The organism is Frigidibacter sp. (genome assembly GCF_030695035.1).
Classification (GTDB): domain Bacteria; phylum Pseudomonadota; class Alphaproteobacteria; order Rhodobacterales; family Rhodobacteraceae; genus Frigidibacter.
In genome coordinates this window covers 942669-999618 of the sequence record NZ_JAUYTT010000008.1, presented here as the reverse complement: position 1 = coordinate 999618, position 56950 = coordinate 942669, and the positions used below count along the sequence as shown (strand labels likewise).

Genomic DNA, 56950 nt, shown 5'->3' with positions numbered 1-56950 from the left:
CGCGATCCCAGCCGATGCGTTTGTCGTTGGCCACGTCGGGCGGCTGGCGCAGGAAAAGAACCTCGGCTACCTGACAGATGCTCTGATCCGGTTTCTCCATGCCGCGCCCGACGCGCATGCGCTCATCACCGGCCATGGCGAGATGAGTGCGCCGATGGCCGCTGACTTTGCCGAGGCGGGCGTGGCGCGCCGGGTTCACATGACCGGGGTCCTCACCGGGGTCGACCTGTCCCGGGCTTACGCGAGCATGGACGTGTTCGCGTTCTCGTCGGTCTCGGAGACACAAGGGCTGGTGCTGATCGAGGCAATGGCCACCGGCGCGCCGGTGCTGGCGCTCGATGCGCCCGGCGCGCGCGACGTGGTCTTAGACCGCGAAAACGGCCGACTGCTGGCGGGCGATGCCTCGACCGAGACCTTCGCCGAAACACTGGGCTGGTTCGCCGACCGCTCGCCGGACGAGGTTGGCGACATGCGGGTCCGGGCGAAAAGGACTGCGGCTGAATTCTCGCAGGAGGCCACGATCCAGAAAACCCTCGATCTCTACGCGGCACTGATCGAACGTCAGCCGATCCGCCCGTCGATCGAAGACAGCGCCTGGAACGCCGCCAAGCGCCGGCTTGCGGAACAATGGCGCACCGTCGGGCACATGGCATATGCGCTCACCGACGCGGTTCTGATGCCGGAGCGGCCAACCGATGAATAGGTGCCCCCCCGACTGCCGAAATCCTGCCGAAATCGCCGGGTCACGAAACCGGGTTCCGGGGCCGTCATGCCCTTGATCGCAAGTATCAACGCAATCCTGGCGCGTTTCTCGGGCAATGCCATTGCTTTTGTCTATCATCGCTGGAGCGCCTCGTGGTCGGTGGACAAGGCCGAAATCTCCCGACTGGAAGAGTTGTCGTCTGCGGGCGAAGGCGTGATCCTGGTGTTCTGGCACGGCAAATTCCTGCCGCTGTTCGCGTTGCTCGAAGGCCAGCACGCGGTTGTCTTCACCAGCGACGGGTTTCGCGGTGCTGTCATCGCCCAGATCTGCCAGAGGTTCGGGCATGTGCCCTCGATCCTCCCGCCGGGCGGGCAGGGTGCCGCCTACCGGCACATGATCCGGGAAACGCGGCACGGCAAGACTATCGCCTTTGCCACAGACGGACCGCTCGGACCGCATCGCCAGGCCAAGCCCGGCGCGGTTCGGATGGCGTCGCAACTTGGGTTCCTGATCTTGCCGGTTTCGGCCGAGAGCCAGCCCGCGCGCGTGATGGAAAAGCGCTGGGACAAGCGCGTATGGCCGCATTGGGGCGCTACCGTCACGCTTCGGACTGGAGACCCCATTCGCATACCCGCCGGTCTGAAAGGGGACGCGGTTCGCAAGTGGACGGCAATCGTGACACAAGCCATTGACGCAAACGAGCACCGCAAGTGATTGCCCGTGTTCAGAGGAAACGGCCGCTCCTGGAAGTTGCGCCCAGAGTATCCGTGTTGATCAAGCGGTGTTTTGGTGTCCATTTTCGATCTGCTTTGACCAGTGCATTTGCGGTTTCGATGAGTTTTCTCATGACGGCGACTATTGCAGATATCTACACCGCCGTCAGCACAGCGACAATAAATCGAGGTGCGCTTGCATTTGTCTGTTTCCTTTGAGAACGAAAGAGCCGACGGATTGATTTATCCGTCAGCTCACCACCTTGTTTTCCATCCAGACTGACTATCGAACTTCATCAGGAAGGGCCGAATTCGGTCTTTGCTTTTTCCCAAGCCTCGGTGAATGCAGAAAACGAGTTGGAAAAACCCGTTTTCACATCATCCCGCCCCAGTCGTTGCGAATTCTGACTTCAAGCTGACCAATGTCCGTGTCGATTTTTTCAAGAGATGCCTTGGAATATGCAACGAGTTCATCGCGTTTGTCGAAAGCATAGTCCTTGGTGACCTGAACCAGCGCTTTCGCTTCTGCCTTGACGGCTTCAAAACTGGTTTCGGCAAAAGCCGGAGCTGTGAATATTGCGACGGCGAGACTTGCAAGCAGCAGTGCACTTTTTGGATTGAACTTGATGGTCATTTTGTGTGCCTTTTTATTGGCCGAAGCGTGAATCAGCAGACGTCAAAGCCTGCCGATTTCATTCGTGCCTAAGCTTCTCACACGGCTCTGAAAGCTTTCTGCATTTCATCGATCGCCTTATCGTAAGCCTTGCGGGATTGTGAAAGCGCTTCCCGCATTGCGGACCAGGAAGTATGGCTGGCCACTTTGACGTTGCGAAGTTTTTGCTCTGCTTCGTGGAGATCGCGCTCAAGCTTCGCAGCAGCGGCTTCGACGTCTTTCGTCCGCTCGCCTAGAAACTCTTTTGCGGCTGCATTGTTCTTCTGAATCGTTTCGTCCCAGGCCTTGCGCTGCGCATCAATCCGGGCGCTAAACGCGGACTGGTATTCACCCACTCGTTCGGAAACCGTGTCAAAATAGTCATCGACACCAATTTCGAATTTGTTCCATTCACTTTCCATCTCCGCCTTGGCCGCAGACCATTCCTGTTCTGTCATCGCCAGGGCTCCCTCGGCCCGTGCCTGAAATGCATCACGCCGCTTTTTCATGTCTGCGATGATGTCCATGGCCTTCCGGCTTGCTGCATCTTTTTGGTGTTCGATTTTGGACTCGAACAGCGCAAGCGACGCATCCATTTCATTAAGGTGGCTTTTGGCCCACTCCACATAGGGGTGAATATGGCTCTGGTTTGTCATCGCAATCTCCTTTGATGAGCGTGTTTAAACCGACATTTCCCAAGTGGCCTGCCGTTTGACAGCAAGATCGCCAGAGTCTGCCCGCTGGACAAGCGCTTTTCGCGCCCGAGCGGCGTCGGCGGTCGCGCAGACGGCTGGAACTGGGTGGATCGGCCCGCGAATCCGCCGAATCCTTGCCTGGCGTCGGCGTCTTTTCGCGCAGCGGACAGACCTGCCCTGCCGCTTTCGTACAGTTTGGGCCTGGATTGCGGCAAGGAAGGCCTTCGGCGAGCGCATCGTCGCAAGAGATCCCGACCGCCAGACCGCCGAAATCCAGATCCGCATCGCCCTCAGGAACCGCTTCTCAGTCCTCGGCACCGCCGAGATCGTCCGCGTGGCATGAGGCCATCGGGGAAAGGGGGAAGTCACACCTCAGGCGTGAGTTGCGCAACAACGCCAATCAGAAGTCAAACGATTTGGGAATCCCGAACGTCAACAGCCCCTGGGCGCTTCACGACCAGATCAAAAATCATTCGGCGGGCCGTAACGCGCGATACCGGAGTGCGCAACGCCGCGCGGCGCAGCAATGGCTTGCACCGGTTCAGCGCAGAAAGGTGCGGAACCGGTGCAAGGCGAAGGCGAACATCGCTGATCCGATCAGGGTTAGTGCCAGGAGTTGTGGCCAGACCACCGAAAGCCCGGCGCCACGGAACAACACCCCCTGTGCGAGCGCGATGAAATGCGTGTTGGGCGCCGCCAGCATGACGTATTGCACGGCTTCGGGCATCGACTCGCGCGGGGTGACACCGCCCGACAGGATCTCAAGCGGCAACAGCACCAGCAAAAGCAGCATGGCAAACTTCGGCATCGAGCCTGCGATGGTGGCCAGCAGGATCCCCATCGAAGTCGTGGCGAAAAGGTGCAAGGCCGCGCCCACGAGGAACAGCGCGACCGATCCCTCGACCGGTATGCCCATCACCCCCTGAACCATGAAGGCAAGCGAGAGCGCCGCCGCCGCCAGCACCACACCTCCCATGCTGAGGACCTTGCTTGTCATGATCTCGGCGGCGGTCACGGGCATGACCAACAGATGCTCCAATGTGCCGTGGTCGCGCTCGCGGATCAAGGCAGCCCCTGAAAGGATGATCGAAAGCATGGTCACGGCACTGATGAGCGCGACCATCGCCCCGAACCACGCTGGATCAAGTGCAGGGTTGAAACGGGCGCGCAGGGCAAGGTCAACAGGCATTGCAGGCTGGGCCGCGTCGCGCGCCAGCCATCCCGTTACCTCCTGGTTGATCATGGCCTCGATGTGGCCTGCACCGATGAAGGCCTGAGTGATGCGTGTGGCGTCGACATTGAGCTGCATCTCGGGTCGGTTCCCGGCCAGCAGGCCGCGCTGGAAATTGGGCGGGATCACGAGGGAGAACGTGTCGAAGCCGGCATCCATCCGGGCATCCATTTCTGCGATGTCGATTTGCGCGGGAGGCACGAAATACGGCGACAGGAACGCGCCGGCCATGCGGCGTGAAAGCGGCGACGCGTCCTCGTCCACGATGCCGATCGTGGCGCGGTTCAGCCCCCCGGGGATGGCCGTCGCGCTGACATAGATGTCGAGCGTGAAGGCATAGGCAACCAGCACCATCAGAAGCGGATCGCGCAACAGCCCGCGAAGCTCCTTCAATGACAGGTGGAGAACATGCCTCAGGCGCATCGGCTATTTCTCCTGTTTGCGCACGAATATGGCACCCAGCACCACCAGAACGGGCACAAGCGCCAGCATCGGCAGGAAAGACCCGCTCAGATCGCCAAAACCCAGCGCCTTGGCAAAGGTGCCGCGGGAGATCGTGACGAAATGGCTGGTGGGATAGACCCCGCCGATCACCCGGCCCATGCCGTCCAGTGAAGATACCGGATCAATGATGCCGCCATACTGTATGGCCGGAATGATCGTCACCAGTGCGGTGAAGAACAAGGCGGCGACCTGACTTTTGGTGAAAGCGGAAATCAGCAGGCCCAGCCCGGTGGCCAGCACGACATAGACAAGCGCCCCCACCGAAAGTGCCAGCAGGCTGCCCTTGACCGGGACCCCGAATACCACCACCGCCAGGGCCAGCAACAGAAGGAAGTTCAGAAAACCCAGCACGACATAAGGCATCTGTTTGCCCAGCAGGAATTCCAGCCGCCGTGCCGGGGTGACATAGAGGTTCACGATGGAGCCTGTCTCCTTCTCGCGCGCGACGGACAGGACGGCCAGCGTGGCCGGGATCAGCATCAGCAACAGCGGGATCATCGCCGGCACGATGGCGGCCAGACTTTGGACATCGGGGTTGTAGCGGTAGCGCACCTCAAGCGTGAAGTTTCCTGCCACCGCGTCATCGCCAAACGCCTGCCGCACCTGTTCGGTCAGCCAGTGAAGGTGCATGCCCTGGACATATCCGCGCACCGTATCGGCGCGCATCGGCATGGCACCGTCAAACCATGCGCCAATGGCGACGGAGCGGCCGCGTTCGAGATCGGTGGCAAACCCCGGGGGAATTTCCAGCGCCAGGCTGATCTCATCCGCCCGCATCCGTTGATCCAGATCAGCATGGTCGATCAGCGGCGTCAGCTCCTCGAAATAGCGCGACCCGGCCAGTTCGTTGACATAGGCTTGGCTGGCAACCGTCTGGTCAAAATCAAGCACAGCGAATTTGATATTGTTGACATCAAGCGAAATGCCATAGCCGAGCACGATCATCAGGATCACGCTGCCTAGGCTTGCGAGCATCAGGCGGATCGGATCGCGGCGCAACTCCAGCGCCTCGCGCCACGAAAAGCTCAGCAGCCGCGCAAGGCTGAACCCGGCGCGCCGCCGCCCTGCTGCCGTGGCCTGGTCGGCGGCGAGGCCCTTGCGGGTCACAGGCGCTGTGTTCGCGCCTTGCGCGCGTTTCAGGTGATGGACAAAGGCATCGTCCAGTGTCTCTGCGGCGGTCTCCTCGCGGATTGCTTCGGGCGTGTCGCTGACAAGCACACGGCCTTCGTGCATCAGCGAAATCCTGTCGCAGCGCGTGGCCTCGGACATGTAGTGGGTGGAGATGAAGATCGTCACGCCGTCTATTCGGGACAAATCGATCAGTGATTGCCAGAAGATATCGCGCGCCACCGGGTCCACCCCCGAGGTTGGCTCGTCCAGGATCAGGATTTCGGGGCGGTGGATCAGTGCAACGGCCAGCGACAGGCGCTGACGAATTCCAAGTGGCAGGCGCAGGGGCAGGCTGTCGAGCACCTCTTCAAGATCAAACCGACGCGCAAGTTCCGCGATCCGCGGGCTGATCTCGGCGGGCGTCATGTCGAAAAGCCGCGCGTGCAGATCAAGGTTCTGCCGCACCGTCAGCTCGGAATAGAGCGAGAAGGACTGCGTCATGTAGCCGATGCGCTTGCGGGTGGCCATGTCACGGGCGTCAACCTTGTGGCCATAGATCCGCGTGGTGCCTGAACTCGGGGCCAGAAGCCCGGTCAGCGCCTTCATGGTGGTGGTCTTGCCGCAGCCGTTGGAGCCCAGAAAGCCGAAGATCTCGCCGCGCTTGATGCGAAAGCTCACCTCCCTGACAGCGGTGAAATCGTCAAACCGCACCGTGAGGTTTTCGGCCTCGATGACGTTTTCGGCGTCGAACGCAGTGTCGCGCGGCGGCACGTTCAGGGCATGGTGCCGGCGGCGTTTCTCCTCGGGCAGAAGTGCGATGAAGGCCGCGTCGAGATCCGCAGCGCCGCTGCGTTCCAGAATCTCGGCGAGGCTGCCGGTTGCCAGCACCTTGCCAGCGTCCATCGCCACCAGATGATCGAAACGCGCAGCCTCTTCCATATAGGCGCTCGACACAAGCAGACTCATGCCCGGACGATCAGAGCGGATGCGCTCGATCAAGGTCCAGAATTCCCGCCGCGACAGCGGATCGACACCCGTGGTCGGCTCATCGAGAACCAGAAGGTCGGGATCATGGATCAGCGCGCAGCAAAGGCCCAGTTTCTGCTTCATCCCGCCCGAGAGCTTGCCCGCCGCGCGGTCGGCAAAGGGGGCGAGATCGGTCGCCAGGAGCAAGTCGGCGATACGATGCGCGCGCTCCTGCTGGCGCTCGCCAAAGAGGCGTCCGAAAAAATCGACATTCTCCCGCACCGAAAGCGTTGGGTAAAGGTTTCGCCCCAGCCCCTGTGGCATATAGGCGATGCGCGGGGCAATCCGCGCGCGATGCCCGGCACGGGCCATGTCGCCCCCCAGCACCTCGAGCCGCCCCTCCTGCATCTGCCGCGCCCCGACGATGAGCGCCAGAAGGCTCGACTTGCCAACGCCGTCTGGCCCTATGATGCCAACGGAACAGCCTGTAGGCAGATCGATCGAAACCTCGTCCAAAGCCCGGATCGTCCCATAGCGGAGCGACAGCCCGTCTGCGCGCACCACGAGCCCGGCATCGGTCATTCCAGCACCTGACCCTGAGCCGCAGCCGGCCAGGGCGAGGCAGGATCCAGCCGCACCCAGGCGACGCCGGGCAATCCGGTCTTGATCTGTTCGAGATACCTGCCCAACAAGTCCGGCGCGATCGTGGCACGGACCCTGAACATCAGTTTCTCGCGCTCGATTTCTGTCTCGACAGTTCTGGGGGTGAACTGGGCCACACTCGATACGAAAGAAACATGGGCAGGGATGACGATACCGGGTGCTGCATCAAGAAGAAGGCGAACCTCGGTTCCCAGCCCGATTTGCCCCGCCGCGGCGGTCGGAAGGAAAAACGTCATGTAAACGTCGTTGAGGTCAACCATGTTGACGACGCGCCCGCCGGCACCCACGACCTCGCCCTCCCGAGCGATGATATACTGAATCCGACCCGCCCGGGGCGCGTTCAATGTGCTGTCCTCGATCTGCACGTCGATCACCTCGATCGCCGCCGTTGCCGCCGCCACCGCCGCCTCGGCCCCGATCACCGCCGCTTCGGCTGCGGACACACCGATCCGCGCCGCCGCAAGCATCGCCTCGGCCGAAGCGACCGCAGCCTCGGCGCCAAGCGCGTTCGACCGGTCGATATCAAGCTGCCGTTCGGAGGCAACACTGCTTCCCGCCAGCGCCTCGGACCGCGCAAACTGGCGCTGCGCGGCATCCAGGGCCGATTGCCGCTGCGCCAGACCCGCCTCGGCCGCGCGCACTTCGGCCTGACGCTGCCGGATCATCAGGCGGGCGTTTTTGACCGCGATCTCGGTACGGCGCAGTTCCGCCTCTGCCTGGTGCCGGTTGGCTTTCAACTGACGTGTGTCAAGCGTGACCAGCGGCTGACCCGCCTCGACCAGCCCGCCCTCTCGCACCAGGATCGCTTCAATCCGTCCGGGAAGCTTCGAGGCCACATCAATTTCGACCGCTTCGATCCGCCCGTTGCCGCGCGCGAAACCTTCCGCAACCACATCCGCACGGTTGCTCTGCCAGAAGAAGTAGCCGAACACGGCACCAGCGATAACAATCGCGGCCATGAGAATGGGTCTGGTGTTCGTCATGTTGTGCTCGATTACTGTTTGGGGCCGGATTCCGTGAAGTCATCGACAGATGACCTCACCAATAAACTCTCTGCTAGCGATCTTGCAAACGCGCCAATCGGCTCCGCTTGAGTGGTCGGACTCGCCTTGCCCCTCGGTTTCGTCATTTGAACGGCTCCTGCTCGCATCGCGGGTGCTGCCTGGTGCGCTGACGACCGGCAGGTCGCCACCGGAGCATGCTGGTCAGCACTCTAACTTTTCTTGCCGGGTGGAGCAATCAACCAACGCCGAAGGCATTGTCTTCAAAGACCCCTCAACCTTCCATCGTTCCGCGATACTTCCCAGCGCCTCCAGAACGCTGTGCAGGTCGTTGCCGCGCGGCGTCAGGCCATAGGTCGCCGCAGGCGGAATAGTCTCCGCCTGTTCCCGCCAGATCACCCCGGCCGCCTGCAACATTCGCAACCGTTCCGTCAGCATGCGGGTCGATATCCCCGGCACGGCACGTTTCAGTGCCCCGAACCTTTGCGGACCCTGATCGCACAGCACCCAGATGATATAACTCGTCCACGGACCCGTCAGCAGGCGCAGAATGGCTGGCGGGATGTCCTTGATCCCGTCATGGCCCGGTATGCTGGCCGCGACCTTGGGGGCCGGTTCTTCCGGGCCGATGCCGCCGATGCGATCCCCGCGATCTATGAGCGGCTGGAGGAGGCGGGTTGCATCGCCGAGAAGGAAGATCGGAGCCCGCGTCGTGCGTCACGCCCGCGCCATCACTTTCCAGCTGGCCGAGGTGGCCGTCACCGGCGCGATGGTGCGCGCCATCCTCGCTGCCATCCGCCGATTGCGAGCGCCACCGTCATGCGCATGACCGCGATCCGGACCCAAACCGAACGAAAACGGCAGGACAGGTCTGTCCGCCATGCTGAAAAACGGCGCCGCCGGGCCAGGATTCTGCGGGTTCGCGGCGTGATCCGCCCAGCTCCAGGCGTTTGCGCGACCGCAGACGCCGCTCGGCGCGAAAAACGTTTGTCCGGCGGGCAAAATCAGGCGACCTTGATGTCAGACGGCAGGCCACTTGGGGAATGTCGGATGAAAAGAGCATGATGGCGACGCCGCGAGACAAGGGCAATTTTCGCGGCTTGCCGCGAAGTATCTGGGCGCTCGGCTTTGTCAGCATGCTGATGGATATCTCGTCCGAGATGATCCACGGGCTGTTGCCGGTGTTTCTGGTCACTGTGATGGGGGCCAGCACCGTGACCGTGGGCCTGATCGAGGGTATCGGCGAAGCAACGGCGAACATCACCAAGCTGGCCTCGGGCCTGATCAGCGACCGCTGGGGCAGGCGCAAACCGCTGGCGGCTCTGGGCTATGGGCTGTCCACCCTCTCTAAACCGCTGTTCGCGCTGGCGCCCTCGGCGGGGATCGTCCTGGGCGCGCGGTTTGCCGACCGGGTGGGCAAGGGCATTCGCGGTGCGCCGCGCGATGCGCTGGTGGGGGAACTGGCACCGCCCGGTAAACGGGGCGCGGCCTTTGGCCTGCGACAATCGCTGGACAGCGTCGGGGCCTTTGTCGGCCCGCTGCTGGCAATCGCGCTGATGGCGGTATTCTCGGACCAGTTCCGCACTGTGTTCTGGCTGGCGGCGATCCCGGGTGTGCTGGCGGTTCTGCTTCTGGTTCTGGTGGTGCGCGAACCCGCGCGCGCGCCGGTCGCCACGCCACGGCCCACACCGATCAGCCTGCGCAATCCGGGCGCCCTGGGACGGCATTTCTGGGGTGTGGTGGCGCTTGGCGGAGTGATGACATTGGCGCGGTTCACCGAGGCCTTCGTGATTCTGCGCGCCGAAAACCTGGGTCTGGCGCTGGCATTGGCGCCGCTGATCCTGGTGGTCGTGAGCCTGGTCTACGCGGCGTCGGCCTATCCGGTCGGCATCCTGTCGGACCGGATCGGGCGCACCGGGCTGTTGGCGTCGGGGTTCTTGGTGCTGATCGCCGCCGACGCGGTCCTGGCGCTCGCCGGGTCTTTGTCGGCGGTCTTTGCGGGCGCGGCGCTCTGGGGGCTGCATCTGGGGCTGACGCAGGGGCTGTTGTCGGCGCTGGTGGCCGAGCACGCGCCGGTGGACCTGAAGGCCACCGCCTTTGGCGTGTTCAACCTGGTGACGGGCATCGCCCTGTTGCTAGCCAGCCTTCTGGCGGGCGCGCTTTGGCAACTGTTCGGACCGGCGGCCACCTTCTGGACCAGCGGCGCACTGGCAATGGCGGGGCTGGCGGGGTTCCTGATCGTGTCCCGCAAGCGGCCCGCCGCGCCAACACCAGACCCCTAGACGGACAGGGATCGCAGACCGAGAGCCGCCGGTCTTGCCCGCAGCACCGCCAGACGGTCACGGACCTCCGCACGCACCACGCCCGCGCGCGGGACATCGCGCCTAAGGGCGTCCGCTTTTTGGAAGTTGCCTATTTTGGTTCGCGGGTGCGGCGAATGTCCGGTTGAATCCTTTCCGCTGTTTGGTCATGCGTTGGATGATTACGACGGTCTTTTTGCTGAAAAACTTCAGCTCTTGATGGCGGTGAACGATGCTGAACACATAAGCTGGCCCCGCACGAAACATTTGCCTGCGGTCGATCATCAGGGCGTCTATCCGCGTCCCTATCAGGACAAGCTGCCGATCTGGCTGGGCGTGGGAGGCACCCCGCAATCTGCGGTGCGGGCCGGAAAACTTGGCCTGCCCCTTGCGCTTGGCATAATAGGTGGCGAACCAGTACGGTTTGCGCCTTTGTTCGATCTTTACCGTGCTGCCGCCAGCAAGGCGGGGCACGACCCGGCCAGCCTTGAAACCTCACTGAATGTGCATGGGTTTGTGGCCGAAACCAGTCAAGCCGCCCGCGATATTTACAGTGGCCCGCATAACGAGGTCATGACCCGACTTGGCGCAGAACGTGGATGGACCCCGGCAACCCGTGAACAGTTTGATACCATGAGCGGCCCCAGCGGCGCGTTGTTCGTGGGCGGACCCGCAGAGCTGACCGACAAGATCCTCGCCCATCATGAAATTTTCGGCTTTACCCGGATTACCATTCAGATGGCGATCGGGCGGCTCGATCACAAATCCTTGATGAACGCGATCGAGATTCTGGGAACTCGCGTCGCTCCGGATGTCCGCAAGGCGCTGGGGGGCACTGTCAGAGCAAAACTCTTGCGTGGGTCTGGACGGCGGCCTAGCCTGAACGGATGACAAAACTTTCCCCGTTTCGGTACTTCAAGACGTCGCCCGAAATCATCCGCCTGGCTGTGATGATGTATGTACGGTTCCCCCTTTCACTGCGCAACGTCGAAGATCTTCTGCACGAGCGCGGCATCGACATATGCCGCGAGACGGTACGGTTCTGGTGGAACCGGTTCGGCCTGATGTTTGCTGAAGAGACACGACGAAAGCGCGTCCCAAATGCGTGAGTCGTTTAAGATCAATGCTTTACGGCCCAGAGAAGGTTCGACCGCAGTCGCGTTCCCTCCGCCACTTGCCCCCACGTCGCGCCCCGCCATGCACGATGCCGCCCCTTAGCCGGGGGTCGCGGCAGAGCCGGCGAGCAGGCCGCCGTCGATGGTGATCTCTGTGCCTGTCACATAGCTCGCCTCGTCCGAGGCGAGCATGAGCGCGATAGCGGCGACCTCTTGGGGCGTTCCGAACCGCTGCAGCGGCGTGTCGGCGACCAAGGCCTGCATCTTCGCCGCGCGGTCCGGGCCGGTACCCAGCATCGGCTCCCAGATCGGGGTCAGGATGGCGGCGGGGTGGATCGAGTTGCAGCGGATCTTCCAGCCCTGCTGCGCGCAATAGAGCGCGACGGTCTTGGAGTGATTGCGGATCGCCGCCTTGGACGAGGCATAGGCCGCGGCCATCGGAATGCCGACCAGTCCCGAGCGCGACGAGATGTTGATGATCGAGCCGGTGCCGCGCTGCTTCATCGCGCCGATGGCATAGCGGCAGCCAAGGAAGGTTCCGTCGAGGTTCACGCGGTGGACCGCGCGCCAATCCTCAAGGCTGGCATGTTCGGGATCGTGGGGCACCATCCCCTGCTCGAACCCGGTGACGCCGGCATTGTTGACAACCACGTCCGCGGTCGGCACGAGGCGGGCCAGCCGTTGCCAGTCTGCCTCCTCGCGCACATCGAGCCGTTCGAAGCGGCAGCCGATGGCGGCGGCAGCGGCGGCCCCGGTGGTGTCGTCAATGTCAGTGAGGATGACGGCGGCGCCTTCGGCATGGAAGCAGGCGGCGATGGCCTGGCCGATGCCGCGCGCCGCGCCAGTGATGACGCAGGTCTTGGAAGTCAGTCGGTGCATGAGAGCCTCGAAACAGGGTGCAGTCAGCGGATCACTCCGCGGGGTGGCCGTGCTTAGCGGTGGTGCTGGATCATGTCGAACTCCTCCGGGGCTGCGGCCTGGTTACCCCGGCTGCCCGGGTTTCGCAACGCCGGGGGCCTTTCCCGCATCCGCCCCCGGCAGCGTTACCGAGGCCTCGAAGCCCGAGGGCGCCCCCGGTCTCGGGGAGCGCAGGACCAGCGGGCTGTCGATGCGGTCTGCGATGGCGGCGACGATGGCAAGGCCGAGGCCGCTGCCATCGGTGCTGGCATCGGCGCGCTCGAAGCGGGCGGTCAGGCGGGTGAGGGTCTCGGGGGGCAGGACGGGCCCGTCATTGGCGACGATCAGCTGCCCGCCGGGCGTCAGCGTCACTTCGACCGGGGCGGTCTTGGCGCCGTGCCGGACGGCGTTGTCCACGAGGTTGCGGCAGAGGATGCCGAAGGCGTCGGGGTCGAGGTCCGACATCACCGGCGCCGGTGGCAGCGTCAGCACAATGCGGCCAGGCGCACAGGTGCGGGCGATATCCTCGACCACGATGCGCGCGATGGGGCGCAGATCGGCGCTGTGGTTCAGCCGGAGCTGGCCGCCCTCGGCCCGGGCCAGCTGCATCAGGCGCTCGGAAAGCCGGGTGAGCCGTTTGAGCGTGGCCTCGATCTCACCCGCACGGGCGGCGGCGGCGGGATCGCGGGTTTCGGTCTGCAGGCGCTGCGCCTGCGCGATGGCGCCGGCGAGTGGGGTGCGCAGCTCATGCGCAGCATTGGCGGCGAAGCTGCGTTCCGCCTCGAAGGTGGCCTTCAGCCGGGCGAGCAACCCGTTGAGGGTCACGGCAACCGGGGCAATCTCGGACGGAATGCCCTCGCCGGGGACGGGCGAGAGGTCGCGGGCCGTGCGCGCCTCCAGCTGGCCGCGAAAGCGCCGCAGCGGGGCGAGGCTTGCGCGGACGGCCAGCACGATGCACAGGAGCGCCAGCGGCACCACCACCAGCAGCGGCAGGCCGAGGCCCATCTGGATCTCACGCGCGACATCGGCGCGGTGGTCCAGCGGCTCTGCGACGGTGATCCGGACCGTTCCCTGCACGGCCTCATCGCTGAACAGCCGGTGGGTTGCGGTCCGCCGAAAGCCGGGGCCGTCATAGGCCGGGAAGACCGCCGGGTCGGCGGCATGGGATTGCAGCAAGATCCGCCCCTCGGCATCGCGCACGATATAGGTGAAGAACTCGTCATGCGAGCGGATCGCGCCAAGGTGCTGTGTCACGCCATCCTCGTCGCGCCCGACGATATCCACCACCGCCAGCGGTAACAGGCGCTGCGCGGTTTCCTGCAGGGCGGAGTCGAAGACCTCGTCCATCTCATGGCGCAAGATCAGCGCCGTGACAGAGGCGGCGGCGATCCACAGCACCGTCAGCAGCGCCCCCAGCGACAGCGCCAGCCGCGCCTGCAGGCTGCGCGGCAGCGTCATGGTTTGCCCAGCCGGTAGCCCATGCCGCGTTCCGTCTCGATCACCGCGCTGCCCAGCTTCTTGCGCAGGCGGCTGACATGCACCTCGATGGTGTTGCTCTCCACCTCGGCATCGAAGGCGTAGAGCTTTTCCTCGAGCTGCGCCTTGGACAGAAGCTGGCCGGGGCGCGACAGGAAGGCCTCGAACAGCGCCCATTCGCGGGCGGTCAGCTGCACCGGCTTGCCCTCGCGGCGGATGCTGCGGGCGGCAAGGTCGATGTCCAGCGGGCCGTGGCTGATGATCGGGTTGGGATTGCCGGAGTAGCGCCGGGCGACCGATCCGATGCGGGCCGACAGCTCCGACAGGTCGAACGGCTTCACAAGGTAGTCGTCGGCGCCCGCGTTCAGCCCCTCGATCCGGTCCGACACCTGATCGAGCGCGGTGAGGATGATGACCGGCGTCACGTCGCCGCGCGCGCGCAGGGCCTTGAGGAAGCCGATGCCGCGGCCATCGGGCAGCATCAGGTCCAGCAGCAGCAGGTCATAGGTGGCGCCCGCCATCGCATCGCCCGCCGCATCCAGCCGCGTGACCCAGTCCACCGACTGCCCGTCGCCCGCGATCTGGTCGCGCACGGCGGCGCCCAGAACCGTGTCGTCCTCGATCAGCAGGATGCGCATGTCTGTTTCCTTTTCGCTGACCTTTCCTGACTGGCCCGGCTGACGCAAGGCTGACGGCGCCGTGGTCCTTGCTTCAGGCTGCCGTCAGCTTCGCCGCGCATAGGGAGTGGCAACGGGCCCGCATCGTGGAGTTTGGCTGATGAAGAAGACATTGACAATTCTCGGCTTTCTCGCGGTCTTTCCGGCCGGGGTCGCGTTGGCGGATGACGATTGCTTCGTGCCGATGGCCGACTGGCAGCCGCGGGATGCCGTGGCGCGGCTGGCCGAGGAGAACGGCTGGTCGGTGCGGCGGATCAAGATCGACGATGGCTGCTATGAGATTGACGGCACCGATGCGACCGGGCGCCGGATCGAGGTGACGGTCGATCCTGCGACGCTGGAGGTGATCGAGTTCGAATATGAGGACGAGGATGACGATCACCGCCGCCGGGATCGGAGCACGCCGAGCCATGACTGAGCGTGCAACCCTTGCGCCGGGCCGTCTGTCCATCCCCCGCGTCCCGGCCCTTGGCAGCCCGCTGATCTGGGCCGGCCCCGCTCTGGTCGCACTCATCTGCTGTGGGGCGGCGGTGCTCGGCTACATCACCTATGCGCCCTACGGATCCGAGGCCGCCTTCGGCATCGCCGTCGGGGCAGGGGCTGTTGTTGCCATGGCCCAGACCCTGATCCTTGCCTCGCGCCCTCGGCTGCTGGAGCCGCTGTTCGGCGGGCTCGACCGCATGTACCGGGCGCATAAATGGCTGGGGATCTCGGCCCTGGTGCTGATGATCCTGCACAGCCAGATCGAGCCAGACTTCGAGCGGGTGGTGCGTGAGACCGATCTGGGTGAACTGGCGAGCGAGGTTGGCGAGCTCGCGTTCAACGCGCTGCTGGCGCTGATCGCGGTCAGCTGGTTCCGGCGCTTGCCCTTCGTGGGGCTGGAGATCCCCTATCAGATCTGGCGGTTCAGCCATCAGTTCATGGGCCTGCTGTTCGCCGTCATCGTGTTCCATCAGTTCTTCGTCGATCTGCCCACCGGCGTCGATCCGTCGCTCTCGCTGCTGCTGAATGGCTTCGGCCTCGCTGGTGTGGTGGCCTGGCTTCATACCGAGTTCCTGGCCCCAAGCCTGCGGCGACGGGAGTTTACCGTCAGCGCGGTCACTCCGCACGGCGACACCACCCTGGTGACATTGGCGCCCAAAGGCCGCGCGATGCGCTGGCGGCCGGGACAGTTCGCCTTTGTCCGCGCGTCCGAGGCGGGACTGTCCGAGCCGCATCCCTTCACCATCGCCAGCGCCCCGCGCGCGGACGGCTCGCTGAGCCTGTGGGTCCGGGCGCGGGGCGACTGGACGCGGCGCCTGCCGGGCGCGCTGCGCGCGGGCATGGGGGTGCAGGTCGAGGGGCCCTATGGCCGCTTCAACTTTCGCAAGGGCGGCGCGCGGCAGGTCTGGCTGGCGGGCGGCGTCGGCATCACCCCCTTCGTGGCCTGGGCCGAGAGCCTGACTGCGGCAGACCGGCAGGGCATCCACCTTGTCTATGCCGTCCGCACGCCGGAGGAGGCCGTCGGGGTCGAAACGCTGGCCGCCGCGGCGGCGCGCAACCCGCGCTTCAGCTATCAGGTGGTGGCCTCGGCGCGCGACGGCCGGCTGACGGCCGAGGGGCTGACCCAGTCCGCGCCCTTCCCGCTGCGCGAGGCCGATCTGTGGTTCTGCGGCCCTGCGGGCCTGAAGGACGGCATCCTTGCGGGGTTAAAGGCACAAGGCCAGTCGCCGCGGCGGGTGCGGTTCGAACATTTCGAGTTTGCCTGAGGGCCTCGCCACCCAAACGCCCCGCCGTTCCGGCGGGGCGTTTTCATCCTGACAGCAAGCTGAAGCGGGAATCACCGCGCTGTCAGGAAGCTCTCAGGTCGGGTCTGCACATTGGACCCAGCAACCGAACAGGAGACACTGCCATGAGAAAGACACTTGCCCTGCTTGTCGCCTCCACCGCGCTGACGGCCACCCTTGGCTTTGCGGCTTGGAGCATGACGCGCGGCCCCGCAGACGCCGGATCGCGGCCCGTTGCCGCGCTGTCCGAGGATGGGACACCGGCGCTGCCGCTGATCCTGATCAGCGATGATGACGATGACGACGACGATGATAACCGCAAAGGGTTTTGGCGGGGGCATGACGATGATGATGACGATGACTGCGACGATGACGATGATGACGATGAGGGCGGCTGCCGGGGCGGCGCCCGCAATCCCGCGCCCGCCGGCAGCAAGCTGCCTCCGCAGAACGGCCTCTTCGGAACCGGCGCCCCGCCGCAGGTTCAGGTGAACTGAGCGCCGCTGCGGCGCGGCGGAAGCTGCTGCGCCGCACGTTCCATCTGCATCCCCCTCTGACCCCGGAGATCCCCGATGAAATCCCTTCTCGCAGCCCTTGCGCTGACCACGGCGCTGACCCTTCCCGGCCTCGCCGCGGCGCGCCCGGTCACGCTGACCACCACGCTGAGCAGCTATGGCGGCGATGGCGCCTATCTCGCGCTCTATGTCACCGATCCGTCCGGCGCCTATGCGGGCAGCCTGTGGATGGCGGGCCACAAGTCGAAATATTACGAGCACCTGAACGACTGGTATCGCGCCACCGGCGGCGACACCGCGCAGGTCGATGGCATCACCGGTGCCAGTGTCGGCGCGGGCCGGACGCTGGAGATCACGCTCGACCTCGCCGATGCGCTGTTCGATGCGGGCTACACCCTGCATATCGACGCCGCGGTCGAGGATATGCGCGACAGCCCGAACGAGGTGGCCGTGCCGCTGACGACGGCGGGCGCGGGCACGCCCGTGCAGGGCCGCCGCTACGTCGCCAGTTTCGCGTACGACATGTAAGGGCATAGGGCCATGATCCGCGCACTCCATCGCTGGCCGGGTCTCCTGGCGCTGGCGCTTGTCACGCTGCTGGCGCTCAGCGGCGCGGCGCTGTCGGTGTTTCCGGCCGCCGAGCGGCTGGCCGCGCCCCAGGCCGAGGCGGGGCTGACCGTCGCCACGCTGGCGGAGCGTATCTTGGCGGTCTATCCGGGGGTGGAGCAGATCCGCCGTGCGCCCTCGGGCCAGATCACCGCCTATTGGTTCGATCAGGGCGCGCCCGGTGCGGCCGTGATCGACCCGGCCACCGGGGCAGGCGTGGGCTCTGCCGACCCCAACCAGACCGAGCGCTGGCTGACGAGCCTGCACCGCTCGCTGTTCCTCGACGACACCGGCCGCCTGGTGATGGCGGCGGGCGCGGCGGCGATGCTGGTGCTGGCGCTGTCGGGCACGGCGCTGGTGCTGCGGCGCATGGGCGGTTGGCGGCGCTGGTTCGCGCCATTGCGCGGGCCGCTGGCCGGGCAGCTGCATGTAAAGATCGCGCGGGTTGCGGTGCTGGGGCTGCTGCTGTCCTCGGCCACCGCGCTGTGGATGACCGCCTCGACCTTCGGGCTGCTGCCGGATGGTGCCGCCGCGCTGGCCATGCCAGAAGTCAGCGGCCAGACGGGCGCGGAGATCGCCCGGATGCCAGCACTGGAGGCGACGCCGGTGGCAGAGCTGCGGGCGCTGAACTTCCCCTATCCCGGCGACGCGACGGATGTCTTCACGCTGAAGACAGATCAGGGCACCGGCTATCTGGATCAGGGCACTGGCGCGCTGGTTGGCTGGGCCGATCTGAGCGGCTGGGAGCGCGTTTCGGAAACCATCTACATGCTGCACACAGGTCAGGGCGCTGCCGCGCTTGGACTGCTGCTGGGGCTGATGGCGCTTGGCGTGCCGATGATGGGCGCGACGGGCATGCTGATCTGGCTGGCCGGGCGCCGCGGGCGGCCGCGCATCCGCGGCAACCAGCCTGCGGGAAGGGCCGAGACCATCCTGCTGGTCGGCAGTGAGGGCGGCAGCACTTGGGGCTTTGCCGCGACGCTGCATGCCGCCCTCACCGCGGCCGGGCACAGCGTCCACGTTGCGCCGATGTCCGCTTTCGCGCCGGGCAGCTATGCGCGGGCCAAGCGCGTCATCGTGCTGGCCGCGACCTATGGGAACGGCGATGCCCCGGCTTCGGCCAAGGGGTTCCTGGACCGGCTGGCGGCGCTGGACTCCGCGCCCGGGATGCCGCTGGCGGTGCTGGGGTTCGGCGACCGCAGCTTTGCCGACTATTGCGCCTTTGCGCAGGCGGTGGTGATGGCGGCACGGGCCAAGGGTTGGGCCGAGCTGCTGCCCTTCGAAACGGTTGACCGCCAGTCGCCGCAGGATTTCGCCCGCTGGGGCCGCGCACTTGGGGAGGTGCTAGGGGCACCGCTGGAACTGGCGCACCAGCCGGTCCTGCCTGCGACACAGATCCTCACCCTGATCTCGCGCCGCGACTATGGCGTCGAGGTGCAGGCCCCGACCGCGATCCTGCGCTTTGCGCTGCCGAAAGCGACACTCTGGCAGCGGCTGACCGGGGCGGGCTTCGCGCGCTTCCATGCGGGCGACCTGATCGGCATCCTGCCCGAAGGCTCCCCCGTGCCGCGCCTTTACTCGCTGGCCTCGGCCCGCCGCGACGGATTTGTCGAGATCGTGGTGAAACGGCAGCCGGGGGGCCTGTGCTCCGGCCAACTCACTGCGCTGGAGCCGGGAGACACCATCACCGCCTTCCTGCGCCCCAATCCGGGGTTCCAGCCGGGCAAGGGCCGGGCGCCGCTGATCCTGATCGGCGCGGGCACCGGCATCGGCCCCTTGGCGGGCTTCGTGCGCGGCAATGCGCGGCACCGGCCGATCCATCTGGTCTTCGGGATGCGGCACCCGGACAGCGATTTCCTTTATGGCGAGGAGATCGCGGGCTGGCAGCGCGAAGGCCTGCTGACCCGGCTGGTCACCGCCGTCTCTCGCGGCAAGCGCCCGCTCTATGTGCAGGATGCGCTGCGCGGCGAAGCCGCCGAGGTGGCGCGGCTGATCGGGGACGGCGCGCGCGTCATGGTCTGCGGCGGGCGGGGGATGGCGGCGGGGGTGGCGGAGGCGTTGGCCGAGATTCTGGCGCCCCTCGGGCTGACGCCCGCGGCGTTGAAGGCAGAGGGGCGCTATGTCGAAGATGTTTACTGACCTGCGGCGCCATGCCCTAAACGGCCCGACGATGGGCACCTGCTGGTCGGCGCTGGTCTTCGCGCCTGCCGGGTGCGATCCGGAGCCGGTCCGCTTGGCCCTGCAGGCGGCGGTCGATGAGGTGGACACCCAGATGTCCAGCTGGAAGCCCGGCAGCGACGTGACGCGCCTGAACGTGGCGCCGGTGGGGGAATGGGTCGCGGTGCCGGACCGGCTGCGGCAGGTTCTGGCCATGGGGCTGCAGATCGGCCGCGCCTCGGGCGGGGCGTTCGATATCAGCATGGGTGATGCGGTCCGGGCCTGGGGATTTGGGCCGGAGGCTGCCGCGCCAGAGCGGATCCGGGAGGCGATGCGCGCGGGCCGGATGCTGGCGCATGAGGTGCTGGAGATGGACGCGGGCCTTGTGCGGAAACGGGCCCCCCTGACGCTCGACCTCAACGGCATCGCCAAGGGCTACGGCGTGGACCGGTTGGCCGAAACGCTGGTGCAGCATGGCCTTCCCGCTGGCCTCGTCGGCATCGACGGTGAGATGCGGGCGCTTGGCTCGCGACCGGGCGGCGAGCCCTGGACCGTCGCCGTCGAGGCGCCAGACCCGGAACGCCGCGCGCCCCATTCCATCCTTGCGCTGCAGGACGCCGCCGTGGCGACCTCGGGCGATTACCGGCACTGGGTGGAGGTGCAGGGCCGCCTGCTGTCGCATACGATGGACCCGGCCCGCGGCGCGCCGCTGCTGGCGCCGCCCGCCTCGGTGACGGTGGTCCATGCCAGTTGCATGCAGGCGGATGCCTGGGCGACGGCGCTGATGGTCATGGGAAGCTTGGAGGGCGCGGCAATGGCGCGTAAGCAAGGGCTGGGCGCGCTGTTCATCGACCGGATGGGCGATGGCTTCCGCGAAACCCGGGTGGGGCGGCTGTTCGAAAACAATCCCGGAGATGGGACATGACGCAGGAGATATGCAGATGACTCCGTTGGTGCGTGATCGCATGAACATCGTCCTGCTGGGGCTGGCGCTGCTGGGGCTGGTCACCGGCCTTGGCCTTTGGCTCGCCGGGCAGCCGCAGCTGGCCGGGCCGGTCTGGGCGGCGGGCGTTGTCCCGGTGCTGGCGGCGCTCTGTGTGGAAATCCTGCGCAGCTTGCGCCAAGGCGAGGTCGGGCTCGACATCGTCGCCGCGCTGTCGATGTCGGCGGCGCTGCTGGTCGGCGAGACGCTGGCGGCGGCGGTGGTCGCGCTGATGTATTCGGGCGGCACCTTCCTGGAAAGCTTCGCGCAAGGCCGGGCCCGGCGCGAAATGAGCGATCTTCTGTCCCGCGTGCCCCGCAGCGCCACCCGCCACCGGAACGGCGCGCTGGAGGAGGTGACGCTGGACGCAATCGCGCCGGGCGATCTGCTGCTGATCCGGCAGGGCGATGTGGCCCCGGTGGACGGCACGGTGGACAGCGCGGGCGCGATGCTGGACCAGTCGGCGCTGACCGGCGAGTCGATGCCCATGCGCTTGGCGCGAGGGGCGGAGGTGATGAGCGGCTCGACCAATGCCGGCGAAGCCTTCGACCTGCGGGCCACGCGGGCAGCGGCCGACAGCACCTATGCCGGGATCGTGCGGCTGGTCGAGGCGGCGCAGGCCTCCAAGGCGCCGATGGCCCGGCTGGCGGATCGCTATTCGCTGCTGTTCCTGGCGGTGACGGTCGCGCTGGCGACGGCGGCTTGGTGGTTCACCGGCGATCCGATCCGCGCGGTTGCGGTGCTGGTGGTGGCGACCCCCTGCCCGCTGATCCTGGCGGTGCCGGTGGCGCTGGTGGCCGGGCTGTCACGGGCGGCGCATTTCGGGGTGCTGATCAAGGGCGCGAAACCGCTGGAGGCGCTGGCGCGGATCAAGACCCTGATCCTCGACAAGACCGGCACGCTGACCGACGGGCGGCCGCAGATCGTGCGGATCGACCGGCTTGGCGCGCTGTCCGAGGAGGAGATCCTGCACTTCGCCGCGGCGCTGGATCAGGCTTCCAAACACCCGGTTGCGCAGGCGATTGTCGCCGCGGCGCAAGACCGGGGCATCGACCTGCCGGTTCCGGAAAACGTGGTGGAAACCCCCGGGGAGGGCGTCGCGGGAACCATCGACGGGCGGCGGGTCATCGTCGGGGGCGCTGCGTTCGTCGCCGCGCAGGCGGGGGTCGCGATTCCCGAAGCCGCGGTCATTGCGGCGGGGGCGGTGGTGGTGTCGCTTGCAGTGGATGGCAAGTTGGTGGGGCATCTGGTGATGGCCGACGCGCTGCGGGCTGGCACCGCGGACCTGCTGGCGGGGCTGCGCCGGCTGGGGGTTGCGCGCATCGTCCTGGCCACAGGCGACCGCCGCGCCGTGGCCGAGGCGGTGACCGAGGGGCTGGGGCTCGATGCGGTGCGCGCCGATCTGGCGCCCGACCAGAAGGTCGCGCTGGTGCTGGCAGAGCGCGCGGGCGGCCCGGTGATGATGGTGGGCGACGGCGTCAACGATGCGCCCGCGCTGGCGGCGGCTGATGTCGGCGTGGCGATGGGCGCGCGGGGGGCGGCAGCCTCGGCCGAGGCGGCGGATGTGGTGCTGCTGGTCGATCATCTGGATCGGCTGCTGCCGGGGATTGAGATCGCACAGCGGTCCCGCCGCATCGCGATGGAGAGCGTGGTGGCCGGGATCGGCCTGTCGGTGCTTGGCATGATCGCCGCGGCCTTCGGCTACCTGACCCCGGTGCAAGGCGCGCTGCTGCAAGAAATGATCGACGTGGCGGTGATCCTGAACGCGCTGCGGGCGCTCAGGATCAAGCCGGGACAAACTGCGGCGAGCTGACCGCCGCTTCAGTTCCCGCCCGCCGCCATCTTGCGATGCGCGATCACCTCTTCCAGCCAGCCCTGCCGCATCTCGGGGGCCGAGGACAGCAGCAGGTCGGTGTAGTCGTCGAAGGGCGGGGCCAGCACCTCGGCCTTTGGCCCGCTGCGCACCACCTTGCCGCGATACATCACCGCGATCTGGTCGGCGATGGCGCGCACCGTGGCCAGGTCGTGGGTGATGAACAGATAGGCCACCCCTTCCTCGCGCTGCAGGTCCAGCAGCAGCTTGAGGATCCCGTCCGCCACCAGCGGATCGAGCGCCGATGTCACCTCGTCGCACAGGATCGGCCGTGGTTTGGCCGCCAGCGCCCGGGCGATGCAGACCCGTTGCTTCTGCCCGCCCGACAGCTCTGCCGGGTAGCGGTCGGCGAACCCGGCGCCCAGTTCGATCTCTTCCAGCAGTTCGAGGATGCGCTTGCGCTTTTCCGCGCCGCGCAGGCCGAAATAGAATTGCAGCGGCCGCCCGATGATGGTGCCGACCGTCTGGCGCGGGTTCATCGCCGTGTCAGCCATCTGGTAGATCATCTGCAGCTCGCGCAGGTCGTCCTGGCTGCGGCCGGCAAGCTTCGGGGGCAGGGCGCGCCCGTCGAAGAGGATCTCGCCCTGGGTCGGCGGCAAGAGCCCGGTGATGGCGCGGGCCAGCGTGGACTTGCCCGACCCGCTTTCGCCCACCACCGCCAGCGTCTGCCCCGGTGCCAGATCGAGCGTGATGTCGCGCAGCACATCCACCGGCACGCCGGGATAGCGGGCGGTGACGCCGCGGATCGACAGCAGCGCGGTTGTCCCCGGCGGCGCTGGGATCGACATCATCAGATCCACCAGCCGCGACAGCGCCTGATCGACCCAGCCCCCGGCGACCGCGGCCAGAAAGCCAAGGACGACCCCGGTGATGAAGGCGATCAGCGTTGCGCAGGCGGCGACGAAGATCGTGACCCGCCCGCCCCAGATCATCCGTGACAGCAGATCGCGCCCGATGGAGTCGGCCCAGCCAATGGGTGGGGGACATCGGCTCCCACACATCGCCGACCACCTCGGCCATGCCATAGGGCGACAGCCAGGGCGCCAGGATTGCGGCCAGAAAGAAGGCGGCGGTGAACAGCAGGCCCAGAAGGGCCGAAATCGGGATACGGGTCATTTGGGATGCCTCAGCCGCGGATTGGCCAGAAGCGCGACGATATCCGCGGTCATGTTCATGCCGATATAGACGGCCGCAAAGACAAGCCCGCAGGCCTGGACCACCGGCACATCGCGTTTGGAGACGTGATCGACCAGATATTGCCCCATCCCGGGATAGACGAACACCACCTCGACCACGACGACGCCGACCACCAGATAGGCGAGGTTCAGCATCACCACATTGATGATCGGGGCGATGGCATTGGGCAGGGCGTCGCGCGAGATGATGGTGAAGCGGCGCAGGCCCTTCAGCTCTGCCATCTCGATATAGGCCGATTGCATCACGTTGAGGATCGCGGCCCGCGTCATCCGCATCATGTGGCCCAGAACCATCACCAGCGCGGGCAGCGCGATGGCCTGCAGCTGTTCGCCAAGGCTCATCCCGTCATAGATGGTTGAGACCGAGGGGAAGACCCGGAACTGCACCGCAAAGAGGAACATAGCGATGTAGCCCAGCATGAACTCCGGCACCGACACCGTCGCCAGCGTCACGCCCGAGATCACCTTGTCGGGCCAGCGGCCCTGATAGCGCACGGACACGAGGCCGAGGATCAGCGCCAGCGGCACCGCGATGATCGCGGTGGTGCCGGCAAGGAACAGCGTGTTGCCAAGCCGGTGCGACATCGCCGTGGCAATGTCCTGCCCATTGCTGAGCGCGCTGCCAAGATCGCCCTGAAGCGCCCCGACGAGCCAGGAGATACCGGGTCAGCGCGGGTTCATCCAGCCCCAGCTCGGCCCGCAGGTTCGCCAGCGCCTGCGGCGTGGCCGACTGGCCCAGGATCGACTGGGCCACATCGCCGGGAAGGATCTGGGTTCCGGCAAAGATCAGCGCCGAGGCCGCCAGCAGCAGGACGAGGCCCAACGCAATGCGTTGGGCCACCAGTCCAAGAAGAGAGCCCGCGTTCACGCGCGCACCCTCAGGCGAACCAGCATTTATGCGGGGCGTAGCCGTTCATCAGATCCTGCGTCGGATCGTTGATCCAGCCCTGCAGGTCGTTGGTATTGGCCGAGATGAAGTTGTTGAACATCGGCAGGATCAGCCCGCCCTCATCGCGCACCAGATAGGCCATCCAGGAATACATCTCGCGCCGTCTCGCCTCGTCCAGCTCGCCCTTGGCGTCGTTCAGAAGCGCGTCGAATTCGGGGTTGTTTAAGCGGGTGTCGTTCCAGTCCGGTTGCGTCCGCCGCATCGGCCGGGAACAGCGCCTCGGAGCGATCAAGGAACGCGAGGATCCCGTCTTCGGAAGGCATCGGGCGGGGCAGGGTGGTCGGGGGGCATGTATCTGTCATGCCCGCAAGCATCGGCGAGGCTGCGGCGCTTTGCAATTTCCCTTGACTGGGGTGCTGATCGCTTGCGGAGTGTCTGGCCCGCACTGGGTCGAGGGGACAGCCGAGATAGCTTCGCGGGTGCAAAGCCTGTTTTCCGCCGCTGTCATATTCCTGTGTGGATTCGCGCTCTACAAGGTGTGGAAACGTTTCCACAGGGCCGAAACCATGACCCAAAAATCCGCCATCACCATCAAGGACGTTGCGCAGGCGGCGGGATGCGGTGTGGCGACGGCCAGCCGGGTGCTGAACAACTCGGGTTCCGCCAGCGCCGATGTGCGCGAACGGGTCGAGACGGCAGCGCGCGAGCTGGGGTTCAGCTTCTCTGCCATCGGCCGCGCCCTGCAAAGCCGCCGGTCGATGACCATTGGCTGCCTTGTGCCCTCGCTCGCCAACCCGGTCTTTGCGGAAGCCGTGCAGGGCGTGCAGGCGGAATTGCAGGGCTCGGGCTACCAGCTGCTGATCTCCTGCTCCAACTATGATGAGGCCGCGGACGGTGCCGCCATCGAGATGCTGCTGTCCAAGGATACCGACGCGCTGATCGCCACGATGGTCGCGCCCGACCGCAGCCCGGCCCTGCAGCTTGCGTCCAAGCGCGGTGTCCCGGTGGCGCTGATGTTCCATGATCCGCTTGACGGGTTCGTCACCTCCTATGTGGATAATGTCGAGGCGGCGCGCGAGGTGGCCCGCCAGTTCGCCGGGCTCGGCCACCGGCGCACCGGCTTCCTCGCCCTGCGCTTTTCGACTTCGGACCGCTCGCGCAACCGCTATGCCGGGTTTCTGGCCGAGTGCCGGGCAAGGGGCCTGCCGGACCCGGCGCTGATCGAGATCGGCGAGGGCGAGGCCCGCCAGCCAGAGCGCCTTGCCGTGATCCTGGGCCAGCATCCCGGGCTGACGGCGATCTTCGCCTCGAACGACTTCCTCGCCATCGCCCTGCAAAAGGCCGCGCGGCTGCTGGGTTGGCGCGTCCCGCAGGACATGTCGGTCGCCGGTTTCGACGGGATCGAGATCGGCCGCCTGCTCGAGGTGCCCCTGGCCACCATCGAAACCTCGCCCGAGGCGATGGGCCGTCAGGCTGCCCGGCTGCTGCTTGAAAGATTGCAAGGCGGCGCGCCCGTTCAGCCGCCCGCCTTGCCATTCCATTTCCGGGCCGGGGCGACGCTTGCCCCGCCGACCCCGGGAAAAGGTGACGACGGTCGGGTTGCAGCCCAACCGCCGTCCGCTCCCCCTGCCGAAACCGCTCAACAAGGATGAACCGATGAAACATACCGTTCTTGCCGTTATCTTCGCAACGGCCATCGCCGCGCCCGCCTTTACCAAGGTTGCCTTTGCCGAAGACGCCGTCTGCTACAACTGCCCGCCGGAATGGGCGGACTGGGCCTCGATGCTGAAGGCGCTGGACGAACAGGCCGGCATCACCATGCCGCATGACAACAAGAACTCCGGCCAGACGCTCAGCCAGATGATCGCCGAAAAGGCCTCGCCCGTGGCCGATGTCGCCTATTACGGCGTGACCACCGGCATTCAGGCGATCAAGGAGGGCGTCGTTCAGCCCTACAAGCCCGCAGGGTTTGACGAGATCCCGGACGGGCTGAAAGACCCCGAGGGCAACTGGTTTGCCGTGCATTACGGCACGCTTGGCATGTTCGTGAACGTCGATGCGCTGGCCGGCGCGCCGGTGCCGCAATGCTGGGCCGACCTGACCAAGCCCGAATACAAGGCGATGGTCGGCTATCTCGACCCGGCTTCGGCCTTCGTGGGCTATGCCGGCGCGGTTGCCGTGAACCAGGCGTTCGGCGGCGATCTGACCAACTTCGACCCGGCGATCAAGTATTTCAACGATCTGGCCGCCAATAGCCCGCTGGTGCCCAAGCAGACCTCCTATGCCCGCGTCGTCTCGGGTGAGATCCCGATCCTGTTCGACTATGACTTCAACGCCTATCGCGCCAAATACAACGAGGGCGGCAATTACGAATTCGTGCTGCCCTGCGAAGGCACCATCCGCGTGCCCTATGTCATGAGCCTCTTGGCCGATGCCCCCCATGCCGAGGCCGGCAAGAAGGCGTTGGACTTCATCCTCTCGGACGAAGGTCAGGCGATCTGGACCAATGCCTACCTCAAGCCGGCCCGTCCGGTGGAACTGCCCGCTGACGTGGCCGGCCGCTTCCTGCCCGACAGCGACTATGAGCGGGCCGTGGCCGTGGACTATGCGGCGATGGCCGCGGCGCAGGCTGCCTTCGGCGAGCGCTACCTGTCCGAAGTGAAGTAACCAGCAAAAGGGCAGGGCGGTCGCGCCCTGCCCAACCCATTCCAAGGAATTCCCCATGTCTTCCCGGCAGTTCGTTGCCCTGTGCCTCGTGCCTCTCGCAATCTTCGCGCTGACCTTCCTGGCGCTGCCGCTGGTGCGGCTGGTCCTTGCCTCGGGCGAGGGCGAGGCCGGCTGGGGCATCTACTGGCAGATCCTGCACACGCCCCGCTACCTGACGACGCTGGTGCAGACGGTTCTGGTGTCGGTCTGCGTCACCATCGCCGCGCTTGTCGTGTCCACCACCGCCGGGCTGTTCCTGACCCGCAACCGCTTTCGCGGGCGGGCGGTGCTGCTGTCGATCCTGACGCTGCCGCTGGCCTTTCCGGGCGTCGTCGTGGGCTTCATGATCATCTTGCTGGGCGGACGGCAGGGGCTGTTCAACACCATCTTCCCCGGCCATGTGGTCTTTGCCTATTCGATCTTCGGGCTGTTCCTCGGCTATCTCTATTTCTCGATCCCCCGCGTGCTGCTGACGGTAATGGCGGCTGCCGAAAAGATCGATCCTGCGTTGGAGGAGGCGGCCCGCACGCTGGGCGCGCCGCCGCACCGGGTGCTGCGCGATGTGCTGATCCCGGCGCTGGCGCCCGCGCTGGTCGCCGCCGGCGCGATTGCCTTTGCCACCGCGATGGGGGCCTTTGGCACCGCCTTCACGCTGGCCACCAATATCGATGTGTTGCCGATGGTGATCTACACCGAGTTCACGCTGTCGGCGAACATCGCCATGGCCGCCGCCCTGTCCGTCCTGCTGGGCATCGTCACTTGGGGAATGCTGTTCCTGGCCCGCAGCTTCTCGGGCTCCACTATCGCGGCGGGGGGCTGAGGCCATGCGGATGGGAAAAGCCCTGCAACTGGCGGTGACGCTGCTGGCGGCCGCCTTCCTGCTCGTGCCGACGATCCAGTCGGTTCTGGCGGGCGTGACGGTGAACTACTTCCAGGGCATCAGCTCTGGCCTGACGCTGGACTGGATTGGCGTGGTGTGGGAGCTTTACGCCTCGTCCATCTTCCTGTCGCTTGGCATCGCGCTGGCCTGCCTGTGCGTGACTCTGGTGATCGGCGTGCCCGCGGCCTATGCGCTTGCCCGCAACCCGGGCCGGCTGTCGCGCGCGGTGGAGGAGTTCATTTCCCTGCCGCTGGCCATTCCCGGCCTCGCGCTGGCGCTGGCGCTGCTGCAGCTCTACGGCAGCTACAAGGGCTTCCGGATGAGCTGGACCTTCATCCTCGTCGGCCATGTCCTCTACACGCTGCCCTTCATGGTGCGCTCCGTCCAATCGGTTCTGGCCGCCATCGACCTCAAGACGCTGGAAGAGGGCGCAGCCACCCTTGGCGCCGGCCCGGCGCGGCGGTTCTTCGATGTGGTGGTGCCGAATGCGCTGCCGGGCATTCTGGCGGGGGCGCTGACTGTCGTCACCCTCTCCATCGGCGAGTTCAACCTGACCTGGATGCTGCACACACCCTTCCTGAAAACCCTGCCCGTGGGGCTGGCCGACAGCTACGCCTCGATGCGGCTCGAAATCGCCTCGGCCTATACGCTGATCTTCTTCGTGATGATCGTGCCGCTGCTGCTTGCCATGCAATGGGCCAGCGCCCGCGCGCAGCAGATTACCAAATGAGGATCGCCCAATGACCCTGACCCTTCGCAACATCGCCAAGACCTATCCCGGCGGCACCCGCGCGCTGCTGCCGACCGACCTCGATATCGCCGAGGGCGAGATCGTGTCGCTGCTTGGCCCCTCGGGCTGCGGCAAGACCACGCTTTTGCGCATTATCGCGGGGTTGGAGACGGCCGATGCCGGGGCCGAGATCCGATTCAAGGACGATGACATGACCCACCAGCCGGTAGAGCGGCGGAAGGTGGGGATGGTGTTCCAGTCCTACGCCCTCTTCCCCAACATGTCGGTGCGCGGCAATATCGGCTACGGGCTGAAGATGCAGGGCCTGCCACGCGCGCAGATCGACGCACGGGTCGATGAGGTGATCGCGCTGTGCCGGCTGGAGCCCTATGCCGGGCGGGCGATCGGCGCGCTGTCGGGCGGGCAGCGGCAGCGGGTGGCGCTGGCCCGTGCCTTCGCGCCGCGCCCGCGCCTGCTGTTGCTGGATGAGCCGCTGTCGGCACTCGATGCTGCCCTGCGCGGGCAGTTGCGCGATGAGCTGGCGGCGCTGCTGCGCCAGTTTGGGATCACCGCGATCTTCGTGACCCATGATCAGGACGAGGCGATGGCGATTGCCGACAGGGTTGCGGTGATGAGCCAGGGCCGCGTTGCCCAGATCGGCACGCCCGAGGCGCTGTACCGGGCACCGCAAAACGCCTTCGTCGCGCGCTTTGTTGGTAACTCGATGCCCCTTGGCGGCCGGATCGAGGGCGATCAGCTGCACCTGCCGGGCGGCACTCTGGCGCTGGCTGCCCCGTCTGACGGCATGGCCGCCTTCGTGCGGGCCGAGGATGTGCGGCTCGCCCAGGACGGCCCGCTGACCGCCCGCGTCACCGCCGTCACCTTCCTTGGCACCCATTACCGCATCGCCCTAAGCGGCGCGACGGATCAGACCCTGTTCTGCCTGCATCAGGGCCAATCCGCCCCGAAGCCCGGCGAGACGGTGCGCCTTGCCATCGCGCCGCAATCCATTCTGACCCTGACCCCAGAGAAAGCCGCCGCCTGAATGCCCGCCTTCATCCAGATCAGCGATCCCCATATCGTGCCCGAAGGCCAGCTTGTCTGCGGCCAGTCCGACACCGTCACCGCGCTGCGCGCCGCCGTCGCCTCGATCAACGCGCGGCTGCCGGCGCTTGGCCCGGTCGACTGCGCCATCGTCACCGGCGATCTGACCGACGACGGCAGGTCCGAGGAATACGCCCTGTTTGCCGAGATCATGGCGGGCCTTGACCTGCCTTGGCTGGCAATCCCCGGCAACCATGACAGCCACACCGCCATGCGTGCGGCCTTTGCCGGTGCGGACTGGATGCCCGAGGCTGGCCCGATCCACTGGCTGCGCGACTTTGGCCCCTTCGCTGTGATCGGGCTCGACACGCTTTTGGACGGTGCCCATCATGGCTGGCTGGCGGACGAAGGCTTCACCTTCCTCGACCGCAGCCTGCGGTCCTTCGGGGATCGCCCGGTGGTGGTGGTGACGCATCACCCGTGGATGCAGTCCGGCATCCCCGCAATGGATGCTGACAACCTGCGCAACGGGGCGGCGCTGATGGATCGGCTGCAGGCGCATCCCGGCCCGGTTCGCATGATGTCCGGCCATGTTCACCGGGCCATGACCGGGCAGATCGGCAAGGTCACCTGCCAGATCGCGCCGTCAACCGCCCATGCCGTCCACCGCGACCTGCGCGCAGATGCGATTCACTCGCTGATCTTGGAGCCCGGCGCCGTGACGCTGCACACATGGGTTGAGGGGGCAGGGCTTGTATCCGACATCCTGCCCATCGGCCGCTTTCCCAGCCCAAGCCCCTTCGACTGACCCGCCTTGGGGCAACCGCCACCCGGCCCGTACCCACCGGCCCGGGACGGCGGCCCGATTGCCCCAAGGAACCGCGCCGAACGTTGCTGCATCACAACGAAGGCGACCGGGCTGCGGCCTAGATTTCGGGAAATGGTTCATTCTCGAAAGGAATATCAGATGCTGACCAGACGCGCTGCACTCATGGGGGCCGCACTGGTTGCCGCCTCGCCCTATGTCCTCAAGACATCTGCGGCCGCCGAAGAGGTGATGGACACCTCTGCCGCTGCCCCGGTCGATCTGTCTTCCATGACACGCCGCAAGGTGAAACTGGTCGCCCCGCCCTTCGTGCATGAGCATGAGCAGGTGGCGACGGTCGGGCCGCAGATCGTCGAGTTCGAGATGAAGATCATCGAGCAGGAGCTGCAGGTCGACGAGAATGCCTGGATCCAGGCGATGACGTTCAACGGTTCGGTCCCCGGCCCGATGATGGTGGTGCATGAGGGCGACTATGTTGAACTGACGCTGTTCAACCCGCCCGAGAACATGATGCAGCACAATATCGACTTCCATGCCGCCACCGGCGCGCTTGGCGGTGGGTCGCTGACGCTGGTCAACCCCGGCGAAAAGGCGGTGCTGCGCTTCAAGGCCACGCGGCCGGGGGTGTTCGTCTATCACTGCGCCCCCGGGGGCCCGATGATTCCGTGGCACGTCGTGTCCGGCATGTCGGGCGCGATCATGGTGCTGCCGCGGGACGGGCTGAAGGACCATCTGGGCAAGCCGGTCTCCTATGACCGGATCTACCATATCGGCGAGAACGACTTCTACATCCCGCGCGGCGACGACGGCGAATACATGCGCTTTGCCGATGCCGGCGAGGGCTATTCCGACATGCTGGAGGTGATGAACGGGCTGATCCCCTCGCATGTGGTGTTCAATGGCCGGGTCGGCGCACTGACCGGCACCGGCGCGCTGGTCGCCGAGCAGGGCGAGACAGTGCTGTTCGTGCACAGCCAGGCGAACCGCGACAGCCGCCCGCACCTGATCGGCGGGCATGGCGATCTGGTCTGGGAAAGCGGCAAGTTCAACAACGCGCCGGACCGCGATCTGGAAACATGGTTCATCCGAGGCGGCTCGGCCGGGGCGGCGCTCTACACCTTCTTGCAGCCGGGGGTCTATGCCTACGTGAACCACAACCTGATCGAGGCGGTGAACCTTGGTGCCACGGCCCATGTGATCGTCGGCGGCGACTGGAACAACGACCTGATGGAACAGGTGGTAGCCCCGGTCGAATATGACGTGCTGCACGAGGGGCGCACCGCCCTGCCGTGACCTCGCGTTGACGGGGCGGCTCCGGGGTTCCGGGGCCGCCCTCACCGTTTTCAGGAGCCTGCCATGACCACCCCCGCCGCGCTTGCCCTGCTGTTCGCCCTTGCCGTGATTGCGGGGGTAGCGGCCTTGCGTCCCGAGCCCGAGGCGACTCTCGCCGCGCCCGCAACCATCCGCATTGCCGCCGGTCCGCAGGAGTATCGCCCTGCCGGCGAGTTCCGCCAAGGCACCCGCATAGTCGATGCGCCGATGGAGCAGCGGGCGGCCGCCGCGCTGGACGTGATGAAATTCCATGTGAGTGAGGCCGACTACGCCCGCTGTGTGGCCGACCGCGACTGTCCGCAGCTGCCGGCCACCGGGCAGGCGGGGATGCCGCAGACCAACATCAACCATGCCGACGCGACCGCCTATGCCGCCTGGCTCTCGGCCCAAACCGGCGAGACTTGGCGCCTGCCCACCGATGCCGAATGGCTGCGCGCGGCGGGCGAGCGGGGCTTTGACGATGGATTCGCCGAGGACATGAACGGCGCCGACCCCTCGCGCCGCTGGATCGCCAGCTATCTGCGCGAGGTGGAGCTGCGCGGCGAGGCCGACATGCAGCCGCACCCGCAGGGGCATTTCGGGGAGAACGGGCTGGGGGTGGCCGACATCGCCGGAAATGTCTGGGAATGGACCGAAACCTGCTTCCAGAACGGCACCCTGACACCGGACGGCACCGCCATCGCCACCCGCAGCGACTATTGCGGCGTGCGGGCGGTGCAGGGCAAGCACCGCGCCTTCGTGATCGACTTCATCCGCGACGCCCGCTCGGGCGGCTGCGCCGCGGGCGTGCCGCCGGACTATCTTGGCTTCCGGCTGGTGCGGGATGCGGGCTGAGGTTGGCGGACGGGCGGATCGGCGGTAGGCTGCGGGTGTGACCGGGAGACCCGAGGCCGATGATCTCCGAGATCGAGGACTATTTCACCAAAGGCTGCGGCCGCTGTGAGCGTTTCGCCACGCCCGATTGCTCGGTGCTCGCCTGGCAGCGCGGGCTGACGGCGCTACGGGGCCTGTGTCTTGCGGCCGTGCTGACCGAGACGGTGAAATGGGGCCATCCCTGCTACACCCATGCCGGGCGCAACATCGCCATCATCGGGGCCTTCCGCGGCGACTTCCGCCTGAGTTTCTTCAATGCCGCGCTGATGAAGGATCCGGAGGGGGTGCTGGAAAAGCAAGGGCCGAACACCCGGCACGCGGACATGATCCGCTTTACGGGCAATGACCAGGTGGCGGGCAGGGCGTGGGTGATCGGCGCTTACCTGGCCGAGGCGAAGAGCTATGCCGAGGCGGGGCTGAGGCCCCCGAAGGACGACACCGTCCGCGAGTTGCCAGATGAGCTGATTGAAGCGATGGACGCCGACCCGGACCTTGCCGAGGCCTTCCACGCCCTCACCCCCGGGCGGCAGACCAGCTATGTGATCCACCTGTCCTCGGCCAAGACCTCTGCCACGCGGGTTGCCCGGATCGTGCGGGCAAGACCCAAGATCATGGCCGGCAAGGGCGCGATGGAGCGGTAACGCTATGGGCTTCTTTCGGCCAGGCGGGCGCCCGACGGACCTGAACGCCAGCCGTATCCCTACGCGTTTGACGGTTCCCGGAGGTGCGAGCCGCAGGGCGAGGGAGGCGCTTGCCCGAACCGGGCCATGCCCGCGGCCGCACCGCACAAACGGCCTTCGTCGTCGCGCTGGCGCAACGTCGCCCGCGCTGCGGCGGGCCGCGGGTATTCTTGGCAAACGTCTCAGTGGAAATCCCGTGATCCGGGGATGATCCTGGCGTTGCGAGGATGGCCGAGGGTCGGGGCAGGGATCGGCTTCTTGACCTCATCGGCGCGGGCAAGCGGGGGCGCAAGGCTGCGGTCGGACAGCCGCAGAAGGATGTCGCTGCGATCCTCAAGACTTTCGGCGACGACATGGGTCACGCCCGAGGCCGGATCTTGTTGCAGGCGGCCCGTCACCTGCAGTAGCCGGGCGGTCATGATCGCCTTGCGGAAGCTGGCCATCACCTTGGGCCAGACGACAAGGTTCGCCACGCCGCTTTCATCCTCCAGCGTGATGAAGCACACGCCCTTGGCACTGCCCGGGCGCTGGCGCACCAGCACCAGCCCGGCCAGTTTCAGGCGCCGGCCATTGCCGAGCCGCGACAGGTCGGCGGCGCGCACGAAGCCCTGCCGGGCCATGCTGGTCCGCAGGAAAGACATGGGATGCGCCTTCAGCGACAGGCGCAGGGTCTGGTAATCGGCCACCACCTGCTCGCAAAGCGGCATTTGCGGCAGCCGGGCAACGGGTTCCGCGCCCTCGTCCTGCCCGGTGCGGAACAGCGGCAGGTCGGGCGCGTCCTTCAGCGCCTTCGCCTCCCACAGCGCCGCGCGCCGGTCCAGCCCGGCAGAGCGGAAGGCATCGGCCGCGGCCAGCGCGCGGATCGCCCGGCCGTTCAGCCCGGCACGGGCGGCAAGATCGGGCAGGCCCGCAAAGGGCTCGTCCCGCGCCCGCATCAGCCGTTCGGCCGCCTCGCGCGCCAGGCCATCCACCTGCCGCAGCCCCAGCCGCAGGGCAAAGCCGGCCCCGGCAGGTTCCAGCGTGCTGTCCCAGTCGCTGAAATTCACATCCGCCTCGCGGACCTCGACCCCGTGCTCGCGGGCGTCCCGCACGATCTGGGCGGGGGCGTAAAAGCCCATCGGCTGAGAGTTCAGCAGGCCGCAGGCAAAGGCCGCCGGATAGTGGCATTTCAGCCAGGACGAGACATAGACCAGCAGCGCGAAGCTGACGGCATGGCTTTCGGGAAATCCGTAATCGCCAAAGCCCTTGATCTGGTTGAAGCAGCGCCGGGCAAATTCGGGATCATAACCGCGCGTGACCATCCGGCCGACCATCAGATCCTCAAGCCGGCCGATCGTGCCGCGCGAGCGGAAGGTGGCCATCGCGCGGCGCAGCTCATTGGCCTCGGCCGAGGAGAAGCGGGCGGCCTCCATGGCGATCTTCATCGCCTGTTCCTGAAAGATCGGCACGCCGAGGGTGCGCCCCAGGATGGTCTTCAGCTCGTCCTGCGGATGTTCGGGGCCGGGCGAGGGGTAGAGCACCGGCTCTGTCCCGCCCCGCCGCCGCAGATAGGGATGCACCATGTCACCCTGGATCGGGCCGGGGCGGACGATGGCGACCTCGATCACCAGATCGTAGAACCGGCGCGGCTTCAGCCGGGGCAGCATGTTCATCTGTGCCCGGCTTTCCACCTGGAAGACCCCGACGCTGTCGCCCCGGCACAGCATGTCATAGGTGGCCGTGTCATCCGGCGGCACCGAGGCAAGGTCGTACTCCACCCCGTAATGGCCTTGCAGCAGGCCAAAGCATTTGCGGATGCAGGTCAGCATTCCCAAAGCGAGGACATCGACCTTCAGGATTCCCAGTTCGTCAATGTCGTCCTTGTCCCATTCGATGAAGCTGCGGTCCGGCATTGCGGCATTGCCGATGGGCACGGTTTCGTGCAGCGGCCCCTCGGTCAGGATGAAGCCGCCGACATGCTGCGACAGGTGGCGCGGCATCCCGATCATCTGCTCGGCCAGCCGGATCGTGCGCAACAACAGCGGATCGGTCAGGTCCACCCCGGCCTCGGCCGAATTGGCCTCGCCCATGCTGGTGCCCCAGCTGCCCCAGACGGTCTTGGCCAGCGCTGCCGTCACATCCTCGGACAGGCCCATGACCTTGCCCACCTCGCGGATGGCTGACCGCGGGCGATAGTGGATGACGGTGGCGCAAAGCCCGGCGCGGTGGCGGCCGTATTTGGCATAGATGTGCTGGATCACCTCCTCGCGGCGTTCATGTTCGAAATCCACGTCGATATCTGGCGGCTCGTCCCGGTCCATGCTGATGAACCGCTCGAACAGCAGCTCCTGTTCGGCCGGATCGACCGAGGTGATGCCAAGCGCGTAGCACACTGCCGAATTGGCGGCGGAGCCGCGGCCTTGGCACAGGATGCCCCTCTCGCGTGCCCAGAGGACGATTTCGTGGACGGTCAGGAAATACTGCGGGATCTTCTTCAGCCCGATGACCTCCAGTTCCTTGACCAGCAGGCCGCGTACCTTTTGCGGAATGCCTCCCGGATAGCACTGTGCTGCCCCCGCCCATGTCAGCTTGTCCAGCTGGCTTTGCGGGGTTTCGCCCTCGGGCACGGTTTCTTGTGGATAGTGATAGGCCAGTTCGTCCAGGCTGAAGGTGCAGGCATCGGCCACGGCACGGGTGGCGCGGATGGCATGGGGCCAGTCGGCGAACAGGCGGATCATCTCGGCGGGCGATTTCAGATGCCGTTCGGCATTGGCATCGAGCAAGAATCCCGCCCGGTGGATCGTGGTCTTTTCGCGGATGCAGGTCATCACATCTTGCAGCGGGCGGCGTTCGGCGGCGTGGTAATGGACATCGTTCGTGGCAAGGATGCCGATCCCATGCGCCCGTGCCAGACGGTCCAGCCGGGTGATCCGCGCCCGGTCATCCCCGCGATAAAGGTGGCTGACGGCGATATGGCGCAGGCCGGGCAGGTGGCGCAGCAGATCGGGCAGGCGGCGCAGCAACCTGGCATCGGGCAAGGCGATCAGTTGCACCCCCTCGGCATGGTCGGCCAGATCGGCAAGCGTGATATCGCAGACGCCCTTGGCCTGCCAGCGGCCCTCGCCGTCCTGCCGCTTGCCCCGGGTCAGCAGCGTGCAGAGCCGGCCATAGGCGGCGCGATCCCGCGGATAGGCCAGAAACTCCTCGCCCGTCACCAGCCGCAGGCGGCAGCCGATGACGGGGCGCAAGCCGGCCTTGCGCGCCTCGGCATGGATCCGCACCACCCCGGCCATCGTGTTGAGATCGGCCACGCCAAGCGCATCATGGCCAAGCGCATGGGCTGCGGCCACAAGCTCGCTGGCATCGGAGGCGCCGCGCAAGAAGGAATAGGCCGTGGTCACCCCCAGCTCGACATACTCCGCGCGCGGGTTGTGCGGAAACTCTCCGGTCAGCGTCTTGCGGATGCGGTGATTGTCGCTGTCGGGCATCAGGTGAAGATCCCGTGCACGAACCAGCGCGGCGCGCCGCCGCGGCCATCGCCCTGCAGCCCCTCACGGTACAGCCAGAAGCGGTGGCCAAGCGCGTCCTCGACCTTGAAATAATCGCGCAGCCGGGTGCCGGGGCGGTCCTGCCACCATTCGGGGGCGATGCGTTCGGGCCCCTGATAGCGGGCGACACGGTAGATGCGGCGGCGCCAGCGGAACTGGCCGGGCGGGCCTTCGGGCACGGCATAGAGCACCGTCACCTCTTCGGCCGGGTCCAGCAGACGCTGCGGGCGGGCTGTGACGGCCAGTTGCAGCACAGGCGCCGCCGCCGGATCCGCGCGCCGTTCGGCGCGTTCGGGGATATGGCTGGCCACGGGCTGCAGCTGCGCCAGTGCGGCGCGGCCAAAGCGGGCGGTCAGCCGGTCCACCAGATGCGACAGCTCCAGCGGGGCATCGGTGCCGCCGGCAAGATCGGTCTGCCTGGTGCCAAGCGGTTCGGTCTGCGGCGCCTCGAGCGAGATGAGGTCGAAGCCAAAGCCGGGGTCGATCCGGTCCAGCCGGTCGCGGAACAGGAAGGCCAGATGGGCGGGATCCCGGGCGGGCAGGGCGCAGGCAGCCTCGATCCGGCTGGTCTCGCCATCGGTGCGATAGACGGTCAGCCGCAGCCGGCGCGCGCCGCGATGGGCCCGGGCCAGCTGCTCGCACAGAGTGGCGCAAAGGCCCGGCAGCTGATGGGCGGGGTCGAAGATCGGCTCGGCCAGGCGGGCATCGGCGCGGAACAGCTCTGCCAGGCCGGGGGGAGAGATCGGTTCGGCCAGATGGCCCGTCAGCTGGTCCAGCCGGATCAGCGGGTTCTGCGCCGCCTCTGCCCGCAAGAACCGGCGCGCCAGCGACAGCCGGGGCAGCGCGGAGAGCAGCCCGATCGTGCGCAGCCCCAGCCGGTTCAAAAGCAGCACCGTGTCCGCATCCAGCCGCAGGGCCGCCACCGGCAGCGGGTCCAGATCGCCGGCCCTGCGCCAGATCGCCCGCACCGGCCCGAACCGCGCCAGCGCCCAGGCCGCGCCCCAGCTGGGCGCCAGCGCCAGCCGCGCGGAAAACCCCAGCGTGGACAGGCTGGCCTCGATCCCGTCCAGCATCGGGCCCTCGCCGCCCCAAAGATGATCGGACCCGGTGGTGTCAAGGATCAGCCCATGCCCCGCGCCCTCTGCCGCCCAGGGATCGGCCACGGTCCAGGGGCACCAGCGCCGCGCCCACAGCGCCAGCCGGTCCAGCGCGGCGCGGTCCGCCCCGGGGTCGGCATAGTCCACCCGCAGCGCCGGGCAGAGCGCGCGCATATCGGTCAGCCTTGCGCCCGCCGTCACCCCGGCCAGATGCGCAGCGCGGCTTGCGGCATGGATCACCGGCCCGTGCGGCCCCTCGACGACCAGCGCCAGCGGTAGGTCATCGGATAGCGGATTTCCCAGGTGGGCGGCCTGCTGCCGCCACCGCTCCATCGGGAAGTGCGGCAACCAGATCGACACGATCCGCCGCCCCGTCTGCCCCGCGCTCATGATGCGCCACCCATATGCCGGGCCGCTTGTCGCGCGAGCGGAACAACTCGACCTGCCAGCGCGGATCGCCCGGGGCGCGCGGGTCGTCGGGATGGGCGGCCGAAGGGCGCGTGGCAATGCGCCAGCGGTCGCGCGCCGCGCTCAGATCGGCAGCCGCGCCCTGCCGGATCAGCCAGCAGGGCACGCCGGCCGCCTCGGCCCGCAGCGCAAGTCGTTTCAGGGCGGTGAAGGTCAGCGCCGGCGGGTTGCCACGCAGTTCGGCCACCACTGCGGCCAGCGCCTTGCAGCGCAACCCCTCTTCGGCCGCGGCCAATACGTCCAGGGGCCGGGACAGCTGCATCAGCAACAACGGCCGGCGGAGCCCCAACCCGGGCAAAGAGGGCCGCCCGCTCTCGCGCAGGGCCATCCGGTCCTGAAGCCACAGAACCGGGCCGGGCCCCGGGCCAAGCTGCGCCAGAACGAATCCGGCCGCCGCCGCCTCGGCCCCGGTCTCCGCGAAAATCTCGGACAACACAGCCACGTCCCGCTTTTCCCCGCCCCGATCTGACCCGGTGCGAGAAGACGGCAATGCTGGGGTCGCTCGCATATATGACCGGGTCATGGCACACGGAATCACAACTCATGTTCCTGTTTTGTTCTGATACCTTTCTGTAACATGGCAGGCAAGGCACAGCCACCGCCTTCAAGGGCGGTAAACAAGCGCCACCCGATGTGCAGGCTTGGCCCCGGCGCGATCAGGCGGTTGCCGCGGGGAGGGGAGTCCGCTGGCCATCCTCACGCCAGCGCGCCGGATCACGCGTCGGCCGCACCCTGGCCGTTGACCAGAGGCGCAACCGGCACAGGCGGGCGGGGGCGCTGCAATCCGCGCCCCCGGCCCCTGTTCACTGCGCCCCGCCGGCCGCGGCCACGCTGAGGCTGATGAAGTTCGCGGCCTGCTGCTGCAGGGCCGCGGCGAGCGATTGCTGGGCCTGCAGATAGCTGCGCTCGGAATCCAGCACATCGTTGAACGCACCCGCGCCGACACTGAAGTTCGTGCGCGTCAGGTCCAGCGCCTCGAGCGATGTCTCGACCAGCTTCTGCTGCGCAGCCACGTTGCGCGCGTCGCGGCGATAGGCGGCAAGGCTGCTTTCCACCTCTTCGATGGCGTTCAGCACCGCGCTCTCCCAGGCCAGGCGCGCTTGCACGGCGCGGCTTTCGGCGCGGGTAAGGTTCGCTTTATTGGCGCCGCCGGTGAAGATCGGCAGGTTGAGCGAGGGCCCAAGCGCCCAGGTGGTGATATTGCCGCCCTCAATATTGGTGGGCTGGATGTTCCCCGACAGCGACAGCGACGGATAGAAGGCCGCCTTGGCGACCCCGATGTTGAACACCGCCGAGGCATAGGTCCGCTCGGCCACCCTCAGGTCGGGTCGGGCGCGGATCACCTCGGCCGGCAGGCCGACACTGGCGTTGAAGCGGGGGCGGGGCTGGCCGGCGCTGCGCTGCAAGGCGGGGCGCAGGGTGGCGATGCGCTGCGCCGTCAGCGTGGCAAGCCGCGCCATCGCCTGATCCGCTCCGGTCTCGTACGCCGGCAATTGCGCCTCGCCCTCGGCCACAAGCTGCTCGGCCTGAAGGACGGCAAGCCGGTCGGTCGCGCCAGCATCGAACTGGCTCTTGGTCAGTTCAAGGCTGCTGCGCCGGCTTTCCAGCGACTTGCGGGTCAGGGCGACGCTGGCCTGCTGATAGCGCAGGTCGATATAGGCATTGGCGATCCCGCTTTGCATCACCAGCCGCGCCACATCGGCCGAGGCATAGGCCGCGTCCAGCTCTGCCGTGGCGGCGCGGCGCGAATTGCTATTGGCGCCAAAGACGTCGATCATCCACGATACGTTGGCGCCCGCGGTCGAGGTTTCAGCGGTGCCGGTTCCCTCGTTTCCGCGTTGCGCAGCGCCATTCGCGCTGATTTGCGGCAGGTCGTTCGCGGCCACACCGGCGGCAGAGGCCCGCGCCTCGGCGATCGCTTCCACCGCCTGGCGCACATCGAGGTTGCGCATCATCCCGGCCTCGATCAGCCGGTCAAGGTTCTGGTCGCGGAACGACAGCCACCATGTGCGTGTCGCCGCCGCGCCTTGACGCGCTGGCGAGCCCTGTTCAAAGGCCGCCCCGGCATCCGTTTCGGGGGCCTGATAGGTGACCTGTGTGCAACCGGCCAATGCCAGCGCCGAGCCGCCCCAGAGGAGCAGATGCCGCCGTGAAAGCGGGGCAGGGCCGGAGGCCTGGATCGGGTGTGTCACTGTGCTCCGCAGCATATGCGGCTCTCCTTTGTGCTTGGGCTTGCCCGCCGAGCCGAACTTTCTGTCAACGTCCGGCTGTTATGATTCTCTCTTTACATACATGCACGCATGTTTGTAAAGAGAGCCAACACTTCAGGGAGATTCGTATGCGCAGAAGCAAGGAGGACGCGGAACACACTCGGCAGGCTATTCTTGATGCCGCCGAAGAGTTGTTCTGCAGTCAGGGCGTCGCCGCCTCGACCCTGGAAAAGATTTCGCGCCGCGCCGGGGTGACCCGCGGCGCGCTCTATTGGCATTTCATGGACAAGGGCGACCTGCTGGAGGCACTGCACAATCGTAGCCGGCCGGTGCAGGTTGCCCTGATCGAGACCGCGGCCGAGACGGGCCATGAGGATCCGCTGGGGTTTCTGGAATCTGCCGGGATCGAGATGCTGGCGACCTTTGAACAGGATGAGCGCCAGCAACGCATGTTCCTGATCATGAATTCGCATTCCCCCGATGAAGAGGGCGCTGCCTGGGTTCAACGGGTGAATGGCGATCTGTTCCGCACCCTTTCCTCATTGATCCGGCAGGCCCAGGCAAACGGCGCCCTGTCGCCGGATTTTTCGCCTGAAGAGGCCGGCGTCATCACGCTGGCCACAATGCACGGCCTGCTCCACGAATGGCTGCGCTCCGGAAAAAGCTTCCCGCTTGCCAGCCTCGGCGCCAAGCTGATGGTGCGACAGGTGGCTATGCTTCGTCATGGCGCGCCAAAGCCGCGCACCGCCCCGGGCTGAGCGCCGGGCCCCCGGACTACCGCAACCTCCCTTTCAAGACACGACCTCCCCTCCTCCCCCCAAGGTTTTCAAGATGACCCACACAAGCCGGAACAGAAGATTGAGCGCAGCGCTTGCCGCCCTGCTGACCGCAACCAGCCTGCCCGCTGCCGCCCTCGCGCAGCAGGCGCCGCCGCCGCCAAGCGTCACCGTCACGCCGGCCGTGGTCGGTGAATACACGCTGACCACCCGGCTGCCCGGCCGGATCAAGGCCTCGACCGTGGCCGAGGTGCGCCCGCAGGTGTCGGGCATCATCAGCGAAGAGCTGTTTGAGGAGGGCCGCTGGGTCGAAGAGGGTCAACCGCTCTACAAGATCGAGGATGCGGTCTATGCGGCCACGGTTGCAGCCGCCAAGGCCTCGGTCGCACAGGCGCAGGCGAATTACGACCTTGCGGTGCTGGATGCCAACCGCGCGGAAGAGCTGCTGACCACCAATGCCGGATCGGCTGCAAGCCGCGACAAGGCCGTCGCCACCCGCGATGCCGCCGCCGCCTCGCTGCAGGCGGCCGAGGCACAGCTGACCAGTGCCGAGATCGACCTTGACCGCGCCACGGTGCGTGCCCCCGTTTCCGGCGTCATCGGCCTGTCGCAGACCGATACCGGCTCGCTGGTCGGGGCGCAGCAGACCGCGGCGCTTGCCACGATCCGCACGCTGGACCCGGTCTATGTCGATGTCACGCAATCTGTCAGCGACCTGATGCGCTGGACCACGCCCGGCAAGATGCGCGACATTCTGCAAGAGGCAGAGGCGACGCTGATCCTCCCCGATGGCAGCACCTTCGCCCAGAAGGGCCAGCTGCGCGCTGCAGAGCCGCAGGTGGAGCCGACCACAGGCATGGTCACGCTGCGGATCAGCTTTGCCAACCCAGATTTCGCGCTGCTGCCCGGCCTCTATGTCGAGGTGGTGATGCCGCAGGCCACCGAGAAGAATGCGATCCTCGTCTCGCAGAGCGCGGTGATGCGCGATGCGCGGGGCGGGGCCAATGTCTGGGTGGTGGAGGATGGCAAGGTCGCCGTGCGTCCGGTCACCGTTCTGGGCGCCTCGGGCAGCGACTGGGTCGTGACCTCGGGCCTCAAGGACGGCGACCAGATCGTCACCTCGGGCTTCCAGAAGGCCGCTCCGGGTGCCGCGGTCGCGATTGCCCCGGCCGAGGGTGCCCCCGCAGCTGGCGGAGCCCCTGCCGCCGCCCTGGCAGAGGGACACTGATCCATGGCGCGCTTCTTCATCAACCGCCCCATCTTTGCATGGGTGCTGGCCATCATCGTGATGGCCGTGGGTACGCTGTCCGTCATGCGGCTGCCGATCTCGCAATACCCCTCGATCGCGGGCCCCTCGATCGTGATCAGCGCCAACTATCCCGGCGCCTCGGCTGAAACCGCGGCCGATACCGTGGTGCAGCTGATCGAAAAGGAAATGACCGGCCTTGACGGGCTGCGCTATATCAACTCCTCGACCACCTCGACCGGGCAGGTCGAAATCACCATGACCTTCGTTCTGGGCACCGATCCCGACACGGCGCAGGTTCAGGTCCAGAACAAGCTGGCCCAGGCAGAGGCAGGTCTGCCCGAAACCGTCACCCGCCAGGGCGTCACGGTCGAGAAATCGGCCACCGGCTTCCTGATGATCGTGGGCCTCGTGTCCGAGGACGGCGGGCGCAGCGATATCGACCTTGCGGACTATCTCGCCTCCAACGTCGTCGAGCCCGTGTCCCGCCTGACCGGCGTGGGCAAGGTGCAGGTCTTCGGGTCCGAATATGCGATGCGGATCTGGCTCGATCCGCTGAAGCTGAAATACTATGACCTCGCGCCCTCGGCTGTCACCGCCGCGATCAGCGCGCAGAACGCGCAGATCTCGGCCGGGGCCTTCGGCGCCATGCCGGCTGCGGAAGGCCAGGCCCTTAACGCCACCATAACCGCGCAATCGCTGCTGCGCACGCCCGAGGATTTCGAGCGCATCGTCCTGCGCGCCGATACCGATGGCGGGCTGGTGCTGCTGCGCGACGTTGCGCGCGCCGAACTTGGCACCGAGAACTATGAGCTTGCGGGCTTCTACAACGGCAAGCCTGCGGCGGCGATGGCGATCCAGCTGTCCTCGGGCGCCAATGCGCTGGATACGGCAGAGCTGGTGAAGGCCAAGATCACCGAGCTGGAGAAGGATTTCCCCGCCGGCGTCAGCTATGTCATCCCCTATGACACCACGCCCTTCGTGCTGCTGTCGATCGAGGCGGTTCTCCATACGCTGATCGAGGCCATCGTGCTGGTCGTGCTGGTGATGCTGATCTTCCTGCACAACTTCCGCGCCACGCTGATCCCGACGCTGGCGGTGCCGGTCGTGCTGCTGGGAACGTTCGGCATCATGGCCGCGCTTGGCTATTCGATCAACACGCTGACCATGCTGGCTATGGTGCTGGCCATCGGCCTGCTGGTCGATGACGCCATCGTGGTAGTCGAGAACGTCGAACGCATCATGAATGATGAACATCTGGGTCCCAAGGAAGCCACCGAGAAATCGATGGACGAAATCTCGGGCGCGCTGGTGGGCATCGCGATGGTGGTGTCGGCGGTGTTCGTGCCGATGGCCTTCTTCGGCGGTGCCACGGGCGAGATGTACAAGCAGTTCGCCGTCACCATCGTCTCGGCGATGGGCCTGTCGGTGGTCGTTGCGCTGATCTTCACCCCGGCGCTCTGCGCCACGCTTCTCAAACCCCACGCCCATCCCGGCGCGCGGCGGCAAGGGGTTCTGGCCCGGCTCGGCAATGGCTTCTCCAGCTGGTTCGAGCGCAACTTCGGCCGCGTGACCAATGCCTATGTGGCCGGGGTGACACGGGTGACGGCGGGGCCGCTGCGGATGCTGCTGGTCTATGCGCTGATCGTCGGCGGCATGGTCGTGATGTATCAACGCACGCCCACCTCGTTCCTGCCGGATGAGGATCAGGGCTCGCTGATCACCATTGTGCAACTGCCTTCCGGCGCCACCGCCGAGGCGACAGAGACCGTACTGCGGAAGGTCGAGGGCTATTGGCAAACGGCCGAGGCGGAAAATGTCGAGGCGATCTTCTCGGTCCGCGGCTTCTCCTTTGGCGGGCAGGGCCAGAACACCGGCCTGCTGTTCGTGCAGCTGAAGGACTGGGAGGAGCGCACCTCCCCCGAAGCCTCGGCGCAGGCGATGGTGGGGCGCGCCTTCGGGCCGCTGTTCTTCGGGATGCGCGAGGCGATGGTTGTGCCTTTCGCCCCGCCGGCGGTGATGGAACTGGGCAACTCCAACGGGTTCACCGCCTTCCTGACCGCCACCAGTGGCAAGACGCATGAGGAACTGCTGGAGGCGCGCAACATGCTTCTGGGCATGGCGGCGCAGAACCCGGTGCTCAGCGGCGTGCGCCCCAGCGGGATCGAGGATGCACCGCAGTTCCGCCTGAACATCGACTGGGCCAAGGCCGGCGCGGTCGGGGTGACGGCGGCGGATGTCGGCAGCTTCCTGAACACCATCTGGTCCAGTTCCTACGTCAACGACTTCCTCTATGAGGGCCGGGTGAAGCGCGTCTATGTGCAGGGCGAGCCCGCGGCGCGGTCGACCCCCGAGGATCTACAGCAATGGCGGATCCAGAACAGCAATGGCGATTTCGTCGACTTCTCGACCTTCGCCACGCAAGAATGGGTCTACGGCCCGCAGCAGGTGAAACGCTACAACGCCCTTCCGGCAATGGCGCTCGAAGGCACGGCTGCCGAAGGCTATACCTCGGGCGCGGCGATTGCTGCGATGGAAGAGCTGGTGACCCAGCTGCCGCCCGGCTTCAACCTGCAATGGACCGGCATGTCGCTGGAAGAGAAAGAGGCCGGGGCCGGCGCGATGACGCTCTATGGCCTGGCCCTTGCTGTGGTGTTCCTGTGCCTTGCCGCGCTCTATGAAAGCTGGACGATCCCGCTGGCGGTTCTGCTGGCAATGCCGGTCGGTATCCTTGGCGCCCTGGTCGGGGCCTGGATCGGCGGACAGTCGAACGGCGTCTACTTCCAGGTGGGCCTGCTGACCATCGTCGGCCTGACCGGCAAGAACGGCATCATGATCGTGGAGTTCGCCCGCGAACGGATGTCGAGTCTTGGGGAAACCGCGCTTGAGGCGGTACGCGCCGCGACACGGCTGCGCTTCCGGCCGATCCTGATGACCTCGATGGCCTTCGGGCTGGGGGTGGTGCCGTTGGTGCTGTCCTCTGGGGCCGGTTCGGGCGCGCGTGAGGCCATCGGCTATGCCACGCTGTTCGGCACGATCATCGGCACCACGCTGACACTGTTCTTCGTGCCGGTGTTCTTCGTGCTGATCGACCGCGTGTTCTCGCGTCGGAAGAAAACCCCGGCGGCCGTCACCGCCTGACCTGTCGCCGGAAACGACCCTCGCCCCGGCCGCGTAATGCGGCCGGGGCATTTTTGTCTCCGGCTGAAGGCCCAAGGCATTTCGCTCAATCGTCCCCCCGCAACCGTGTCTTGTCGCGCATCACCCGGCGTGTCATCCGGCCGAAGGCGCGGTCGCGGCTATGCGCCTCGGCCAGCGTTTCCGAGTTGTAGCGATCCTCGCGGCGCAGTTTCTCCCATCGCAGCATGCGCCCCGGGTCGAGCCCGCCCGCTTCCACGGCGGCACGGATCGCGCAGCCCGGTTCGGCCTGATGGGTGCAGTCGCCAAAGCGGCAGGCGCGGGCGAGCGTGTCCAGATCATCAAAGACCGCGGCGACGCCCTCCTCGGCATCCGTCAGGCGCAGCTCTCGCATTCCCGGCGTGTCGATCAGCCAGCCGCCGCCCGTCATCGGCAGCAGGTGCCGGGCGGTGGTGGTGTGCCGGCCCTTCGCATCATCCTCGCGGATGCCGGCGGTGGCATGCGCGGTGCCGACCAGCGCATTGGCCAGCGTGGTCTTGCCCACGCCCGAGGAGCCGGCCAGCGCCACCGTCTGTCCGGGGCGGCACCAATCGGTGAGCCGCGCGCCCACATCCGGCGCCAGCGCATCCAGCACCAGCACCGGGGCGCGGCGGTTCACCGCCTCGGCCCGCGCGCGCCAGACCTCGGGGTCATCGGCAAGATCAGCCTTGGTCAGCAAGATCACCGGCGTGACCCCGGCGCTGATCGCCAGCGCTAGGTAGCGTTCCAGCCGGGCCGGGTTGAAATCGGCATTGCAGGAGGTGACGACGAACAGCGTATCGACATTCGCCGCGATCAGTTGCCGCCCGGCCCCGCTGCCCGCGGCGCGTCGGGCCAGGCTGGTGCGGCGGTCCAGCACCCGCAGCAGGCGCCCCCTGTCGGCCAGCACCCAGTCGCCGACGGCGATCTCGGCGGTGGAGTGTCCGGGGGGCAGGGTCAGGGACAGGGGGCCGGTCTCGGACAGGGCCTCGAGACGGTCTCGGTGGACGGCAGAGATGCGGCACGGCGTGGTGGTGCCGATCTCGTCCAAGGCAAGCTGGCGCAGGAAATCGGCAGCCCAGCCGAGATCGGCGAGCGGATAGGTGGGGTTCAAGGGAAGGCCCTCGCAAAAGACTGAAACGCTGGCGCCGGGTCAGGCGCCGGTGACGATCAGACGGGCAGGGCGGCGGCGGAAGATCCGCTCAGACGGCCCCGGCCCGGAGGGATGCAAGCTCTGACATGTCCTCTCCTTTCCGGTTGTGGGTATGGTGTGCATTTTACGCCTCGGGCAGCCGTTTCGCAAGCGGGCTGCAACAGGCGGGGGTGGCATCTTCCTTTTGCTCGGCGATGGTGCAAACCGAAGCACCTTGCACCGCCGAAACATTCCTTCTCACATGTACTTGACTAGTTCACTCAGATAAGCGAAATCCCGCACATATCCAAACGCCACCGCCAGCACGTCCGCCAGCGAAGCCAGCAACCGCTTCCTCTGGGGGACCACCGATGCGACCTTCCAACCGGCATCTTGCCGCCGTTCTGCTGGGCACAACCTGCCTGACGCTTGCCGCCGCCCCGCTGGCCGCGCAAGAGACCATCCAGCTCGATACCATCGTGATCGTGGGCTATGACGAAGACGGCGCGCCGATCTTCGCGGGTGAGAACACCACCAGCCTCGACGCGGACGACCTGCAATCGGGCGTCGGCGTCACCGATGTGAACAGCATCCTGCGCCGCCAGACCTCGGTCTTCACGCAGCAAGATCCGGGCAACCCCGGCATCGCGGTGAACCTTCGCGGGTTTGAAGGCTCGGGCCGCGTGGCGATGTCGGTCGATGGCGTGCCGCAGCAATTCCGCCTCACCGGGCATGCCGCGCAAAGCGCCGCCTTTGTCGATGAGAACTTCCTTAGCGGGGTCGAGATCATCCGCGGCGCCGTCACCACCACCGGCGGCACCGGCATTGCCGGCTCGGTCAACCTCTCGACCATCGACGCCAAGGATGTGGTGCGCGACGGCCAGAAATTCGGCGGCATCTCGCGGCTGACCTATGGCGATAATGGCGAGAACCACTCGGGCATGGCGGCGATCGCTTACCGCGATGACCGCTTCGACATGCTGCTTGGCTACAGCCGGCACCTGTCGGAGGACTATGAGGATGGCGACGGCGACACCGTGGCAAATACCGATGAAGATGTCGTCTCGACCCTGTTCAAGCTGGGCTACAATATCGATGCCAGCCAGCGCGTGACCTTCATGGCCTCGCGCTATGACACCAGCTTCTTTGCCACCAGCTATGATCAGGAGCTGACCTCCGACATCTACAAGCTGGGATACAGCTATGATGCCGGCGACAACCTGATCGACCTGAAGGCGAACCTCTACCGGGCCGATACCGAAACCGAATGGGTGGGTGGCACCGGGTCCTATGTCGGGCGGAAACTGTCGACCGAGACCACGGGCTTCGATCTGACCAATACCTCGCGCTTTGCCTTCGGGAACTGGTCGCTGACCAGCATCAACGGGCTGGAGATTTCGCAGGACGATCTGGGCGGCAAGGATGGCGGGGTGAACCCGACCGACGGCACCGCGGACCGCGCCTCGATCTTCTCGGAAAACATCTTCGTCAATGGCAAGTGGGAACTGACCGCTGGCCTGCGCGCCAATGAATATGCGCTGGACGGCGAAGCCTCACAGGGCGAGATCGACATCACCAACCGCTCTGTCGATCCGAAGCTGACCGTGGCCTACCGCGTCACCGACTGGCTGCAGCCCTACGCCACCGTCTCGCGCACCATGCGCTCGCCGACCTTGCAGGAAACCATGCTGGGCGGCACCCATCCGGGCGGTGGGACCAGCATGATCGCCAACCCGGAACTGGAGGCCGAAACCTCTCAGGGCTACGAGATCGGCTTCAACCTCGACAGCGCCGATCTGTTTGCCAGTGGCGACAGCCTGACCGGCCGGGTGAACTACTACCGGATGGACGTTGATGACTATGTCGTCACGGCCTTCGGGTTCAGGAACGCCTTTGGCCAGGTCGGCACGGCCTTCGCCAATGTCGATGGCACCTCGGAAACCAGCGGGGTTGAGGTGGAGCTGGCCTATTCGTACCGCCAGCTCGATCTGGGCCTGTCCTACACCAAGAATGACAGCGACATCCCCAGCCAGACGCCGGGCCTTGGCGCCGGGCAGTACCTGCCGGACTCCACGCTCTCGGCCAGCATCGCAGGGCGCTTCTTGCAGGACCGCATGACGCTGGGGGCCGAGTACAGCTTCGTGTCGGGCGGTCTTTACACCGGACTCTACCAGCAGGTGCCTGTCCAGCGCGACGACAGCTATGAGCTGGTGGATCTCTTCGCCAGCTACAAGCTGAACGACAGCGTCCAGCTGAACGCCAAGATCGAGAACGCCTTCGACACCGATTACACGCCGTGGCTGTCCTCGGGTGAAAAGGGGCAGGGCCGCACCCTCTATGTCGGCACCAGCCTGCAATTCTGATCCTGACTTCGGGAGGGCCGCGCTGGCCCTCCCGCACACCCTTGCCTGAAAGGAGCCGCCATGAGCGCGCATAGCCCCGAAGAGATCCGCGCCGCCCGTGCGGCAGAGCCGAAGATGCGCGCCCGTGATCTGGCGGAAAGCCTTGGCATTGCCGAGGCCGAGATCTGCGCTGCGATGGTGGGGGCCGAAGCCACGCGCATCGCGGCGCATCCAGATGCGATCATGCCGCTGCTCACGGCCTTCGGCCCGGTGATGGCGCTGACGCGCAACGACAGCTGCGTGATCGAGAAGGTCGGGGTCTATGACGAGTATCGCCCCGGTCCCCATGCGGGCCTGATGGTGAATGACACCATCGACCTGCGGGTTTTCCCCAGCCATTGGGTCCACGCCTTTGCAGTGGAGGAGGCCGGCCCGAACGGCCCGCGCCGGTCCGTGCAGATCTTCGACGCGGCGGGCGATGCCGTCCACAAGATCCACCTGCGTGCCGAGAGCGACGCCGCGCATTGGGGGCCGTTCGTGGAGGCGCTGCGGCTGGAGGATCAGGCACAGGTGCTGGAGCTGTCGCCCCGCCAGCCGCCCGAAGTGCCCAAGGCCAACCCAGAGCGGGCAGAGGAGCTGCGGCAGGGTTGGGATGACATGACCGACACCCACCAGTTCATGCGCCTGACATCGCGGCTCAAGATGAACCGCCTCGGCGCCTACCGCATCGCCGGCGCGCCCTATGTGCGGCAGCTCGCGCCGAAATCGGTGGAGGCGCTGATGCACGCCGCCGCCGGGTCGGGCGTGCCGATCATGGTCTTCGTCGGCAACCGCGGCATGATCGAGATCCATACCGGCCCGATCACCCGCGTGGTGGAGATGGGGCCATGGATCAACGTGCTCGATCCCGGCTTCGATCTGCATCTGCGGATGGACCATATCGCCGAGACCTATGCGGTGGTGAAGAACACCCAGCGGGGCCCGGCGCATTCGGTGGAGTGCTTCGACGCGCGCGGGGCGCTGATCGCGCAGATCTTCGGCGTGTTGCGCGCAGGCGACGAGGCGGTCGCGGGCTGGAACGCGCTTGTCGCGGCGCTGCCCGATCTCGAAGCGGTGGCAGCATGAGCGCGCGGGGTCTTCTGACGGCGGCGCTGGCCTTGCTGCCTTTGGGGGCTGCGGCGCAGGAGCGGGTGCTGGCCATCGGCGGGTCGGTCACCGAGATCGTCTACCGGCTGGGTGAGCAGAACCGGCTGGTCGGGCGCGACAGCACCTCGACCTGGCCCGCCGAGGTGGAGGCGCTGCCCGATGTTGGCTACATGCGCCAGCTGTCGCCCGAAGGGGTGCTGTCAGTGTCGCCGGAGTTGATCCTGATGGAGTCGGGTGCTGGCCCCGCTGAGACGCTGGACACGCTGGCCGGTGCCGGGGTGCTAACGGTGACAGTGCCGGACGAGTTCTCGCCGGACGGCGTGCTCGCCAAGGTGCGGAGCGTGGCCGACGCGCTGGACGTGCCCGAGAAGGGCGAGGCGCTTGCAGCGGACCTTGAGGCGCAGATGCAGACGGCGCTTGCCAAGGTCGCCGCCGAGGACGGGCCGCCGCCGCGCGTGCTGTTCATCCTTGGCAACAGCGGCGGGCGGCTGATGGGGGCGGGCACTGATACCGCTGCCGCCGCGATGATCGCGCTGGCGGGCGGCACCAGCGCCATCGACAGCTTCGAGGGCTACAAGGCGCTGACCGACGAGGCGATCGCCGTCGCCGCGCCCGACGTGATCCTGGCGATGGAGCGGGGCGAGGGCGCCTCGCACGGGAGTGACGAATACCTGACCCATCCCGCACTGGCGCAGACGCCCGCGGCACTGGACGGGCGCGTGGTGCGGATGCCGGGCACCTTCCTGCTGGGGTTTGGCCCGCGCACGCCCGAGGCGATTGCCGCGCTGCACGCCGCGCTCTACCCAGACGCGCCCTGAGATGACCGCTATCCCCTTCACCCCCGCCATCCGGGCGCCGCGCCTTGCGGTGCCTGCGGTCACGACGGGCCTTGCGCTGCTGCTGGCGGCGATGGCCTGCCTCAGCCTCAGCATCGGCGCCTCGGGACTGCTGCCCTGGGAGCTGTTCACCCGCGATCTGAACCCGGCCGAGCGGGCGATCTTGCTGGATATCCGCCTGCCGCGGTTGATCCTGGGGATGCTGGTCGGCGCGGCGCTGGCGGTGTCGGGGGCGCTGATGCAGGGGCTGTTCCGCAACCCGCTGGCCGATCCGGGGCTGGTCGGGGTCGGGGCGGGCGCCGGGCTTGGCGCGGTGATCGCCATCGTGCTGGGGGGCGTGATGCCCGCGGCGGTTCAGGCGGTGACGGGGATGTACATGGTCTCGCTCTTCGCCTTCTTCGGCGGATGGGCGACCACGCTGATCCTCTACCGCGTTGCCAGCCTGCGCGGCCACACGTCCATTGCCACCATGCTGCTGGCTGGGATCGTGCTCGGGGCGCTGGCGGGGGCGGCGACGGGGATCCTGATCTATCTGGCCGATGACAATCAGCTGCGCGACCTGACCTTCTGGGGCCTCGGCTCGCTGGCGGGCGCGAACTGGGTCAAGGTCTGGGCCGCCGCGCCGGTGCTGATCGCCGGGCTCGCCGCCGCGCCGTTCCTCGCGCGCGGGTTGAACGCGATGGCGCTTGGCGAGGCGGTGGCGCGGCATCTGGGCGTGCCGGTGGAGGCGGTCAAGCGCGGCGCGATCCTTGCGGTGGCGGCGATGACCGGCGCCTCGGTCGCGGTGTCGGGCGGGATCGGCTTTGTCGGCATCGTGGTGCCGCATATCCTGCGCCTTGCCATCGGGCCGGACCATCGCACGCTGCTGCCCGCCGCGGCGCTGTTCGGGGCAACGCTGCTGATCGGCGCTGACACCTTCTCGCGCGTCGTGGTCGCCCCCGCCGAACTGCCCATCGGCATCATCATGGCGCTGATCGGTGCGCCGGTGTTCCTGTGGATCTTGCTCGCGCGCCGCGCCACGATGGAGATCTGAGATGCTTCTGGCAGCCGATCTGGGGGCGAGCCTTGGCGGGCGCGATGTCCTGCACGGGGTCGAGTTCGAGGCGCGCCCCGGCCATATCACCGCCATCGTCGGGCCGAACGGGTCGGGCAAGACAACGCTGCTGCGCCGGCTGACGCGCGATCTGCCGGGGCCGGGCTCGATCAGCCTCGATGGGGTGCGGCTCGCCGACCTCTCGCCCCGGCAACTCGCGCTGCGCCGGGCGGTGCTGCCGCAGGCCACGGCGGTGGGCTTCCCGTTCACGCTGCGCGAGATCGTGCGGATGGGGCATGAGGCGGGCCATGCCGCGCATCTGCCCGGCATCGTCGAGGCGGCGGTGGAGGAGGTGGGTCTGTCGGCCAAGATCGACGGCTTCTTCCAGGACATGTCGGGCGGCGAGCAGGCGCGGGGGCATCTGGCGCGGGTGCGCGCGCAGGTCTGGCAGGCGCGGCGGGCAGAGTATCCGTGCTGGCTGTTCGTCGATGAACCCGTCGCCAGCTTGGATATCGGGCACCAGTTGCAGGTGATGTCGGTCCTGCGCCGCTTTGCCGATGCGGGGGGCGGCGTGGTCGCGGTGATGCATGACCTGAACCTGACCGCGATGCATGCCGACCGCATGGTGCTGATGGCCGAGGGCCGCATCGCCGCCGCCGGCCGCCCGGCCGAGGTGATGACGGACCCGCTGCTGTCGGGCGCCTATCGCTGCCAGCTTTGCGTGAACACCGCGCCGCCAGGTGGCATCTGGCTGCTGCCGCAGGCGGCGCGGCTGGGGTAGGCCGCCGTCGGGACGCGCCCGAAAACCGATGCTCCGTACCCCGAGCCGTGATAAGGGTTGAGGGGTGTTGTGTGTCCGTGGTCTGCAGGGAGGGCTGGCGCGGGGGCTTTGTCCGCAGCGCTTGACGCTGTGGAAACCTTGTGGTGATACCCCCCCCGACCCTGAGGCAACCACCCGAACTGGCGAAGACACATGACCCTGCACCCCCCGGCCGCCGTCCCGACTGGGACCTCGATGAGCCGCCCGATGCGGTTCTTCCGCCGCCAGTCGCTGCGCAGCTGGATTGCGCTGGCGATGGTCTGTGCCGTGCTGCCGCTGCTGGTCAGCAGCGCCATTGGCTATGCGGTCTATCACCAGACCGTTGTGCAGCCGTTCCGCGATGTGTTGACCCGCCAGCATGATCTGCTGATCAGCCTTGAACGGATCCAGGGCGACTACTGGACGATCACCGAAGCGGTGAATGCCTATGTGCTGACTGGCGAGCTCGCACAGCGTGATGCCTTCGAAGCGGCCCGGGCCCGGGTCGAGGCACAGTTCGCGCGGATCGAGGTTGCGGTGGCGCCGGAAAACGCCGAACAGGTCGCGGTGGCGCGGCAGGAGTGGACGCGGGCCTCGGCCGATGCCGCCGAGGTGCTGGCGCGGCCCCGCGAGAGCCTTGGGCGCAGCGTCACCGATCTGGAACAGGTGCTGGCGGTGGAACGGGAATTTCCCGTCGCCGCGCGCCAGCTTGAAGCCGTGCTCGACCAGATGCGCATTGCGGGCGAGACCAACCATGCCGCGGCGCTGCTTGCTTTCCAGCGGCTGGAACTGGGCGCGCTTGGCGCAATCTTGCTGTCGCTGGGGATGATGGGGATCGGCGCCTTCATCGTGAACCGTGCCATCGTGCTCAGCGCCGATGAACTGGTGGCGGGGGCAGAGCGCTTCGCCTCGGGCCACCACGAAATACCTGTGCACATCACCGTCCCGCCCGAGCTGGCCGCCGTGGCCGAGGCTTTCAACACCATGACCCGCACCATTCAGCAGCAGCGCGAGCAACTGGCCGATCATGCGCGGCGCGACGGGCTGACCTCGCTGCTGAACCGGCGCGAGTTCGACGCGGCGCTTGGGGCGCGGCTGGGGGCGCTGACGGCGGGACAGCCGGGCTTTGCGCTGCTGATGGGCGATGTCGATCATTTCAAGCGGATCAATGACACTTATGGCCATGTCGAGGGCGACCGGGTGCTGCGCCGGGTGGCAGAGGTGCTGGTGGCCGAGGCCCGGGCCGATGACCTTGTGTTCCGCTATGGCGGCGAGGAATTTGCGCTGATTCTGAACGATGCCGGCCCCGCCGCCGCCGCCGCTGTGGCCGAACGTCTGCGCCTTGCCATCGCCGCGGCGTTTGAGGCGGAATGTGCGGAAGGTGGCGCGGGAATCGCCGTCACGCTCAGCTTCGGCATGGCCTTCTGCGCCGCGCCCGCCGCCCCCGAAGCGCTGATCCGCGTGGCCGATGGGGCCCTCTATGAGGCGAAGGCCGGCGGCCGCAACCGGGTGGTGGTGCGCGCGGGCTGAGGCTGCCCCGGCGCTTTTCCGCCTAAGGGTACCTGCGGCGGGCGGCGCATTGAACCAGAGGCTCACATCTTCGTTAGGCCTTGGAACCCGGAGGACCGATAGATGAAATCAATCCCGCTTGTCTTGCTGCTGCTTGTCGCCGCCTGCACCCAGACCGAAACGACAACCACCCGCCCGATGGATGAGGTGCCGGTCCAGAGCCGCCTGTCAAACGGCGACCGCGAGTTCCGGTTTGCCAATGGCTGCGCCGTGGTGCTGGAACCGGTCCAGGCCGTCCTGCGGGCCCAGATCGGGCCCTGCGAGCTCTATCACCGCGATATCGCGCTGCTCTATGCCTCGGGCGACTAAGGAGCGGCTCAGCCGGTCCCGGCGGCAAGGAAGGCGCGCCAGCCCCCCAAGGCGGTGATCTCCTCGGCGCCGGCAAGGCCGAAGGGTTCGGCCAGAAAGCCGGTGACGAGGCTGCCATCCGCCAGTTCCACCCGGCCGAGGCCGAGCGGCGAGGGGATTGCCGCCAGAAACTCCCCCACCCGCGCCAGTGGCAGCGCCCAGACCTCGACGTCGATGGCGGCGGCGCCTGTTTCGCTGCGGATCAGGCCGGGGCGGGCGGGCGGCGCCCCCTTCAGCCGGTAGAGCCGGTAATGCGGCGCCGTTTTGGTCTGCGTCAGGAACCGGCCGCCAAGCGCGGTGATCTGCGGGTTCAGCGGCAGCCCCGCCATATGCGCGCCGACAAGCACCAGTGGCAGTTCTGATGGCAGAGCCTGCGGCCCAAGCGCCGCCGCCGGGGGCAGTGGATGGCCAGTGGCGCCCATGTCGCGGGCGGCCCGGCCATGAAGGCTTCGGGCGAGACTTGCCGCCAGCGCATCCTGCCCTCCGCGCGCCAGCAGCGTCACGCTGCCCGGCGGCCCGTCGCGGCGCGGGCCGGTGGGTACGGCGATGCCGCAGAGGTCCAGAAGATTGACGAAATTGGTGTAGGTGCCAAGGCGGCTGTTCGGGCCGATGGGATCGGCCGTGAGGTCTGCCAATGTGTAGAAGGTCGGGATCGTGGGCACCGCCAGCAGATCCAGCCCCGCCATCGCCGCGGCCGCCACCCGCTTCAGCGCCGCAAGCCGGTAGAGGCCGCGGAAGGCATCGGCGGCTGACAGGCGGTCGGCCGCGCCGATGATCTGCGCGGTCACCGGATGAAAGGCGCCGGGGTCCGCGCGGAACAGCGGCTCCACCGCGGCCATGCGCTCGGCGACCCAGGCCCCGTCATAAAGCAGCTTTGCGACATCGTAGAACGGGGTGAAGTCGATCTCGCGCACACTGTGGCCCATGCTGCGCAGGGTTTCAGTTGCGGCCGCGAAAGCCTCTGCCTGCGCCGCGTCACCGAAAAACTCTATCGACGCCGCATCCGGAATGCCGATGCTCAGCCCCTGCGGCGTGCCGGGCAGCGCCGACATCGGCACCGGGCGCGACCACGGGTCGGCCGCGTCAAAGGCGCAGGCGGCACGGGTGGCTGTCCAGGCATCATCGACCGTCAGCCCGAAGACTGAGATCGTGTCGAGCGTCCGGCATGCCGGCACCATGCCCGTCCCGGACAGGGCCCCCAGCGAGGGCTTCAGCCCCACGATATTGTTCAGCGCCGCCGGCACCCGGCCCGAGCCCGCCGTGTCGGTGCCAAGCGCGAAGCTGACCAGCCCGCGCGCAACCGCCACCGCCGACCCGCTGGACGAGCCGCCGGGCACGATCTGCGGATCGAGTGCGTTGCGCGGCACCCCGTAGGGCGAGCGCACGCCGACAAGGCCGGTGGCGAATTGGTCAAGGTTGGTCTTGCCCAGCCAGATCGCGCCCGCCGCGCGCAGCCGTGCCACCACGAACGCGTCCTCGTCCGGCAGATAGGCAAAGGCCGGGCAGG

Annotated in this window: 46 protein-coding genes and 6 pseudogenes (2 of these 52 only partly in view); 33 read left to right on the top strand and 19 right to left on the bottom strand. The window is 67.0% G+C overall.

Annotated elements, in window-relative coordinates:
- Window positions 1-703, top strand: partial view of a glycosyltransferase gene (locus Q8S30_RS08950; protein WP_066813747.1) — the 3' portion only. Its footprint begins 608 nt before the window's first position; 703 of the gene's 1311 nt are visible here — the last part of the coding sequence; the start codon falls outside the window, past its left edge; it ends in the stop codon at window positions 701-703.
- 66 nt (window positions 704-769) lie between these two features.
- On the top strand, window positions 770-1417 hold the full coding sequence (locus Q8S30_RS08945; protein WP_066813745.1) for a lysophospholipid acyltransferase family protein: 648 nt from the start codon (window positions 770-772) through the stop codon (window positions 1415-1417).
- Between the two features lie 372 nt (window positions 1418-1789).
- Here Q8S30_RS08945 and Q8S30_RS08940 read toward each other — a convergent pair whose 3' ends face one another.
- Window positions 1790-2050, bottom strand: coding sequence for a hypothetical protein (locus Q8S30_RS08940; RefSeq protein WP_066813743.1), 261 nt, complete (start codon window positions 2048-2050; stop codon window positions 1790-1792).
- A 77-nt stretch (window positions 2051-2127) separates the two neighbouring features.
- A complete protein-coding gene (locus Q8S30_RS08935; protein WP_066813741.1) occupies window positions 2128-2724 on the bottom strand; it encodes a hypothetical protein in 597 nt (198 codons plus the stop codon).
- Window positions 2725-2980: 256 nt separating this feature from the next.
- Here Q8S30_RS08935 and Q8S30_RS08930 point away from each other — a divergent pair.
- A pseudogene (locus tag Q8S30_RS08930) lies at window positions 2981-3106 on the top strand (IS5/IS1182 family transposase); the annotation flags it as partial.
- Window positions 3107-3304: 198 nt separating this feature from the next.
- Here the strand turns inward: Q8S30_RS08930 and Q8S30_RS08925 are convergent.
- From Q8S30_RS08925 to Q8S30_RS08910, 4 genes are all read right to left on the bottom strand, one after another.
- On the bottom strand, window positions 3305-4417 hold the full coding sequence (locus tag Q8S30_RS08925; protein ID WP_305665652.1) for an ABC transporter permease: 1113 nt from the start codon (window positions 4415-4417) through the stop codon (window positions 3305-3307).
- A 3-nt stretch (window positions 4418-4420) separates the two neighbouring features.
- A complete protein-coding gene (gene rbbA, locus Q8S30_RS08920) occupies window positions 4421-7156 on the bottom strand; it encodes a ribosome-associated ATPase/putative transporter RbbA (protein WP_066813737.1) in 2736 nt (911 codons plus the stop codon).
- Window positions 7153-8220 (bottom strand): HlyD family secretion protein, encoded by a 1068-nt coding sequence (locus tag Q8S30_RS08915; protein WP_066813731.1) that lies wholly within the window; start codon window positions 8218-8220, stop codon window positions 7153-7155. The genes rbbA and Q8S30_RS08915 overlap by 4 nt, the downstream gene beginning before the upstream one ends.
- Window positions 8221-8442: 222 nt before the next feature.
- Window positions 8443-8745, bottom strand: a complete 303-nt coding sequence (locus tag Q8S30_RS08910) for a helix-turn-helix domain-containing protein (protein WP_236937765.1) — start codon at window positions 8743-8745, stop codon at window positions 8443-8445.
- A gap of 42 nt (window positions 8746-8787) precedes the next feature.
- Between Q8S30_RS08910 and Q8S30_RS08905 the strand changes: the two are divergent.
- The 4 genes and pseudogenes from Q8S30_RS08905 to Q8S30_RS08890 form a co-directional block, all read left to right on the top strand.
- A pseudogene (locus tag Q8S30_RS08905) lies at window positions 8788-9067 on the top strand (hypothetical protein); the annotation flags it as partial.
- A gap of 214 nt (window positions 9068-9281) precedes the next feature.
- The gene (locus Q8S30_RS08900) at window positions 9282-10520 is read left to right on the top strand and encodes an MFS transporter (protein WP_305665651.1); all 1239 of its coding nucleotides are present in this window, start codon (window positions 9282-9284) and stop codon (window positions 10518-10520) included.
- Window positions 10521-10646: 126 nt separating this feature from the next.
- Entirely contained in the window at window positions 10647-11429 is a 783-nt protein-coding gene (locus tag Q8S30_RS08895) for an LLM class flavin-dependent oxidoreductase (protein ID WP_084739644.1), read from the top strand.
- A pseudogene (locus tag Q8S30_RS08890) lies at window positions 11426-11635 on the top strand (IS6 family transposase); the annotation flags it as partial. The gene Q8S30_RS08895 and the pseudogene Q8S30_RS08890, both read left to right, overlap by 4 nt.
- A 117-nt stretch (window positions 11636-11752) precedes the next feature.
- On the opposite strand, the gene Q8S30_RS08885 reads toward Q8S30_RS08890, so the two are convergent.
- The 3 genes from Q8S30_RS08885 to Q8S30_RS08875 form a co-directional block, all read right to left on the bottom strand.
- Window positions 11753-12532, bottom strand: a complete 780-nt coding sequence (locus tag Q8S30_RS08885) for an SDR family oxidoreductase (RefSeq protein WP_305665650.1) — start codon at window positions 12530-12532, stop codon at window positions 11753-11755.
- Window positions 12533-12634: 102 nt separating this feature from the next.
- Window positions 12635-14008 carry an ATP-binding protein gene (locus Q8S30_RS08880; RefSeq protein ID WP_305665649.1) on the bottom strand — a complete coding sequence of 458 codons (1374 nt, stop codon included), beginning with the start codon at window positions 14006-14008 and terminating at the stop codon, window positions 12635-12637.
- Window positions 14005-14664 (bottom strand): response regulator transcription factor, encoded by a 660-nt coding sequence (locus Q8S30_RS08875; RefSeq protein WP_305665648.1) that lies wholly within the window; start codon window positions 14662-14664, stop codon window positions 14005-14007. The genes Q8S30_RS08880 and Q8S30_RS08875 overlap by 4 nt, the downstream gene beginning before the upstream one ends.
- 139 nt (window positions 14665-14803) lie before the next feature.
- Here Q8S30_RS08875 and Q8S30_RS08870 point away from each other — a divergent pair, with 139 nt between their 5' ends.
- The 7 genes from Q8S30_RS08870 (at window position 14804) to Q8S30_RS08840 (ending at window position 22542) form a co-directional block, all read left to right on the top strand.
- Window positions 14804-15121 carry a PepSY domain-containing protein gene (locus tag Q8S30_RS08870; RefSeq protein ID WP_305665647.1) on the top strand — a complete coding sequence of 106 codons (318 nt, stop codon included), beginning with the start codon at window positions 14804-14806 and terminating at the stop codon, window positions 15119-15121.
- Window positions 15114-16451: a ferredoxin reductase family protein gene (locus tag Q8S30_RS08865; RefSeq protein WP_305665646.1), complete on the top strand. Its 1338-nt coding sequence runs from the start codon at window positions 15114-15116 to the stop codon at window positions 16449-16451. Before Q8S30_RS08870 ends, Q8S30_RS08865 begins: the two co-directional genes overlap by 8 nt.
- Window positions 16452-16594: 143 nt before the next feature.
- Window positions 16595-16966, top strand: a complete 372-nt coding sequence (locus Q8S30_RS08860) for a hypothetical protein (RefSeq protein WP_305665645.1) — start codon at window positions 16595-16597, stop codon at window positions 16964-16966.
- Window positions 16967-17041: 75 nt separating this feature from the next.
- Window positions 17042-17512, top strand: a complete 471-nt coding sequence (locus Q8S30_RS08855) for a DUF2271 domain-containing protein (protein WP_305665644.1) — start codon at window positions 17042-17044, stop codon at window positions 17510-17512.
- 12 nt (window positions 17513-17524) lie between these two features.
- On the top strand, window positions 17525-19729 hold the full coding sequence (locus Q8S30_RS08850; protein ID WP_305665643.1) for a PepSY domain-containing protein: 2205 nt from the start codon (window positions 17525-17527) through the stop codon (window positions 19727-19729).
- Window positions 19710-20672 (top strand): FAD:protein FMN transferase, encoded by a 963-nt coding sequence (locus Q8S30_RS08845; protein ID WP_305665642.1) that lies wholly within the window; start codon window positions 19710-19712, stop codon window positions 20670-20672. The genes Q8S30_RS08850 and Q8S30_RS08845 overlap by 20 nt, the downstream gene beginning before the upstream one ends.
- Window positions 20673-20688: 16 nt before the next feature.
- On the top strand, window positions 20689-22542 hold the full coding sequence (locus Q8S30_RS08840) for a heavy metal translocating P-type ATPase (RefSeq protein WP_305665641.1): 1854 nt from the start codon (window positions 20689-20691) through the stop codon (window positions 22540-22542).
- An 8-nt stretch (window positions 22543-22550) separates the two neighbouring features.
- Here the strand turns inward: Q8S30_RS08840 and Q8S30_RS08835 are convergent.
- The 4 genes and pseudogenes from Q8S30_RS08835 to Q8S30_RS08820 form a co-directional block, all read right to left on the bottom strand.
- Window positions 22551-23354: pseudogene (locus tag Q8S30_RS08835) on the bottom strand (ABC transporter ATP-binding protein); the annotation flags it as partial.
- A pseudogene (locus Q8S30_RS08830) lies at window positions 23334-23718 on the bottom strand (ABC transporter permease); the annotation flags it as partial. The pseudogenes Q8S30_RS08835 and Q8S30_RS08830, both read right to left, overlap by 21 nt.
- Window positions 23715-24666 (bottom strand): annotated as a pseudogene (locus Q8S30_RS08825) (ABC transporter permease). The pseudogenes Q8S30_RS08825 and Q8S30_RS08830, both read right to left, overlap by 4 nt.
- 10 nt (window positions 24667-24676) lie before the next feature.
- On the bottom strand, window positions 24677-24949 hold the full coding sequence (locus tag Q8S30_RS08820) for a hypothetical protein (protein ID WP_305665640.1): 273 nt from the start codon (window positions 24947-24949) through the stop codon (window positions 24677-24679).
- A gap of 304 nt (window positions 24950-25253) precedes the next feature.
- Here Q8S30_RS08820 and Q8S30_RS08815 point away from each other — a divergent pair, with 304 nt between their 5' ends.
- The 9 genes from Q8S30_RS08815 (at window position 25254) to Q8S30_RS08775 (ending at window position 33719) form a co-directional block, all read left to right on the top strand.
- The gene (locus Q8S30_RS08815; protein WP_305665639.1) at window positions 25254-26339 is read left to right on the top strand and encodes a LacI family DNA-binding transcriptional regulator; all 1086 of its coding nucleotides are present in this window, start codon (window positions 25254-25256) and stop codon (window positions 26337-26339) included.
- Window positions 26340-26343: 4 nt separating this feature from the next.
- Window positions 26344-27354 (top strand): ABC transporter substrate-binding protein, encoded by a 1011-nt coding sequence (locus Q8S30_RS08810; protein ID WP_305665638.1) that lies wholly within the window; start codon window positions 26344-26346, stop codon window positions 27352-27354.
- A gap of 55 nt (window positions 27355-27409) precedes the next feature.
- Complete coding sequence (locus Q8S30_RS08805) at window positions 27410-28213, top strand: ABC transporter permease (RefSeq protein ID WP_305665637.1); 804 nt, start codon at window positions 27410-27412, stop codon at window positions 28211-28213.
- Window positions 28214-28217: 4 nt separating this feature from the next.
- Complete coding sequence (locus Q8S30_RS08800; RefSeq protein WP_305665636.1) at window positions 28218-29003, top strand: ABC transporter permease; 786 nt, start codon at window positions 28218-28220, stop codon at window positions 29001-29003.
- 10 nt (window positions 29004-29013) lie between these two features.
- Window positions 29014-30048 (top strand): ABC transporter ATP-binding protein, encoded by a 1035-nt coding sequence (locus tag Q8S30_RS08795; RefSeq protein WP_305665635.1) that lies wholly within the window; start codon window positions 29014-29016, stop codon window positions 30046-30048.
- Window positions 30049-30855 carry a phosphodiesterase gene (locus Q8S30_RS08790; RefSeq protein ID WP_305665634.1) on the top strand — a complete coding sequence of 269 codons (807 nt, stop codon included), beginning with the start codon at window positions 30049-30051 and terminating at the stop codon, window positions 30853-30855.
- Between the two features lie 159 nt (window positions 30856-31014).
- Window positions 31015-32166, top strand: a complete 1152-nt coding sequence (nirK, locus tag Q8S30_RS08785) for a copper-containing nitrite reductase (RefSeq protein ID WP_305665633.1) — start codon at window positions 31015-31017, stop codon at window positions 32164-32166.
- Window positions 32167-32229: 63 nt separating this feature from the next.
- The gene (locus Q8S30_RS08780; RefSeq protein ID WP_305665632.1) at window positions 32230-33039 is read left to right on the top strand and encodes an SUMF1/EgtB/PvdO family nonheme iron enzyme; all 810 of its coding nucleotides are present in this window, start codon (window positions 32230-32232) and stop codon (window positions 33037-33039) included.
- Between the two features lie 59 nt (window positions 33040-33098).
- Complete coding sequence (locus tag Q8S30_RS08775) at window positions 33099-33719, top strand: YdeI family protein (RefSeq protein ID WP_305665631.1); 621 nt, start codon at window positions 33099-33101, stop codon at window positions 33717-33719.
- A 221-nt stretch (window positions 33720-33940) separates the two neighbouring features.
- Here Q8S30_RS08775 and Q8S30_RS08770 read toward each other — a convergent pair whose 3' ends face one another.
- The 4 genes from Q8S30_RS08770 to Q8S30_RS08755 form a co-directional block, all read right to left on the bottom strand.
- Window positions 33941-37225: an error-prone DNA polymerase gene (locus tag Q8S30_RS08770; protein WP_305665630.1), complete on the bottom strand. Its 3285-nt coding sequence runs from the start codon at window positions 37223-37225 to the stop codon at window positions 33941-33943.
- Window positions 37225-38772, bottom strand: coding sequence for a DNA polymerase Y family protein (locus Q8S30_RS08765; RefSeq protein ID WP_305665629.1), 1548 nt, complete (start codon window positions 38770-38772; stop codon window positions 37225-37227). Before Q8S30_RS08765 ends, Q8S30_RS08770 begins: the two co-directional genes overlap by 1 nt.
- On the bottom strand, window positions 38663-39292 hold the full coding sequence (locus Q8S30_RS08760; protein ID WP_305665628.1) for a hypothetical protein: 630 nt from the start codon (window positions 39290-39292) through the stop codon (window positions 38663-38665). The genes Q8S30_RS08765 and Q8S30_RS08760 overlap by 110 nt, the downstream gene beginning before the upstream one ends.
- 361 nt (window positions 39293-39653) lie before the next feature.
- The gene (locus Q8S30_RS08755; protein ID WP_305665627.1) at window positions 39654-41057 is read right to left on the bottom strand and encodes an efflux transporter outer membrane subunit; all 1404 of its coding nucleotides are present in this window, start codon (window positions 41055-41057) and stop codon (window positions 39654-39656) included.
- A gap of 131 nt (window positions 41058-41188) precedes the next feature.
- Between Q8S30_RS08755 and Q8S30_RS08750 the strand changes: the two genes are divergently transcribed.
- The 3 genes from Q8S30_RS08750 to Q8S30_RS08740 all read left to right on the top strand — a co-directional run bounded on the left by Q8S30_RS08750 (window position 41189) and on the right by Q8S30_RS08740 (window position 46223).
- The gene (locus Q8S30_RS08750; protein WP_305665626.1) at window positions 41189-41818 is read left to right on the top strand and encodes a TetR family transcriptional regulator; all 630 of its coding nucleotides are present in this window, start codon (window positions 41189-41191) and stop codon (window positions 41816-41818) included.
- Between the two features lie 100 nt (window positions 41819-41918).
- Entirely contained in the window at window positions 41919-43064 is a 1146-nt protein-coding gene (locus Q8S30_RS08745; protein ID WP_305665625.1) for an efflux RND transporter periplasmic adaptor subunit, read from the top strand.
- Window positions 43065-43067: 3 nt separating this feature from the next.
- On the top strand, window positions 43068-46223 hold the full coding sequence (locus tag Q8S30_RS08740) for an efflux RND transporter permease subunit (RefSeq protein WP_305665624.1): 3156 nt from the start codon (window positions 43068-43070) through the stop codon (window positions 46221-46223).
- Between the two features lie 85 nt (window positions 46224-46308).
- Here Q8S30_RS08740 and rsgA read toward each other — a convergent pair whose 3' ends face one another.
- Window positions 46309-47352, bottom strand: coding sequence for a ribosome small subunit-dependent GTPase A (gene rsgA / locus Q8S30_RS08735; RefSeq protein ID WP_305665623.1), 1044 nt, complete (start codon window positions 47350-47352; stop codon window positions 46309-46311).
- Between the two features lie 389 nt (window positions 47353-47741).
- On the opposite strand from rsgA, the gene Q8S30_RS08730 reads away from it, so the two are divergent.
- The 7 genes from Q8S30_RS08730 (at window position 47742) to Q8S30_RS08700 (ending at window position 55404) form a co-directional block, all read left to right on the top strand.
- Window positions 47742-49733 (top strand): TonB-dependent receptor domain-containing protein, encoded by a 1992-nt coding sequence (locus Q8S30_RS08730; protein WP_305665622.1) that lies wholly within the window; start codon window positions 47742-47744, stop codon window positions 49731-49733.
- 60 nt (window positions 49734-49793) lie between these two features.
- Window positions 49794-50837, top strand: coding sequence for a hemin-degrading factor (locus Q8S30_RS08725; RefSeq protein WP_305665621.1), 1044 nt, complete (start codon window positions 49794-49796; stop codon window positions 50835-50837).
- Window positions 50834-51676: a hemin ABC transporter substrate-binding protein gene (locus Q8S30_RS08720; RefSeq protein ID WP_305665620.1), complete on the top strand. Its 843-nt coding sequence runs from the start codon at window positions 50834-50836 to the stop codon at window positions 51674-51676. Before Q8S30_RS08725 ends, Q8S30_RS08720 begins: the two co-directional genes overlap by 4 nt.
- Window position 51677: 1 nt before the next feature.
- Window positions 51678-52727, top strand: coding sequence for an iron ABC transporter permease (locus Q8S30_RS08715; RefSeq protein ID WP_305665619.1), 1050 nt, complete (start codon window positions 51678-51680; stop codon window positions 52725-52727).
- Window position 52728: 1 nt separating this feature from the next.
- Window positions 52729-53508: a heme ABC transporter ATP-binding protein gene (locus Q8S30_RS08710; RefSeq protein ID WP_305665618.1), complete on the top strand. Its 780-nt coding sequence runs from the start codon at window positions 52729-52731 to the stop codon at window positions 53506-53508.
- A 192-nt stretch (window positions 53509-53700) separates the two neighbouring features.
- Entirely contained in the window at window positions 53701-55056 is a 1356-nt protein-coding gene (locus Q8S30_RS08705) for a GGDEF domain-containing protein (protein WP_305665617.1), read from the top strand.
- A 102-nt stretch (window positions 55057-55158) separates the two neighbouring features.
- Window positions 55159-55404 (top strand): hypothetical protein, encoded by a 246-nt coding sequence (locus Q8S30_RS08700; protein ID WP_305665616.1) that lies wholly within the window; start codon window positions 55159-55161, stop codon window positions 55402-55404.
- Between the two features lie 8 nt (window positions 55405-55412).
- On the opposite strand, the gene atzF is transcribed toward Q8S30_RS08700, so the two are convergent.
- Window positions 55413-56950, bottom strand: partial view of an allophanate hydrolase gene (gene atzF / locus Q8S30_RS08695; protein ID WP_305665615.1) — the 3' portion only. 277 nt of this gene lie beyond the right edge of the window; only the last 1538 of its 1815 coding nucleotides appear in the window; its start codon lies off the right edge, out of view — the gene reads right to left on this strand; the stop codon is at window positions 55413-55415.

Excerpts from the sequence above, each read along its gene's own strand:
- Q8S30_RS08810 (WP_305665638.1), top strand. The coding sequence starts at position 26,344 with ATGAAACATACCGTTCTTGCCGTTATCTTCGCAACGGCCATCGCCGCG.
- Q8S30_RS08865 (WP_305665646.1), top strand. The coding sequence starts at position 15,114 with ATGACTGAGCGTGCAACCCTTGCGCCGGGCCGTCTGTCCATCCCCCGC.
- Q8S30_RS08915 (WP_066813731.1), bottom strand. The coding sequence starts at position 8,220 with ATGACGAACACCAGACCCATTCTCATGGCCGCGATTGTTATCGCTGGT.
- Q8S30_RS08940 (WP_066813743.1), bottom strand. The coding sequence starts at position 2,050 with ATGACCATCAAGTTCAATCCAAAAAGTGCACTGCTGCTTGCAAGTCTC.
- Q8S30_RS08795 (WP_305665635.1), top strand. The coding sequence starts at position 29,014 with ATGACCCTGACCCTTCGCAACATCGCCAAGACCTATCCCGGCGGCACC.
- Q8S30_RS08750 (WP_305665626.1), top strand. The coding sequence starts at position 41,189 with ATGCGCAGAAGCAAGGAGGACGCGGAACACACTCGGCAGGCTATTCTT.
- Q8S30_RS08765 (WP_305665629.1), bottom strand. The coding sequence starts at position 38,772 with ATGAGCGCGGGGCAGACGGGGCGGCGGATCGTGTCGATCTGGTTGCCG.
- Q8S30_RS08885 (WP_305665650.1), bottom strand. The coding sequence starts at position 12,532 with ATGCACCGACTGACTTCCAAGACCTGCGTCATCACTGGCGCGGCGCGC.
- Q8S30_RS08945 (WP_066813745.1), top strand. The coding sequence starts at position 770 with ATGCCCTTGATCGCAAGTATCAACGCAATCCTGGCGCGTTTCTCGGGC.
- Q8S30_RS08820 (WP_305665640.1), bottom strand. The coding sequence starts at position 24,949 with ATGCGGCGGACGCAACCGGACTGGAACGACACCCGCTTAAACAACCCC.
- Q8S30_RS08725 (WP_305665621.1), top strand. The coding sequence starts at position 49,794 with ATGAGCGCGCATAGCCCCGAAGAGATCCGCGCCGCCCGTGCGGCAGAG.
- Q8S30_RS08860 (WP_305665645.1), top strand. The coding sequence starts at position 16,595 with ATGAGAAAGACACTTGCCCTGCTTGTCGCCTCCACCGCGCTGACGGCC.
- rbbA (WP_066813737.1), bottom strand. The coding sequence starts at position 7,156 with ATGACCGATGCCGGGCTCGTGGTGCGCGCAGACGGGCTGTCGCTCCGC.
- Q8S30_RS08705 (WP_305665617.1), top strand. The coding sequence starts at position 53,701 with ATGACCCTGCACCCCCCGGCCGCCGTCCCGACTGGGACCTCGATGAGC.
- Q8S30_RS08780 (WP_305665632.1), top strand. The coding sequence starts at position 32,230 with ATGACCACCCCCGCCGCGCTTGCCCTGCTGTTCGCCCTTGCCGTGATT.
- Q8S30_RS08815 (WP_305665639.1), top strand. The coding sequence starts at position 25,254 with ATGACCCAAAAATCCGCCATCACCATCAAGGACGTTGCGCAGGCGGCG.
- Q8S30_RS08850 (WP_305665643.1), top strand. The coding sequence starts at position 17,525 with ATGATCCGCGCACTCCATCGCTGGCCGGGTCTCCTGGCGCTGGCGCTT.
- Q8S30_RS08720 (WP_305665620.1), top strand. The coding sequence starts at position 50,834 with ATGAGCGCGCGGGGTCTTCTGACGGCGGCGCTGGCCTTGCTGCCTTTG.
- Q8S30_RS08875 (WP_305665648.1), bottom strand. The coding sequence starts at position 14,664 with ATGCGCATCCTGCTGATCGAGGACGACACGGTTCTGGGCGCCGCCGTG.
- Q8S30_RS08840 (WP_305665641.1), top strand. The coding sequence starts at position 20,689 with ATGACTCCGTTGGTGCGTGATCGCATGAACATCGTCCTGCTGGGGCTG.
- Q8S30_RS08805 (WP_305665637.1), top strand. The coding sequence starts at position 27,410 with ATGTCTTCCCGGCAGTTCGTTGCCCTGTGCCTCGTGCCTCTCGCAATC.
- Q8S30_RS08900 (WP_305665651.1), top strand. The coding sequence starts at position 9,282 with ATGTCGGATGAAAAGAGCATGATGGCGACGCCGCGAGACAAGGGCAAT.
- Q8S30_RS08740 (WP_305665624.1), top strand. The coding sequence starts at position 43,068 with ATGGCGCGCTTCTTCATCAACCGCCCCATCTTTGCATGGGTGCTGGCC.
- Q8S30_RS08775 (WP_305665631.1), top strand. The coding sequence starts at position 33,099 with ATGATCTCCGAGATCGAGGACTATTTCACCAAAGGCTGCGGCCGCTGT.
- Q8S30_RS08935 (WP_066813741.1), bottom strand. The coding sequence starts at position 2,724 with ATGACAAACCAGAGCCATATTCACCCCTATGTGGAGTGGGCCAAAAGC.
- nirK (WP_305665633.1), top strand. The coding sequence starts at position 31,015 with ATGCTGACCAGACGCGCTGCACTCATGGGGGCCGCACTGGTTGCCGCC.
- Q8S30_RS08925 (WP_305665652.1), bottom strand. The coding sequence starts at position 4,417 with ATGCGCCTGAGGCATGTTCTCCACCTGTCATTGAAGGAGCTTCGCGGG.
- Q8S30_RS08730 (WP_305665622.1), top strand. The coding sequence starts at position 47,742 with ATGCGACCTTCCAACCGGCATCTTGCCGCCGTTCTGCTGGGCACAACC.
- Q8S30_RS08770 (WP_305665630.1), bottom strand. The coding sequence starts at position 37,225 with ATGCCCGACAGCGACAATCACCGCATCCGCAAGACGCTGACCGGAGAG.
- Q8S30_RS08790 (WP_305665634.1), top strand. The coding sequence starts at position 30,049 with ATGCCCGCCTTCATCCAGATCAGCGATCCCCATATCGTGCCCGAAGGC.
- Q8S30_RS08715 (WP_305665619.1), top strand. The coding sequence starts at position 51,678 with ATGACCGCTATCCCCTTCACCCCCGCCATCCGGGCGCCGCGCCTTGCG.
- Q8S30_RS08855 (WP_305665644.1), top strand. The coding sequence starts at position 17,042 with ATGAAATCCCTTCTCGCAGCCCTTGCGCTGACCACGGCGCTGACCCTT.
- Q8S30_RS08755 (WP_305665627.1), bottom strand. The coding sequence starts at position 41,057 with ATGCTGCGGAGCACAGTGACACACCCGATCCAGGCCTCCGGCCCTGCC.
- Q8S30_RS08880 (WP_305665649.1), bottom strand. The coding sequence starts at position 14,008 with ATGACGCTGCCGCGCAGCCTGCAGGCGCGGCTGGCGCTGTCGCTGGGG.
- Q8S30_RS08800 (WP_305665636.1), top strand. The coding sequence starts at position 28,218 with ATGCGGATGGGAAAAGCCCTGCAACTGGCGGTGACGCTGCTGGCGGCC.
- Q8S30_RS08710 (WP_305665618.1), top strand. The coding sequence starts at position 52,729 with ATGCTTCTGGCAGCCGATCTGGGGGCGAGCCTTGGCGGGCGCGATGTC.
- Q8S30_RS08845 (WP_305665642.1), top strand. The coding sequence starts at position 19,710 with ATGTCGAAGATGTTTACTGACCTGCGGCGCCATGCCCTAAACGGCCCG.
- Q8S30_RS08700 (WP_305665616.1), top strand. The coding sequence starts at position 55,159 with ATGAAATCAATCCCGCTTGTCTTGCTGCTGCTTGTCGCCGCCTGCACC.
- Q8S30_RS08870 (WP_305665647.1), top strand. The coding sequence starts at position 14,804 with ATGAAGAAGACATTGACAATTCTCGGCTTTCTCGCGGTCTTTCCGGCC.